The organism is Thiothrix eikelboomii, assembly GCF_900167255.1.
GTDB classification, from domain to species: Bacteria; Pseudomonadota; Gammaproteobacteria; order Thiotrichales; family Thiotrichaceae; genus Thiolinea; species Thiolinea eikelboomii.
Genome location: NZ_FUYB01000014.1, coordinates 24,394 through 82,064 on the forward strand (window position 1 = coordinate 24,394; position 57,671 = coordinate 82,064).

The following is a 57,671-nucleotide window of genomic DNA, read 5'->3' on the forward strand; positions in this document are numbered from 1 at the left end:
CAGGCGGTGCTGGTGGCGCAGGCGGTGCTGGTGGCGCAGGCGGTGCTGGTGGCGCAGGCGGTGCTGGTGGCGCAGGTACTGGTGGTACAGGTGGTACAGGTACTGGCGGCAGAGTACAAACTGATTTTGACCGAGTTTTTGCCCGTGAGGGTTTTGACACCAACAACAATGGTTTTGCAGATCGTGCAGAATTAATTAGTGCATTTGGTGGTACAGCAGGCGCTCAAGGTGCTCAAGGCGCAGCGGGTGCTAATGGTACGAATGGTACGAATGGTACGAATGGCACTAATGGCACTAATGGCACTAATGGCACTAATGGTGCTCAGGGTGCTCAAGGCGCTGCCGGTACGAATGGCACTAATGGCACTAATGGCACTAATGGCACTAATGGCACTAATGGCGCTCAAGGTGCTCAGGGTGCTCAAGGCGCTGCCGGTACGAATGGCACTAATGGTATGAATGGCGCTCAAGGTGCTCAGGGTGCAGCCGGTACGAATGGCACGGGTACAGGTGGCACTGGTGGCACTGGCGGTACAGGTACAGGTACAGGTACTGGTACTGGTGGTACAGGTACAGGTGGCACTGGCGGTACAGGTGGCACTGGTGGTACAGGTACAGGTGGCACTGGCGGTACTGGTGGCACAGGAACTGGCGGTACAGGAACTGGCGGCACTGGTGGCACAGGAACTGGCGGCACTGGCGGTACAGGCACTGGCACGGGTACAGGTGGCACTGGCGGTACAGGCACTGGCACGGGTACAGGTGGCACTGGCGGTACAGGCACTGGCACGGGTACAGGTGGCACTGGCGGTGGCGGTGGCACAACTGTCCCAGGTACAGGTACTGTCTGGGGTGACCCGCACTTTGTGGGCGCGGATGGTGGTCATTATGACGTCCAAGGTATTCCGGGCAGAACCTATAATATTCTTAGCGACAAAGACTTCCAGCTTAATGCCACCTTCAAGGGAAGCACTGGTCTTACTCTTATGAATCAGATTGGTGCAACCATGGGTAAGGATCAAGTCAAGATAGACGTTAATGGTGCCCTTACTATTAATGGCCAAGTCCAGAAAGATGGTACTTATCCAGTCGATGGTGGTCAGATCACTAAGAAAGGTGGTGTTGTTACCATTCAAGACCAAGAGCATAACGTAACCGTTACTTCACGTGGCAGTTACCTAGATTTAGGCTTCAAGAGCGCCAACGTCAATGCAGACGGCGTGATGCCACATGGTCTGTGGGGTCAAACGGCTGATGGTGACAATAAGGTGCGTAATGGTGACCAAGGTGGTGGTGCTCAAGGTGGTGGTGTACTTGAAAAGTTAGACGGCACTATCTCCGCTCGCGGTGATAAAACGACCTTTAACTTATATGAAGTGGCTGATATCTTTGATACAGACTTCAATAACTTCAACCGTTTCAATGGTTAATTTGAGCGACACCAAGCTTGAATAAACGCTAAGTAAACGTTTAGGGTTGAGCTGGGAAAGTTAATACTTTCCCAGTTTTTATGAGAACTGAGTCGTAGTGACTCATTCAAGGCGTAATTAGCCTTACTCTTCCTTACTTTTGATGAGCTGTGGCCAACCACTTCTGAATAAAACTCGCTAAATCCCTCACTTCGGCCGCATTCACACTATGCTCTAAAGCATAAGTGAAATACTCCGGTGCATACCCCATGCCTTGCAAGCGCTGGCGGGCTTTATTACCTAAACTTTCAGGAACAACTGAATCGTGCAAACCATGAAAAATCACAATCGGTAATTGCTGATTCGCCGGATTGACTTGAATACTCTCTGCAGTCGCAAAATAGCTCGACATGACCAATAAGCCCGCCAACGGTTTGGGATAGGTCAGTGCGGCCTGATAAGCCACTGCCCCACCTTGCGAAAAGCCAGCGACCACAATCCGCTCACTCGGAATCCCCCGCTCCAACTCCCGATCAATCAAGCGAGCCACTGCTTGAGCAGAGGTCTCTAACTGCTTAACATCAACTTGGCGATCAATCGTCATCGCCAAAATATCATACCAAGCGGGCATGAGTTGACCACCATTCACTGTCACAGCTAGCTTCGGGGCATGCGGGAAAATAAAACGAACGGCCATTTCAGGGGCTAAGTTGAGCTCAGGCACAATAGGTTCAAAATCATGCCCATTTGCACCTAGACCGTGTAACCAAATCACACTCGCCGTAGCGGATTGACTGGGTTCAACGATAACTGCGGGTAAATAATCCATGCTGTAAGCCTTCTAACAATGCTAAAAAGCCTGATTGTACAGAGTTCATCGCACAGGAACAGCTAGGCCAAAATATAAGCTCAAACCAGCGGATAGCAAAGATGGGGTCTGCCTGAGTAATGCGCCGCAGCGTTTGCCTAGCAGAACTTAAAACTAACTAGAATTTGACTAGATTTGGCTTTGCAAATAGTTTTGCAAACCGATTTTATCAATTAAACCCAACTGCTTTTCTAACCAATAAGCATGATCTTCTTCTGTATCACTCAGCTGTACCCGTAGCAATTCACGAGTGACATAATCCTGCTGAGCTTCACAGATTTGAATCGCCGCCTTCAGTGCGGCTTGCACCTGATACTCTAACTGCAGGTCATTCTTGAGCATACTCACCACATCAGTACCGAGATGAATCGAGTCCTGCTGATTCAAGTTAGGTACTGCCTCCAAAAACAATAAGCGTTTTAAGATCGCATCGGCATGCCCCATTTCCTCTTGGCGCTCATGCTCATAATGCGCCGCTAATTTCTCTAGTCCCCAATCGGCACAGAGGCGTGAGTGCGCAAAATATTGATCTCGGGCGGCCAATTCACCCGCTAGCAACTGCTTTAAAACTTCAATAACTGGCTGACTTCCTTGCATTTTAAGCTCCTTAACTGGCTAACGACTGTAGATAATTTGGCTCACCGGTATGGCTTAAGAGCCATTGTTGTGACTCTAACCAATCCATCTGCTCCTCTTCCTCTTCAAGGATTTCTTGCAATAACTCTCGAGACACATAATCTTGGGCTTGCTCACAGGCTAAAATGGCTACCCGTAACTCAGCCATCAGCTCACGGCTTAACTGTTGATCATTCATTAAGATTTCAGGGATATTTTCGCCTAAATATAACTTACCTAAATCTTGTAAGTTCGGTAGACCTTCTAAAAAGAGGATGCGCTTAATCAGTTCATCAGCCTGTTTCATCGCTGTAATCGAGCGATGGTACTCTTGATGATTAAATTTCTCTAAACCCCAATTAGCACTCATGCGTGCATGTAGAAAGTACTGATTGATGGCAATTAACTGCCCACGCAGCACTTTATTTAAAGCACGATTAATTTCTGGATTACCTTGCATAGCTGCTCCTTCACTAGCCTAATTCAGGACTTTTCATCTTAAAAAGGATAAGGGCTGGTATGCAATCTTTATAACGTCTGTATTGAGCAAGAAATAAAAAATAAAGGGGTAGGAGCACCCCTGAGTCGGTGACAAGACTGCCAGACCTTGCACGTATCACCACCCTCTTTTTAGATTATTCATTACTATGAGTGGTTGTCAGCTTTTGAGGATGTAGCTTAAGTATTAAGGCAATACCTTGTTGTTAGCTAGACGCTTGCCCTGCTCACGCCGATGGAGATATTTTTTAAAGACAGTCTCGGTATGTTGTTGCAAACAGTTAGAACAATGCGCAAGTAATAAACAGCGAACTAATTCTTGTTGCGTACTTTGATCTGCTTGGCATAGCTCGCTCAAGCACACATCGCCCTGCTCCAAACAACGAATTAGCTGTTCGCCAGTAAATAAAGCCATGAGTTCCCCTGTTTTTGTATTACGCAACTCAATAAAAGGATCAGCTCGATCTAACCAAGCATTGATTGAGAAAGTCATACTTACTCCTGTCTAACGGACTTAGCGTAGCAATGATTTTTAATAAATAAGAATCATTATTATTTGTATGATAAGCATAAGCCACTACAAATGCAAGCAAATGAGAATCGCTTGCATTTGAGCTTAGATCATTCTATGATGAACACCATCAAGAATGATTCTTATTTCAGGTGCAAGTCTATGTATGTTTGCGTTTGTAATGCAGTGACTGATAAAGCGATTCAACAAGCCGTACAACAAGGTCATGACAGTTTTGAAGCGATCCAAGGCGAATTATCAGTAGGCACTTGTTGTGGACGCTGCAAGCCTTTCGCCTGCGAACTCATTGATCAATGTTTAGAGAAGCGCAGTGCCAGCCATGCCTGTTGTTATGCAGAAGCCTGTGCTTAATCTGTATTTCTGTATCTGTGCTTCTGTGTTTAATCAGAGATTTTAATCCATGCAATGCTTAGACTTACGCCGAATCAACGTAGAAGAATGGATGCAAGGCTGCAAAAAAGTCATTATCCAGCACGGTTCGCGCCCTTATGTATTAACCATCACGCGCCGAGGCAAGCTGATTTTGACTGCTGCCGATACCCCACTCACTCGCCTGCCATCTAAGCCGATCAATAGCGGTAATCATGAGCCTGTTTAACTAAAACTAGTTTTGACGATTTGACTTGAGTTCAATACTTAAGCTTTGGAGTATTTTATTTTGAAACATTTACCTGCAATTATTCTAAGCGGTATCACCCTATGCATTAGCTCGTCAATGCTCCAAGCTGAGACGGTAACCCCTCAAGCTGTGATAGCAAACTACACCCAACTAGCACATGCTGAATTTAGTGATGCGCTAGCGAGCGCTAAAATTTTACAAACTAAAGTGAATGAGTTTATCGCTCAACCGACTGAGGCTAGTCATCAAGCCGCTAAGCAAGCTTGGTTAGCCGCTCGCTTACCTTATAGCCAAACGGAAGTTTTTCGCTTTGGCAATCCCAATGTCGATGCTTGGGAAGGTGGAGTGAATGCTTGGCCCTTAGACGAGGGCTTAATTGACTATGTGCAAGCGGATGCCTATGAACACGAAGAAGGCAATACCTTTGCGACGGCCAACCTGATTGCAGGTACAGAAACCATCAGCCCTGAGTTATTGAAGTCTTATCAGGAGAAAGGTGGTTCAGAAGCCAATGTGGCCACTGGCTATCATGCCATTGAGTTTTTATTATGGGGTCAAGATCTTAATCAAGATCCAAAATTAGCTGGAACACGCCCATCTACTGATTTTCTCACGGGTGCAGGATGCACGCATCAACACTGTGAACGGCGGGCGCAATATTTAAAAGCAGCTACTGATCTACTGGTAACCGATCTGACTCAAATGGAGCAAGACTGGGCGCCGGATCAAACCAATTACCGTAAAAGCTTATTAGCACTGGATGAAGCGGAAGCTTTACGCCGGATTTTATTTGGTATGGGCAGTTTAAGTTTGGGTGAACTGGCTGGTGAACGGATGAATGTTGCCCTACTGGCGCATTCGCAAGAAGATGAACACTCCTGTTTTAGTGATAATACTCACGCTGACATTCTCGGCAATGTACAGGGTATTAATAATGTATTTCATGGCAGTTATCGACGCACCGATGGCAGCCTCCTGAAAGGTGCAAGTTTGGCTGAACTATTAGCCGCTAAAGATAAAACCCTCAGCACTGAACTGGAGCAAAACTTGAATACCAGCCAAACAGCAGCAGAGGCCATCGTCAAAGCAGCGCAGCAAGGGCAGGCTTTTGATCAGCAAATTGTGGCCGACAATAGTGAGGGTAATGCACGAGTCAAGGCCACGATTGCCGCCTTACGCGCACAAACGGTAAGTCTTGAAGCCGCCGCTAAAGCCTTAGGGATTAATCATCTCAATTCAGAAACCAGTGATTCTTTGCAATAATTTAGCCATTAAGATATGCCATGAAGCTAGCTAAGACCTTGATACTGAGCGGGTTAATCCTAAGCTCAGTTGCCAATAGTACCGAGCCAACTGCCGCAGGTCAGTCTATAGATCAACACTTATCAGGGGGTGCCACCACGGTATTGGATAACAGCAATAATGCCTTCTCGCTGCCTGCGAATAATTTAAGTATTTTGCGGCGTGATAACTTTTTCATTGGCAATGCTTTTTTTAAACAGCCGTGGGTCATAGCACCTTCATCAACCTCTGCCCGCGATGGTTTAGGACCTTTATTTAATAGCAATAGTTGCCAAGGCTGCCATGTCAAAGATGGCAAAGGTCGCCCACCGTTAACTCGTGAAGAGAAGTTTATCTCGACTTTAGTTCGTGTAAGTATTCCTGCTGCAACTCCTGCAACCCCTGCACAACAAGCTCTACTCACCACACTCGGCATCGTGCCTGAACCGACGTATGGCGATCAAATTCAACCAAATAGTATTCCGGGGCTTAAAGCCGAGGCAACGCCACGCTTTGACTATGAAGAGATCCGTGGGCAATTTAAAGACGGTGAGACCTATACCCTACTCAAACCTAGTCTTAAATTAGATAACCTCAATTACGGCGCTCTGCATCCTCAAGTACAAATGTCTGCTCGGGTCGCACCTGTAATGATTGGCATGGGCTTATTAGCAGCGATTCCAGAAGCTGATTTATTAGCACTGGCTGACCCTGAAGACAAAAATGCGGATGGTATTTCCGGGCGAGTGAATCAGGTTTGGGATGTCAGCTCACAAAAAACCGTATTGGGGCGCTTTGGTTGGAAAGCCAATCAACCAACGGTTGCTCAACAAAGTGCAGGCGCTTTTCATGGTGATTTAGGGATTAGCTCCCCGCTTTTTACCGGTCAGCCCTGTACTGCTGCACAAACTGATTGTTTAGCAGCACCGCAAGGTGGGCAACCTGAAATCAATCAAGAGCTGATGGACATGGTGACTTTCTATGCTTCGCTGTTAGCTGTCCCGGCTCGGCGCGATGTTAATGATCCTGAAGTTTTAAAAGGTGAGCGTTTATTCAAACAAGCGAATTGCAGTGCTTGTCATCTTCCTGAGTTGAAAACGGGAGTGAAACCCGATTTTCCGGAGTTGGAGCACCAGCGTATTCAGCCGTTTACTGATTTACTCCTCCATGATTTAGGTGAGGGTTTAGCCGATCAACGCCCTGACTTTTTAGCCAGCGGCCGTGAATGGCGGACAGCACCACTGTGGGGAATAGGCTTGGTGGCAACCGTGAATGGCCATACCCGTTTTTTACATGATGGCCGTGCCCGCAATTTGATGGAAGCGATTCTTTGGCATGGCGGTGAAGCGGAAGCATCACGCCAACAGGTATTGAATTTGAGCCAAGCAGAGCGTGCTGCTTTACTACGCTTTCTCAACTCACTCTAAGCGCTTAGGATGCGAATATGCACACACTTCAACAGCCACGGTTTAGCCTAGGCCAAATCAGCTTCCTGCTATTTTCTGCTCATCTTTTTATCCAGAGCCAACCCGTCCTTGCTGATAACACACAGGCTATTACTCAAACGAGTACTCAAACTACAACGGTCAGCACAAGTCAGGTGGCAACGCCGACGACGAATCAACCCGCCCGAGATGCAGCCTTAATTCAGCAATTAGTCACGGCGGGGATTCAACCGCTGTATCGTGAATTGCAACAGCAGAGTCAGCAGCTCACTCAAACTAGCACTGAATTTTGTAGCACCCCTACTCTGGAGAATTTTCAAAAACTGCGCACAGCTTGGGGGGAAACACTGCTGGCTTGGCAACGGACTGATCTACTATTATTTGGACCGGCGATTGCTGAGCAATTGGATTTCCAAATCAATTTCGCCCCACCTAAAAAGCAAATCATTAAAAACTTACTCGCCAGTGACCAAGCAATTAGTCAAGCGGACATTGTAGCCGCCGGAGTCGGTGCACAAGGTTTAAGTAGTTTGGAGTATGTATTATTTGATCGCGAGCAAACGATTGAACAGTTCTTAGCCCAGTTTCAAGAGACTCAAGGTTCAATCCGTTGTAGCTATGTGCAGGCAGTGAGTGCTCTGCTGGAACAAAAAATCACCCAGCTCAGCAAGGCTTGGCTCGAAACTGATAGCACCAAATTTTTCACCCGTAATCAAGAAGTGATTGATCTTTTGATCGGCAAATCCTATCAAACCTTAGAAAAAATCAATCTCAAAAAAATCCGGCTACCGTTTGGGATGATGGATGAAAAACAGCTCAGCCATCCTTATGAGCTAGAAGCTTGGCGCAGTGGTTACTCCTTTAAAACAATTCAAGCCAATATTGAGGGGATTAGCCGAGTATTTATTGATGGGGGCTTTTTGGCATGGATTGATAAAACCTTCCCAAATGATGGAACTAAACTCGCCGTTAGCGCCTTTGAGAAACAACTCAAGGATTTAACCCAGATGCAGCTCCCTGCAGGTGACCCCTTCACCGTGGTTGAACAAAATATCGAATCACCGGCCCGCCGTGAACTGATCGAGCGCTGCCGAGGTTTAGAAATGGGGATCAAGCGGCAACTCGCCATTATAACCCAAGCTCAATTAGGCTTTAATGATAATGATGGAGACTAAGATGCAGCGCCGTCAATTTCTCGGTCTTGCGGCGCTGAGTGTGTTTGGAAGCGCCTTAGCCACACAGGAATTATTCGAACAAGCTCAACCTAGGCCTGCCCCCAAGCTCTATTCAGCCAATGACAATACCCTAGGTCAGCATTTTTTGAGCCAATTCGATTTAAACTCACAACAATTGCAACAACAGCGAGTCCCGATGCGTGGACATGCTGCCTTAGCGCTTAATCAGCATTCAGCTTTATTATTTGGCCGCAGACCTGCCTTTGAATCGGTGCGCGTTAACTTTAAGCAAGGGACGGTTGAAAGTTTCAAACCTAATCAGCAGCGGCATTTTAATGGGCATGGCTGCCTGTCTGCTGATCGGCAATGGCTCTTCACTACTGAGACCGATTATGTTAACCAGCGCGGTATCATTGGCATTCGTGAGCTGAGTAGCTTAAAGCAAATAGGTGAATATCTAAGTTACGGTCTCGACCCCCATGATTTGCAGTTGCTACCCGACGGTAAAACCTTAGTGATTGCAAACGGCGGACTGGAAACCCACCCTGATTTTGGTCGCCGTAAACTCAATCTTGCCACGATGCAGCCTTCATTGGTTTATTTAGATCTAAGCACTGGAAAAAAACTGGCTGAATATCGCTTAGCCGATCGTTATCTGAGTATTCGCCATTTAACGGTCAGTCCTCAGGGGGATGTTGCGATTGCTTTGCAATATGAAGGTAATTTATATCAGCAGCAACCGCGCTCGTTAGTGGCTTGGCAAGCAGCAGGGTCTGAACTTAAATTACTTAAAATCGCCCCGACTGATCTTGCTCAACTGCGTGGCTATTTGGCTGATCTTGTGTATGACCCTCAGCAACAATTATTAGTAACGGCCACCCCGCGTGGGCATAGTGTTTCCATTTGGAGTACTGCCAGCGAAAGTTTTGTACAAGCGATCCCTTTAGCTGAGGCGAGCGGAGTCAGTTTGGGGATTGAAAAGGCAAGCTTCTTGGTCTCCAATAGCCAAGGCGGTTTATACACTCTCCGACCTAGGCAGTCTGACTACGCGCTGCACAGTCTCCAGACTTTTCCAGAGTTGAGTTGGGATAATCATTTATTGTTGAGCTAGATTAAGTCTGCTCTAGCATGGTGTAGGTGGGTTTAATGGTTTAATGAGAACTATTTGCATTTAATGAGCATTCATTTTATTATTGATAATAGTTATTATTTACGGATTAACATGGATATGCTGAAGAAACTGCTACTTGCCACTACCCTGCTCGCTGCTCCGTTGGTTGCTGTTGCCGAAGGTGAAGTGAACGTCTACTCTTCCCGCCAAGAGCAATTGATTAAACCGATTTTAGACCAATTTACCGCAGCCTCAGGCATTAAAGTGAACCTAGTCACTGGCAAAGATGATGCTTTGATTGAGCGCTTAAAGCTAGAAGGTGACAACACCCCGGCTGACCTCTTGCTGACCGCTGATGCGGGGCGTTTGTTTCGGACTAAAGACTTAGGTTTAAGCCAAGCCATTGAATCTGAAACGCTAAAAGCTGCGATCCCCGAAAACTTACGTGATCCTGACAACCAATGGTTCGGTTTAACCTATCGTGCTCGGCCTATTTTCTATGTAAAAGAAAAAATTAAGCCCGAAGAATTATCCACCTATGCTGATCTAGCTGACCCTAAGTGGAAAGGCAAAATTTGTGTGCGTAGCTCAGACAATATTTACAATCAGTCGATGCTAGCCTCAATGATTGCCAGCCAAGGTGCAGAAGCCACCACTCAATGGGCTGACGGTTTAGTAAAAAACTTGGCACGTCCACCCGAAGGCGGTGATCGTGACCAATTAAAAGCCGCCGCCGCAGGTATTTGTGATTTGGCTTTGGCCAATACCTATTACTATGGGCAAATGCTAGCAGGCGATGGTGCGGAAGATAAAGCAGCAGCGGAGAAAGTTGCGATTTTCTGGCCTGATCAAGGCGAGCAAGGTCGAGGTACGCATATCAATATCAGTGGTGCAAGCGTTACCAAGGTGGCAAAAAACAAAGACAATGCAGTCAAACTCTTGGAATACTTGGTCAGCGACGAAGCACAAGCTTGGTATGCGGAGCATAATCAAGAGTACCCCGTAAAAACCTCTGTCCCTGCCAGCAGTTTATTGAAAACTTGGGGTGATTTTAAGGCGGATAGCATTAACTTATCTGAATTAGGTAAGCATAATGCAGAGGCCGTTAAAATCATGGACACTGTGGGTTGGAAATAAAAAATTTCGTATGGCGCGCCTTGCTCATTGGCATGGCGCTCTTGACTGCTTTGCCAATTTTGGCAGTTTTTGCTTATGTTTTTGTGCCTTCCGCTGAGGTTTGGCAGCATTTGGCTGCCACTGTACTCAGCGACTATCTACTCAATACCCTCTATCTCAGCCTTGGAGTCGGTCTTGGTGTATTGCTATTGGGTGTACCCTTAGCTTGGCTTTGTAGCATGTGTGAGTTCCCGGGGCGGGCTTGGTTTGAATGGCTACTCTTACTACCCTTAGCCATGCCAGCTTATATCATCGCTTATACTTACACCGGTATGCTGGATTTTGCAGGTCCGGTACAAACTAGTTTACGTGACTTAATGGGCTGGGCGTATGGCGACTATTGGTTTCCAAATATACGTTCCTTAGGGGGGGCTATTTTAATGCTTGCCCTTGTCTTATTCCCCTATGTTTATCTGCTCGCCCGTGCTGCTTTTTTAGAGCAATCTATTTGTGTTTTAGAGGTCAGCCGTACTTTAGGCTGTAACCAATGGCAAAGTTTTTTTCGGGTTGCTTTACCCTTAGCACGCCCTGCGATTATGACGGGTTTAGCCTTAGCCTTGATGGAAACCCTCGCTGATTTTGGAACTGTACAATATTTTGGAGTGACCACTTTTACCACAGGAATTTTTCGCACTTGGTATGGCTTAGGTGATCATGCAGCGGCCTCACAATTAGCGGCTTTATTGATGAGCTTTGTGTTTATTTTATTACTCCTAGAACAAGCGTCGCGGCGGCGGGCACGGTATTATCACAGCTCAGGCAAATACGCCCAGATTAAACGAATTGCTTTAACCGGTGGCCAAGCTTGGGCTGCAGTCTTATTGGCTAGCCTGACTTTACTCTTAGGCTTTTTGATCCCGATGGCGCAACTCGCCAGCTGGGGCTTCGCTAATTGGCAAACTCAAATGGATAGTAGCTTTTTAAGGTTGATTCAGCACAGTCTAGGTTTAGCGATTATCGCGGCCTGCTGTGCTTTAATCCTTGCCCTGATTTTAGGCTATGGCAAACGCTTAAACCCTAGCCCCTTAGTGAGTTTAGCCGCACGCTTAGCCAGTATCGGCTATGCGATTCCGGGGACAGTGATTGCGATTGGTGTGTTGATTCCATTTGCTTGGCTCGATACCCAACTCAATCAGTGGAGTCAGACTGTATTGGGTATGAAATTAGGGCTGCTATTAAGTGGTAGCCTATTTATTCTTTTATTTGCTTATAATGTGCGCTTCCTAGCCGTCTCGTTACAAACGGTTGAAGCGGGTTTAGGCAAAATCAAACCGACCCTTGATAATGCAGGACGTTCCCTAGGTTTAAGCCCCCATGCAGTCCTTTGGAAGCTACATATGCCCTTGATGAAAGGCTCTTTATTAACAGCGGTTTTATTAGTTTTCGTTGATGTTTTAAAAGAATTACCGGCCACTCTGATTTTGCGTCCCTTTAATTTCAATACCCTCGCCGTCCGTACTTATGAATTGGCTTCAGATGAACGCTTAGCTGAAGCAGGTTTACCTGCTTTAATGATCGTCGCGACGGGGATTATTCCGGTCATTTTATTAAGTCGTTCGATTTCAGGCTCACGGGCTGGAGGAAAACTATGAGTCAGCTAGTCTTAGAGCAAGTCGAACTTCGTTATGGGAAAACCACAGCAGTCTATGCGGTCGATCTGTTCGTCGAACAGGGGCAAATTGCTTGTCTATTAGGACCTAGCGGCTGCGGTAAGACAACTTTACTCCGTGCCATAGCCGGTTTTGAACACTTAAGTCAGGGGCAAATCAGCCTAAATGGGCAAGTGATCAGTACCCCACATAACACCTTAGCAACTGAACAACGTAAGATTGGCATGGTCTTCCAAGATTATGCCTTATTTCCGCATTTGAATATTGCAGACAATATTCGCTTTGGAATTCGTAAACAATCGAATAAAGCTCAACAACATCGGGTTAACGAATTACTCGAATTAGTTAGCTTGCCGGGATATGCTAAGCGTTATCCTCATGAATTATCCGGCGGACAGCAACAACGTATCGCCCTAGCTCGCGCCCTTGCCCCTAAACCCGCCTTATTATTGCTTGATGAACCCTTTAGCAGCCAAGATACTGAATTACGTGAATCGTTAGCCCGTGAAGTGCGCGAGATTCTCAAGCAAGAAGGGATTACCGCCTTACTCGTGACACATGATCAACATGAAGCCTTTGCAATGGCTGATGAAATTGGTGTCTTGCAAGCAGGTCGGCTCCAGCAATGGGGTAGTGCTTATGAATTATATTATCAACCACACAATGCCTTTGTTGCCTCTTTTATTGGGCAAGGTAGCTTAATCACAGGGCAAGTCCTTGATGCCACGAAGGTGGCGACTCGCTTAGGGCAATTAGAGTATTTAGCTCCGACTAGCCTAACGAATCACCAAGCCTTGGTTTTAATTCGCCCTGAGCAGGTTAAGTTAAATCCACAGGCCGCTATTCGTGCGGCCATTAAGAGCAAGGTATTTCGTGGCAATGAATATTTATACCATTTACAACTCAGCAACCAAGAAACCTTATTAGCTTTAGGCTCAAGCCAACAAGCTTTTGTTATCGGTGAGCAAATCGGGATTGAATTAGCGCCACAAGCTTATCCATTAGTGAACTAAACCGATTTATTAAGACTGAATAAGACTGAATAAGACTGAATAAGACTGAATAATTTTTATACCACGCCTCCTTCACTCCGTAGCTGTAAAAATAAATCTTGCAACTTATTAAAACCAGCTCTACTTTTTAGAGATGACTGATGATTTATCTTGCTAAAACTGAAGCATAACGGCAGCCCCTTCTGAAGCCTAAAAGCGGCTAAGCCTCTTGAGCCAACACAATTCATTTATAGGGATGTAAAAATGTCTGGAGCAATCTCAAGTTATCTACCGATGGCGCTCGGGGTCGCCTTAAGTCCAACCGCAATTATAGCTATGTTGATATTATGTGCACTGAACCGCGCCAAAACCTCAGGCACCTTTGCTTTATTCGGTTGGATTGTAGGTGTTTTTGGCTTTATGGTCTTGAGTGTGTTTCTAGCCAGTTGGCTAACCCCTCAAGACCCAGACAACCCCTCTATTTTATTGATTAGTTTGCGCTTTTTATTTGCTTTCCTATTACTATTCTTAGCTTGGCGTAGTTGGAAAACCCGCCCTAAAGCGACGGACACAGCAGCAGCCCACCCCCTGCGGATTGATAAATTGCAGAATCTATCAACACTGGCCGCTTTCGGTTTTGGCGTTGCCTTGGTTTTTGCCGCTATTAAAAATTGGCCGATTATGGCAGCAGCGGCTTTGGATATTGCACAAACCGCCCCTACGCTTTCACAAGGTATTACTACCGCACTGCTGTTTGCTTTGATTAGCTCACTCGGCTTAATGATTCCTTGGCTTTTATCCATACTAGGGGGTGAAGCCGTGAAAACAGGTCTAGCAGAACTACATCGTTGGTTAACTAAGTATGGCAATACGATTATGGCCATACTATTTTTATTTCTGGGTACAAAAGCATTGCTGGGAGCGATTGAAGCCTTACCTTAAATCAAAGCAGTCGATTATTTTTGCAGATTTTTTATTGGCTTAATCGCCGAAGATCAATTCGCGGCGTGAATATTAAGGCAGCTATAATTTAGTTTTAGCTTAAAAAGCTCCCGGAGAAGAATGGGCTATAAAATTATCTCCGGGAGATGAATTTGCCCGCCCCGTCTTCCTCAGTTAAGACAGGTTGGTTTCCCTCGCGAGCGGTTTGATCATAATACAAAGTAAAGTAAATTGTAACCATTTCGAAAAAAAATGATTATTTTTTAATCTATTCGGATAAAAATTCCACTAATACTTGTCCACGCCCTAACTCACCTAAGGCTTGCTGTACTTGAGTTTGCACACTAATAGGGCATAAACCATTAATTTGTAGTTCAGGCAGGTATTCAACCTTTAGAATCTGACATTTCCAATCCGTTAAGCAGCGACGCACCGCATCTTCTAAAGCATAAGGCGCTGTTATTTGCAAGGCTTGCATGGCAATTTTTAAGCAGGTGGGGGTTTGTTGAATGGTTCTAGTGACTGAACTTGAATAGGCCCGAGCTAATCCACCCGTACCTAATTTAATTCCACCAAAATAGCGCACCACTACAGCGACTACTTCACCGAGTTCACTGTGTAATAAAACATTAAGCATGGGCTTACCCGCAGTCCCTGCTGGCTCTCCGTCATCACTGCAACTAACTAGAGTGGTCTGTTTTGGCTTACCGGCAATAAAAGCCCAGCAAACATGGCGAGCATCAGGGTATTGAAGTTTGATCTTTGCAATAAATTCATGCGCGGCTTCAGCAGAAGGAGCCGGCGCAATGAAACCAATGAATTGGCTATTTTTTATAGTCTGCTCACAGCAGGCCGTGGTAGCAGGTATTAAAAAAGAACTCATAAGTCTCTCATTTGTTTATAGAATGTAAGGGAAACTAGGGTGAATAGAACCGCTTATCGGAGATTTTGATCATTCAATGGCCAAAACCTTCAATGCCACCCGCAATTTTTTATACTCTCAACTGAGAAATAAAATACAGATGCTGCTGGAGAATATTTTATGTACCCCAAAGCCTGTTTGTGGGTCGCTTTTGAGGTGCTGCTGTTAATTTTGCCGATGCAAACTTTTGCTGCACCTAGTCAGCCTAGTAGGCTACTACCAGATCGAACCAAGGTGACTCTCGTTCAAACGCCACCGTCTAGTTTTCTACAATTGAGTAAAATAATTAGTGAATCTAGTTTGTATGAACGGGTATTAACTAATCCAGATTTTATTAAAGTGCAAAGCATCGCCCAACGCTGGTGGGATAATCAGACCGGTGCTAAGCATAAGCAACGAGCGGCTTATTCAAAACGAGTCACTAAAAACCCTCTACACCAGAAATGAACCATGATAAAAATGAACTAGCTAGACAAGCATGAAGACGAGGTGTCTTAGCTATATTGGCTATTAGGCATGACAACCGTAAGTCACTAAACTAGCCCAAACACCCGCCTCATCATGCATCACCCGAATCTGGGAAATGGTTCCAGACTCAATGGCTAGAGAAAAAAAGTTGCGACTTGGCATTCCCAAAACTTGCATAATAATAAGCCTAATTACTCCGGGTTGAGCCACTAATACAACTCGCTTACCTTTATGCTCAACCATAAAGCGCTCCCAAAGAGCGCTAATACGCCCTTGGAAATGCGCAAAGGACTCGCCCTCGGGTGGCACTAAGCAGGCTGGATTACGCCACCAGCGCGCTAAAATAGTCGGATTCTGCTCCATAATACTCGCGGGCGTTTGTCCTTCCCAAGTGCCGAAATTCATCTCTGCTAATTCAGGATAGCTTTTTAAAGGTAGATGGTTTTTCTCCGCCAACCACCGTGCAAACGGTAGGCAAGCATTATGCTCAGAACTAATCACTACCTCCCAATTCGCTTGGCGTTTGACAACCTTCTTCAGGTTTTTTAGACCCTCAGCACTCAAACTAGCATTCAGCGAGCCGCAAAACACCTCACCTGCATCCAGCGAGGTACTCGGCAGCAAGTCTATTAACGTGATAGGAATGCTCACTATGCGTAGCGAACCTCAAGAATCTCATATTCACGCACACCACCGGGGGCTTGTACCACCGCCACATCACCCTCTTCTTTGCCAATTAGAGCACGCGCAACGGGTGAAGAAACTGCAATCATCCCCAGTTTCAAATCCGCCTCAACATCACCAACAATTTGATAGCGAAGCGTTTCCCCTGATTTAATTTCCTCAAGCTCCACCGTCGCCCCGAAAACCACTTTACCCGGATTAGCGGCTCCGACCGTTGCTATATCAATCACTTGCGCGAGTGATAAGACCGACTCTAATTCTTGTATCCGCCCCTCACAGAAGCCTTGTTGCTCGCGGGCGGCATGATATTCGGCATTTTCCTTCAAATCACCATGTTCACGTGCCTCGGCAATAGATTGCACGATACGTGGACGCTCAATCGTTTTTAAACGGTTCAACTCAGCTTTTAAACGCTCAGCACCCGCTGCTGTTAACGGTGGTCTACTCATTCTTACTGATGCTCCTTCTTCTTTTATATAATTCCCTGATGCAAATCTTGCAGACGATAAACCTGCTCGTCAGCGGTATAACCCATCGCCATACACAAGGCACGTGCACCTTCGATGGTCGTGGTATAACTTAATTTATGCTGTAAAGCCTCACGGCGGATCTCAAAAGAATCACGGGTTGATTGCTCACCTTCTGTAGTATTAATGATCAAATGAATTTCATCATTTTTAATCATATCCACAATATTAGGGCGACCCTCATGCATTTTATTGACAACTTCGCAAGCAATACCTGCATTTTGCAGCTCACGTGCTGTTCCACGGGTTGCAACAATACGGAAACCTTGGTTGACTAACATCTGACCTAGACCCGCTAAATGCCGCCGATCGGCTTCACGTACACTAATAAACACGACACCTGAACTAGGGAAACTCGCACCCGCTGCATGTTGCGATTTACCAAAAGCCTCAGCAAAGGTTTTACCAACGCCCATCACCTCGCCCGTCGATTTCATTTCTGGGCTTAAAATCGGATCAACCCCCGGAAATTTAATAAAGGGGAAAACCGCTTCCTTCACTGAATAATAGTCTGGAATGACTTCTTCGGTGGCATTTTGCGCAACTAAACTTTGCCCCGCCATACAACGAGCCGCAATTTTTGCTAAGGGGCGACCAATGGCCTTCGAAACATAAGGCACGGTGCGTGACGCCCGTGGATTCACTTCCAACACATAGACTTCATTGTTCTTAATCGCAAATTGTGTATTCATTAACCCAATCACATTCAAAGCCTTCGCCATGCGAGCCGTCTGTGCGCGTAATTCATCTTGAATCTTGGGGTCTAAAGAATAAGGCGGCAAGGAACAGGCTGAATCACCCGAATGAATCCCCGCTTGCTCAATATGCTGCATAATCCCACCAATCAGCACATTTTGCCCGTCACAAATTGCATCCACATCCACTTCAATCGCATCATCTAAGAAACGATCTAACAACACGGGAGAATCATTCGAGACTGATACAGCCGTATTCATATACCGCCGCAATTCATTCTCGTTATAAACGATTTCCATCGCCCGCCCACCAAGAACATACGACGGACGTACCACTAAGGGATAACCAATCTCAACCGCTAAGCGTACCGCCTCTTCCATACTGCGTGCAGTCCGATTCGGTGGCTGACGCAAACCTAAACGATGAATCAACTGTTGGAAACGTTCACGATCTTCGGCAAGATCAATCGAATCGGGTGAAGTACCAATGATCGGTGCACCGAGATTCTCAAGCTCACGGGCTAATTTCAGTGGGGTTTGCCCACCGTATTGCACGATCACCCCTAAAGGCTTTTCCAGATCGACGATCTCCATCACGTCTTCCAAGGTCAATGGCTCAAAATACAACCGATCCGAAGTATCATAATCGGTAGAAACCGTTTCTGGATTGCAATTAACCATGATGGTTTCATAGCCGTCTTCACGCAAAGCCAAGGCCGCATGTACACAGCAATAGTCAAACTCAATGCCTTGACCAATACGATTCGGCCCACCCCCTAAGACCATAATTTTCTTACGATCGGTAGGCTTTGATTCACATTCTTCTTCATAGGTGGAATACATATAGGCGGTATTGGTCGCAAACTCAGCCGCACAGGTATCAACCCGCTTATAGACTGGGCGCACCTGCATATTCCGCCGCGCATTGCGTACACTGCGCTCCGTACTATGCAAAAGCTTAGCTAAGCGCCGATCAGAAAAACCTTTACGTTTGAGCAGGCGCATTTCATCGGCATGGATCTGATTCAGTAAACGTCCTTCCAAACTCTGCTCAATCTCAATCAGCTCCTGCATCTGCACTAAGAACCACGGATCAATACTCGTTTGTGCATGGACTTCGTTAACCGTCATGCCATAACGGAAAGCATCCGCCACATACAGAATCCGTTCGGCATGGGGTTCGGTTAGCTCACGGCGGAGAATATCGCGGGCTTCAGGATGCTCACGATTTAAGCGCTCATCCAAGCCATCAATACCCGTTTCTAAACCACGTAAGGCTTTTTGTAAGGACTCTTGGAAAGTACGCCCAATCGCCATCACCTCACCCACCGATTTCATTTGCGTGGTTAAGCGCGCATCCGCTTGCGGGAATTTTTCAAAGGTAAAGCGTGGAATTTTGGTGACGACATAATCAATGCTTGGCTCGAAAGAAGCGGGAGTCGCCCCGCCTGTAATATCATTGCGCAATTCATCCAAGGTATAACCAATGGCTAACTTAGCCGCAACTTTCGCAATCGGGAAGCCGGTGGCTTTAGAGGCTAACGCAGAAGAGCGGGATACCCGTGGATTCATCTCAATCACAATAATGCGACCATCCTGAGGATTAATCGCAAACTGTACATTCGAACCACCGGTATCGACACCGATTTTACGCAACACCGCTAAAGAAGCATTACGCAATAGCTGATATTCTTTATCCGTCAAAGTCTGAGCAGGAGCGACAGTAATTGAATCACCGGTATGTACGCCCATCGGATCGAAATTTTCAATGGAGCAGACGATAATGCAATTATCTTTATGATCACGTACCACCTCCATCTCATACTCTTTCCAGCCTAATAAAGACTCTTCGAGTAAGATCTCTGTGGTGGGTGACATATCTAAACCACGGGCAACGATGGTTTCAAACTCTTGCTTATTATAAGCGATACCTCCTCCCGTTCCCCCTAAGGTAAACGACGGACGAATAATGGTAGGAAAACCAATATCGCTCTGTGCTGCTCTGGCCTCTTCCATCGTGTGGGCAATCCGTGAGCGCGCTGACTCTAAGCCAATATCATCCATCGCAATACGGAATTTCTGCCGATCTTCGGCCATTTCAATCGCAACTTCATTCGCACCGATCATCTCGACTTGATACTTGTCGAGTACGCCGTGACGCGATAAATCTAAAGCACAGTTCAGCGCAGTTTGCCCACCCATCGTCGGTAATAAAGCATCCGGGCGCTCTTTTTCAATAATCTTTTCGACAGTCTCCCAACGAATCGGCTCGATATAAATAGCATCTGCCGTGCCGGGGTCAGTCATAATGGTTGCAGGATTCGAGTTGACTAGAATGACTCGATAGCCTTCTTCACGCAAAGCTTTACAGGCTTGTGCACCTGAATAGTCAAACTCACAGGCTTGACCAATTACAATCGGGCCTGCCCCAATAATCAGAATACTTTTAATGTCCGCACGTTTCGGCATTTTCAATCGTCCACAATAATTCGTTTTCCCTTACACAAGGGATTAAGGGAGTCAAGTTTAACACTTACCCCCGACCTCCATAATAGCTTTAGGAGGAACAAAACAAGGTTTTAACGCGCAGCTCGCATTAAGTCGATAAAACGGTCAAACACAGGCGCAACATCATGTGGCCCTGGACTCGCTTCAGGATGACCTTGGAAACTAAACGCGGGGCAATCGGTACGCTCAATGCCCTGTAAGGTCTGATCAAATAAAGATCGGTGAGTGGTACGCAAATGAGCCGGCAAACTGGTTTCATCCACCGCAAAACCATGATTCTGACTACTAATCATCACTTGACCCGTTTTAGTATCCTGTACCGGATGATTCGCACCATGATGCCCGAATTTCATCTTCATAGTACGTGCGCCACTGGCTAAACCTAATAACTGGTGGCCTAAACAAATCCCAAATACCGGCAATTGGGTTTCTAGAATTTGCTTAATCGCGGTGATGGCGTAATCACAAGGCTCTGGATCACCCGGCCCATTCGATAGAAACACCCCATCGGGTTGCAAGGCTAAGACCTGAGTCGCTGAAGTTTGCGCAGGGACTACGGTTACTTTACAACCACGGTCAACTAACATGCGCAGAATATTCTTCTTCACTCCAAAATCATAAGCAACTACATGATAACGAGCGTGCTCAGCAGTGGATGCACGGGGGGTCGCTGGATTAAGCTGCCAAGAACCCTCTGTCCACAGATAACTGGTGGGGCTACTGACTTCTTTGGCCAAATCCATCCCTTGCAAACCGGGGAAATCTAAGGCAGCCGCTTTCGCTTGAGCCTCATCTAAATGTGCACCCGCCATAATACAGCCACGTTGTGCACCTTTTTCCCGCAAAATCCGAGTTAAGCGCCGCGTATCAATATCCGCAATCGCGACTACCTTATTGCGCTCTAAATAAGCAGGTAAAGACTCTTTCCCACGCCAATTGCTATAAATTCTCGGTACATCACGCACAATTAAACCCGCAGCATGAATCCGGTCGGACTCACAATCTTCAGGATTAACACCAACATTACCGATATGGGGATAAGTTAAAGTGACCATCTGACGCGCATAGGACGGGTCAGTTAAAATCTCTTGATAGCCAGTGAGAGCCGTATTAAATACAACTTCACCAACTGCTTGACCATCACAGCCAATGGAACGCCCCCGAAAAACGCTACCGTCTTCCAGTACTAGCAGTGCCAGCTTGCTCAAAGGAACCTCCAAGTTCTACATATAATAACGGGATGGGGGTCACCCATCCCGTGCACACGTAGGGGCGTATTTTACCCGTTGCTGATCGAGGTGTCCACGACCAGATGTTGTGCACTGCAATAAAACCCACTGAATTTAAGGCTAACCCAAGGCTAAATGCTGCTGAATACCGGCAATCTGATCCTTGGCTCGATGATTAACATAGAGAACGGTCGTCTCCGTACCTGCACAAATTTTTTCAATCAAAGCCAAGACTAATTGCCGATTTAGATCATCTAAACCTAAGCAAGGCTCATCTAAAATCAATAAGCTAGGGTGCTTAACCATCGCCCGCGCAATCAACACTAAACGCTGATCACCATAAGATAATTGACTGAAAGATTCAGTCGCTCGTGCACTCATACCAAGTACAGCCAGCCATTGCTCAGCAATGATGCGTTCACGCTCCGTATATTTTTGATACAAACCAATACTATCGTAGAAGCCCGAAATAATTACATTGCGCACCGTGATGCTGACCCGATACTCCCACTGCAAACCGCTAGACACATAACCGATATAACGTTTAATTTGCCAAATACTTTCACCGCTACCACGTTGCATACCAAATACAAAAATATCATTGGTATAACACTGCGGATGATCCCCCGTAATTAAATTTAACAGGCAGGTTTTGCCACTGCCATTTGGCCCTGTGACTTGCCAGTGCTCACCCGCTTGAATCGTCCAATCCAAATCAGTCAATACCTGCTTTTCATCATAAGCAATCCGGGCTTTGCGCAGCCGCACTAACGGCTGACTAGGGTCAAGTTTAGGAGGCAAATGCTCACGTGGGGCTTGTGGAATCGTTAAATCGGTGGTTTTTAAATGCAAAAGCTGCTGGAGATCCGCACTGGCTACGGGGTCACTCATCGCCACACAATGTAAAATTTGCCCGTGCTCCATATAAGCTAGATGTGTAATAAAACTGGGAATTTCATCCACGCGATTTAACACCATGACGATCCGAGTTTGACGCGCAAGCTCCAGCAATAAACCCGCAACCAGTATGGTTGATGCCGCATCTAAACCTTCAAATGGTTCATCTAACACCAGCAAATCGGGGCGGCAAGCTAAAGCGCGGATCAGCATTAGTTTACGAGTTTCACCCGTAGAGAGCTTACGGAAGCCACGCTCTAATAACGCCTCAAACTTAAATAACTCAATCAATTCGACCAACCGCTTTGGATCAGCCTCAGGAGAATTCAGCAAATCCTTGACTGGCGTACCTTCTGGGATGACATCTAAAATATCCGCAGCATCTTTTTTGCGTTCTTGGGCGATTAACTCGGCTTGAGCCTCAAAGGACACTAAAGCCGTTTTCGCCACTAACCCGTGGATAGCTCCGCTGATAGGTTCACCCACCCCACATAAAATCGCAGCTAAAGCGGATTTACCCGCACCATTCCCACCCAAAATCACCCAATGCTGCTCAGGGTCGAGCCGCCAATTGATCTGCTTTAGGCTGAAGTGTTGATTAAATCGGACACTGTAATTATCAAGGAGAATGCTGCTCATTCAAGGCTCTAAACTATCAAAAAATTTAGAGCCTAGCGCAGCTCTGCCAATGCAGCAAGCACAAGCGGCTTATCCACCAACAAACACCAACTTAATGCATCGGTGCCACGATTTCTTTAATCGGTGCAGTCACGGTCACGGTTGTCCCCTCTTCAAAGGTCAAACTCAGGTCGACCCTCGCATTTGGCTGCAAGGCCTGCTTCAAACCAATCAGCATAATGTGAAAACCACCGGGCTTCAGCTCGACCGTTTCGCCAGCAGGCAAATCAATTTGTGCCACCTGCCGCATCTTCATGATGCCACCTTCATTCACATGGTTATGCAACTCAACCACCTCCGCCACCTGACTAACCGCCTTGACTAAGGCATGCGCTTGCCGATCTTTATTTTGCAATTGCATGAATACTGCACTATTTGGCTGCCCCGGAGGAACTGCACGGGCATAGGGAGCCTTCACTATAAAAAACCCATGCTCTGCTGTGACTGCGTTATCTGTAGCCACTGTTTTATGCATAGGAGCAGCCTGTTTATCACAAGCCAACACGATGGTACTTGCTGATAAGCTAAGGATTGCTCCCCAAGCTAACCAAGAATATTTGATTTTTTTCAACGATTTAAACCTATTTAGAACAAAAACAAAGCCAGCCTTAGCTGATTATTAGCAAAGACTCGAGACTTGCTAATGATATAGGCTGTGTTCTTGAATATATTGATATACCGCATCAGGTAATAAGAAACGCACACTTTTCTTGGCTTTGCAGGCTTCACGAATCTTAGTGGCAGAAATTTCTAAGGGTGTTACTGATAAAAAGGTGACACGTCCCGCTGCGGTTGAACGCAGTTCACAGGTAGTTTGTGCTAATAATTCACCATACCAATCCTGCGGATCAGGGGCATACCCAGGGCGACTCATGACCACTAAATGGGCCAGCTGCATAATATCTTGCCAACGATGCCAACTGCGAAACGCTAAAAAGGCATCCATGCCCAGCACAAAAGCGAGGGGTAGTTTTGTGCCCAAATCAGCTCGCAACGAGCTTAAGGTATCAACGGTATAAGAATTCCCTTGCCGATCAAGCTCGCGTCGATCTGCTTGAAATAAAGGCTCACCTGCAATGGCTAAATTTACCATCTCCCAACGCTGCTCAGCACTCGCTTTAGGTTGTGGCCGATGCGGCGGCACACTACCGGGAATGAAGCGTAACTGCTCCATTCCACAACTTTCCGCAATTTCTAAAGCCGTGCGTAAATGTGCAAAATGAATGGGATCAAAAGTCCCGCCCATAATGCCAATCATAGGCGAATCTGCCCATCGCCTAACACGATATATTTTTGTGAAGTTAACCCTTCTAAACCCACCGGACCACGGGCGTGCAGTTTATCGGTACTAATCCCAATCTCTGCCCCTAGGCCAAACTCAAAACCATCCGCAAACCGAGTTGAGGCATTCACAATCACAGAACTAGAATCCACGACCCGCAAAAAATGGCGCGCTTTAGTATAGTTTTCCGTCATGATGGCATCGGTATGATGTGAACCATACTGATTAATATGCTCAATCGCTTGCTGCATCCCCGTCACCACCCGAATGGAGAGAATGGGCGCTAAATACTCGGTACTCCAATCAGCTTCAGTCGCCGCGTTCGCCGCTGGCAAATAATCACGAGTCTTAGGGCAACCGCGCAGCTCAACCCCTTTTTCAGAAAATTTTGCGGCTAATACTGGTAAAATTTGAGCGGCGACCGTTTCAGCTACTAACAGGGTTTCCATTGCATTACACACACCGTAACGATGAGTTTTCGCATTCAGTGCAACCGTCACTGCTTTTGCTAAATCCGCTTCATCATCAATATAGACATGACAAATCCCATCAAGATGCTTAATGACTGGAATCAATGACTCCTGACTGACTCGCTCAATCAAACTCTTACCGCCACGGGGGATAATTACATCCACATAGTCTTTAGCTCTAAGCAATTCCCCAACCGCCGCACGATCCGTCGTTTCAATCACTTGCACACAGTTGGCGGGCAAATTAGCCGCTGTTAAACCATCCTGCACACAAGCAGCAATCGCACGATTAGAGTGAATTGCTTCAGAACCCCCGCGTAAAATCGTTGCATTACCCGATTTTAAACATAAACCCGCTGCATCGGCGGTTACATTTGGGCGTGACTCATAAATAATGCCAATCACCCCTAAAGGCACACGCATACGCCCGACTTGAATACCCGTTGGACGATAATTTAGATCAGTGATTGAGCCAATCGGGTCGGCTAAACTTGCAATCTGCCTCAAGCCCTCCGCCATCCCTGCCAAGGTTTTATCGCTGAGCGTTAAACGATCAAGCATCGCACTATCTAAACCCTTAGCACGCCCTGCACTCAAATCCTTAGCATTTTCTGCTTGTAGCCAACTCGCTTTCGCTAGTAAAGCGTCCGCCATTGCATGCAAAGCTTGATTCTTAGCAGCTGTCTCAGCACTGGCTAATACGGCAGCGGCAGCACGTGCTTGTTGACCCACGGCCTGCATATAATCTGTGATATTCAACGTCTTAATCCTCAAGTTCTTTGCAACTAAGAATATCACGATTAGCTTAAATCCGATGATAAAAACGGAAGGCTAACGATGCTTGCAAACCTTTTTTGGTATTTGGTGATTCCAATGGCCACTCTATGGCTGGCTTATAACTTGGGTTGGCAGCGTGGTTATGCGAATGGCTTTCTAGTCGGTAAAGATGAAGGCCTTAAAGAGGGTAAACTAATCGGTGAGAAACTCGGGATTGAAAAAGGCGTGAAAGAGCGCATTCTCAATCATCTAAAAGGTTCAGATGGTGGGGTTTTGGATGAAACAGAAAGACAGATTCGCGCCAAGTTGTATGCTGACCTCACCAAAAAGCCGCCAGCCCTACCGCCCATTTTACCCAAGCCTAACTATCGAGTGTATGGATGGACAGCCGTCAGTTTAGCTGGCGTATTGTTGGTGTTTTGGTTGCTCTAAACGCCTACATCACAGCAACCGGATAAGAGCCTAATACTTTCAGTAAATCCACATCATCGCGCAGGATACTTAAAGCTTGTTGCACATTAGCATCCGCTTCATGCCCTTGCACATCCACAAAAAACACATAATCCCAATTCATATTGCGGGAAGGACGCGATTCAATCCGTGACATATCCACCCCATTTTCAGCCAAAGGTTGCAATAAATGATACAGCGAACCGGGGCGATTAGGTGCGGAGACTAAAATCGAAGTTTTGTCCTTGCCACTGGCGGACACGTGTTGATCACCGATCACTAAAAAGCGCGTAGTATTATTCGGTTGATCTTCAATATTGTGCTGCACAACTTCCAGCCCATAAATGGATGCTGCTTGCTGGCTACCGATAGAAACAGACTCTGGATCTAAAGCACAGAGCCTAGCTGCTTCTGCATTACTACTAACCGCAATCCGCTCAGCATGTGGAAGATTTTTATCCAACCAATAGCGGCATTGGGCTAAAGATTGTTGATGAGAATAAATTTTTGCAGCCTGTTGCCATTCAGCCTGCTTGCACATCAAGGTCTGATTGATGCGCAGCATAATTTCGCCACAAATCCGCAAGGGCGATTGCATAAACATATCCAGCGTATGCGTAATCATGCCCTCGGTGGAGTTTTCAATAGGTACGACACCATAACGCACTCGACCTGCCTCAACTTCGCGGAAAACCTGCCCAATTGAGTCGACCGGCAAAGTCGCAATCCCATTCCCAAAATGTTTAAAGGTAGCTTCTTGCGTAAACGTACCCGCAGGGCCTAAATAAGCGATTTTCATCGACTCCTCAAGGGCAAGGCAGGCGGAAATAATTTCCCGATATAAACGACTGACTTGCTCATTCCGTAAAGGCCCCAGATTCTGTGTTTGCATCCGCCGGAGGATTTGCGCCTCGCGCTCAGGACGGTAAAACACCGCATTAGGGTCTTCGGCTAATTTCGCATGAGCGACTTGTTCAGCACAGCGAGCACGTTCGCTTAAAAGCTGCAATACTTGATCATCTAAAGCATCAATCCGTTCCCGCAAAGCTTTTAAATCTGTTATTGCTGCCATTGTTCTCACTCCCCTCTCAACCCTGTTCAACCGTTTTTAACCGCTTTTAACCTTGTTCAACCGTGCTTGGCTTCAAAATCCCGCATGAAGGCAATCAAGGCATCCACACCTTCCTCGGGCATCGCATTATAAAGGCTAGCACGCATTCCGCCTACTAAACGATGGCCTTTAAGCGTGACTAAACCTACTTGGGCTGCCTCATCCAAAAAGCGTTGTTCAAGCTTAGGGTTAGCTAAGGTAAAAGGTAGATTCATCCATGAGCGGCAATCAGGATCAACGGGATTATGATAAAAATCACTCTGATCAATCGCTGCATACAGTTTACTGGCCTTGCGTTGATTAATTTGTGCCATCGCCTCCAAGCCACCTTGTTGCAATAGCCATTGAAAGACTAAACCCGCCAAATACCAAGCATAAGTGGGTGGCGTGTTGTACATGGATTCCGTTTCAGCATATAGCTGATAATTGAACATGCTAGGCGTGCCCTCCATGACTTGACCTAATAAATCTTCACGCACAATCACGATGGTCAGACCTGCAGGGCCAATATTTTTTTGTGCCCCTGCATAGATCAAGCCAAAACGGCTGACCTCAATCGGGCGGGAGAGAATATCGGAAGACATATCCACCACTAAAGGCAGATCACCCAGCTCGGGAATCCAATCAAATTCCACACCGCGAATCGTTTCGTTCGAGGTGTAATGTAAATAGGCGGCAGCAGGATTCAGCTGCCAAGTTGCCAAGGGTGGAATCGTGGTGTAATGGCTGGCTGCACTGGAGGCAACCACATTTAGATCAAGATAACGCCTACCCTCTTCAATGGCTTTCAAAGACCAATCACCCGTATCTAAATAATCCGCTTGTGATTTGCCACGGGCGAGATTCATCGGAATCATTGCAAATTGGCTATGTGCTCCACCTTGTAAGAACAAGACTTTGTAATTCTGCGGGATCTGCATCAAGGTGCGCAAATCCGCCTCAGCTTGAGCTGCTATTGACATAAACTCCCTACCACGATGGCTCATTTCCATCACGGACATGCCAGAGCCATGCCAATCTAAGAGTTCGGCTTTTGCTTGTTCGAGTACTGCATGCGGTAATACTGCAGGGCCTGGGCTGAAATTGAAGACGGGCTGCTTCATGATGCCGCGCTAAGTCCTATGGCTAAATAATGAAGGCGCTATGTTCCCATATTGCAGGCTTAGATGGCAAACGCCTCAAATCCCTCGCTTGTATTTGATTACTCTGATTGCATCTTGCTTACCTACCTGTGGGTTGCTGGCAGGTTCGAAGGTTGTGAAGGTAATATTTTCATAAGTTCTTAAATTTTACATAACATAAAATAAAAGAATAAAATAACTAGATAAAACTTAAGTACTAAACCTGTGATTAAATATTGCAGCGGTCAAAACTCTTGTAAGGATTAAACTGCCCTAGTTGTGGATTATAACGATATATCGCGTAGCAGCGCTCAATCCCACCATGCCCAACCGATTGCAAAACCGCTAAATCATTCAAGCCATCACGGTCATAATCATTTATTTTCAAATACAGCTGACGCCAACCGCTATACAAAAAAGGATTGAGCGCCTCTAAAACCACAGGCTGGCTTTCCCCTACTTGCAGCAGCACCAAACCCTCTTCAATAAAAGCCCAAGCGGCTAAATTTGGCTGGATTTCAAAATAAACCTCGTGTTGATCAAGATTGGCTGCACGGATAAAGGCGCTAGGTAAAAGAAAAAATAAACTAATCAATAGGCACTGAAAGGGTTTTAACATATACTAAATAACCTCTTAACTGCAAAACTCAGCAGCTGCTCGAAGAAAACTGTCTCTTTATTCCAAGTATGGGCTAAGCATACTTATTATTAGGACTTAAAAAGCAAGCTTCTCAACTTCATTGTTGAATAGGCTGGCTTTGGATTAGGACAATAAGCTAGGGGAAACATTCCATGATACCTGCATCTCGGTTGGCTGTCTGCTTAATCACCGCTTGGCTATTACATGGCTGTGGGGGTGGCTCGGACAATGGCGACAATAATGGTGGCGGTGGAACAGACCCAGCTGGCACGGGGAAACTGGTCGTCAGCGATCCCAACAGTAGTGCGGGTTTCGCTTTAGCCAATATTCCCTATACCACCCTACCTGCGACGGCAGCAGCACGCCGCACAGGTAATACGACTCAGAGCGGCGAATATCAATACGATACCAATGAACAGGTTAGCTTTAGTCTATTTAATACTCAGTTTGCAGGGATCAGCACCAAAGCCAGTATTAATGAAGATGACTTAGCCGTTAGTTATTGCAAAAGCCACACCACACCGAATACTTGCCAGTATAAGGTGGCACGTAATTTACAGCGGTTATTACTGAGTGTCGATAGCGATCAAAATTTTAGTAATGGCATTAGTATTTTAACTGACTTCCAACAGAATCCACCCGCTGCTCTAGATACTGAAATTGATCAATTTGAGTTAGCTTTAGCCAAAAAGCTCACCTCCTTGGGTCGATCAACCGCGAGTTTATTCAAACCTTCCTTAGGCATCAACCTAGAATCCCCTCAGCCTGAAGCGGATGAGGTCGGTGGTCAACCTTTAGCTTTTGCTGATCTATTTAGAATTTCGCGGCCTTTTCCTGAGTTCTCTTGCACAGATATTAAATACGATGCCAAGGGTTGGCCACTGGAAATCCCAAGCTCTTGTGATACCCAAATTAATTCCACCTTCCGCACACCCACTTGGGCAACCACTTTAATTCTACGTTATCTTCCTTATGGTTCGATTCCTACTGGAAAATATACCGTTTTATACGAAGGGACAGGTAATTTACAATACAGCGGTATTGCCAACAAATTACCAAATGAAAGCCAAGCAGGGCGTGATGTAATTGAGATCACACCGGAATTAATTAAAACCCGCAATGCGGCTGGCCTGCGGGTGCAATTAAAGGATATTGATAGCACTAACCCCGTTAAAAATATTCGGATTGTCATGCCCGGTGGCATTTGTGAGGGGCATCCCTTCGTGCGGGTCGAAAAAGAGTCCGATTGTCCAGCAGGACAATACCGGAGCTTTGTAGATAGTTTGCAAGCTGATCGCAATGCGATTGTTTTCAACCCTGATTATTTACGCTTTGTAAAAGATTTCAAAGTGCTGCGGACTATGAATCTGATGGAAATGAGTCCACGGGCGAGTGCTTGTGATCCGTTAAAAGATGAGCCTTATCGTCAATGTATGCTGCAAGAATTTTCTTGGAATCAGCGGGCAACAATGGATCAAGCCTCTTGGGGTGGCTCCTTCCGTACCCCACTGTTGCAACGCTATGCACGAGGTGTACCTTTAGAGGTCGTCGTTGCGTTAATTAATACGGTTAATAAAGATCCTTGGTTTAATCTTCCACATAATGCGACCAATGATTATGTGACGCAGTTTGCCACCTATGTACGTGATCATTTGAACCCACATTTAAAAGTGCATCTTGAATATACCAATGAACCTTGGAATGGAATTTTCTGGGGTGCTATGTATGTAAGGATGAAAGGACTTGCTTTAAATTTAGACACCACTGAATGGCGGGCTGGTTATAAATATTATTCTAATCGCTCAGTGGAGGTTTTTAAAATCTGGCATGATATTTTTGGTGGTGCTGAGCGCTTAGTCCGTATATTAAATACTTATCATCCTGATGAGTGGATGTCACGCAATATGCTGACGTATAATGGCAATAATCAATTCGTAGATGCTTTAGCCAGTGCACCTTATTTTCAAGGTTGTTGGGATAAAAACGCTAATGTCGCCTGTGCTGATCCTGCAAAAAATCCCTTAATGGTGAAAGATATTAGTTCAGTAGATGATTTATTTACTATTATCGACAACCCAAATAATCCTTATGGCATGGCAGCAACTTTAAAGTGGATGACCGTACAAGCTAAAGTCGCCAAAGATTTTAATGTCGATTTTTATACTTACGAAGGTGGTCAACACTTAGTGGTCGATAATCGCGATAAAACCATCACGGCTGAGCGGCGTAAAAGCCTCTTAGATTTAATTCGGGCGGCCAATCGTGACCCACGTATGGCGGGGCGCTATAGCCAGTTGCTTAATGGTTGGCGCGATAATGGTGGCAAGTTGTTTATGTTGTTCACCATGCCACAAAGTTACCATACTTTTGGCACTTTCGGGATTAAAGAGCATTTGAATCAAGCTCGTAGTGAAGCGCCTAAATACGATATGAGTATGCAATTTCAAGAGATGCAGAAAAAATGCTGGTGGACTGCTTGTGAATAAGCGGTCTTGATATCGTCTTAATACCAGCATTGCGCCAGCCCCCATCAGCGGGCGCAGACTAAACCTCAGCTCACTACAGTTGAGGTGCAACCACCTCTTTATAACGTATGGTTTGTGAACTGGTTCCACCTTTGTCTGTTTTTGCTAAGCTCTTATAAGGTAAGCCATCAGCCTTGCCAATATAAAGCTGGTTAGTTCCCGCCCCCATACCCACCATATCACTGTGATAACTGAGAATCATGACCTCCACGCCATCGAGGGTATCGCTGCCCTCTGCTTTGCAGTCCGTCATTTTGATCGTGCCATCTTTCATCATCCCAATAGCTACTCGCTCCGCATGGCTTAGATCCGGTGCTGGCTGCCATTTGCCCTCAGCATTCATAAAAAACTGATCATTCAGCTTAATAGCTTCTAATTTCAGCCCATCGGCTTCAGTGATCATATGCCAAGTGGCTTGGGTTAATTTAGCTTCACTGGCTTTAATCACTGCCTCACAAGCGGTGTCGACCGTCATTGCGGGAATGGCTGTAGTCGTGGGTGTTGCAGCATTCGTTAATTTATTCGCAGCTTGTCGAAGCAATCCCTCTAGTTTCTGCAAACCATCATCCATATAGTCCCCGCCCATTTTGCTAATGCTCAACACCTCTTGGCCTTGACGCATGGAAACTTTGTCCATTTCACGCCCTTGCCGCTGGCTATTCGCTTCATCACCTAAACCTTCCAGCTTATTTTTGCCTGCAAACAAAGTTTTGAAACCTTGTTTGGCGGCCTCTTCATCGTGGTAATCTAGGTGCATGACCCGCACTGACAAGCCCTCTTTTTCATAATCACAAATTTCTGCCGTATCAGTGCTAATCTCAACAGGTTTACCGAAGGCAGCTTGAATCTCGGCAGCACTCACGAAGGAGCAAGCCGATTCGGCAGCATAAACTTGGGTGGTGGTCGCTAGACAAAGTAGCGGAAATAATAGCGCTTGCTTCATGGATTCGTCCTGTCGTTGAACTATTGAATACTTAGGCCTGTCCCTCGCTTAGAAAGGCCTTTTAGTAACTAATATATAACCAATAAAAACAGAATCTGCAAGCGCTCAAGCTCATTGACTCCAGCTAAGTGTCAATTCGCACACGGTAATGAACTCGTTTTCAGAACTTAATTTTGCCTAGCGGAGCTGAACGAGTAAGATAGCGCCCATTCTTTTGTTTGTAGGTTGCTCCCATGCTTCAAGATACGCTTAATAATACGAATATTGCTGAAGAACATGTTTTAGTCACACCGGATGAGTTCAAAGTCCGCTTCCCGCTGGCTGCATCGAGCGAAGCGTTTATTCGTAGTAGTCGTCAAATCGTCGAAAATATTCTGGATGGCAAAGATCATCGCTTATTAGTGGTGTCTGGCCCTTGCTCGATTCATGATATTGCAGCGGCTAAAGAATATGCGCTGCGCTTAAAAGCACTGAGCGAACAAGTCGGCGATTCTTTATATCTTGTGATGCGTATTTATTTTGAAAAACCTCGTACCACCGTGGGTTGGAAGGGTCTGATCAATGATCCTGATATGGATGACTCGTTCAATATTGAAAAAGGTTTAGGCTTAGCGCGTGAATTGCTGTTATGGTTGGCGGAGCAAAATATTCCGGCCGCCACCGAAGCCCTCGACCCGATTAGCCCACAATACCTGTCTGATTTATTTGCCTGGGCCGCGATTGGCGCACGCACGACGGAATCGCAAACTCACCGCGAAATGGCCAGCGGCTTATCTATGCCGGTGGGCTTCAAGAATGGCACCGATGGCAATTTAGATGTCGCCATCAATGCAATGCTCTCCGTGTCCCATCCACATAGTTTCCTCGGGATTAACCAAACCGGCCAAGTGACTGTGATCAAAACTCGTGGCAATCGCTATGGTCATCTGATCCTGCGCGGTGGCAAACACCCGAATTATGACAGTGTTAATATCGCGCAATGCGAACAAGCTTTAGCCAAAGCTAAGCTGCCACAAAATATCGTGGTCGATTGCAGTCATGGTAACTCCAGCAAACAACATGCCTTGCAAGTGTTAGTCGCTGAAAATGTAGCGAGCCAAATCATCGAAGGTAATCGCTCCATCATGGGCATTATGTTGGAAAGCCATCTCTTCCCCGGCAACCAAGCGATTCCAACCGACTTAACTCAACTCAAATACGGCGTATCAGTCACCGATGCTTGTATTGATTGGGATACGACTTCACAACTGTTAAAGCATCTGAATGGACGCTTGAAAGCTGCGTTAAGAGAGCGGCGCTTGTAAGTTGTTAGATTAGAGCTGGTTAGGCTGTTGTGTAGACAGCAGCCTTACTGCCCTGAGACTCGAATATGGCTCTGCCCCCCCGACAACCGCCGCACTTGAATCTGCACGCCAAGTCGCTCGGTCATTTCCTGCACATGCGAAATCACACCGACTTTGCGTCCTTGCGCTTGGAGCTGATCCAGTGCATCCATCGCTATCCGCAAAGAATCCGTATCTAAACTGCCAAAGCCTTCATCAATAAACAGCGATTCGACTTTCACTCGTTGCGAAGATAAAGAAGCTAAGCCCAAAGCCAACGCTAAGGACACTAAAAACGACTCGCCCCCAGACAACGAATGCACTGAGCGAATTTCCCCACCCATATCTTGATCTAAGACCAACAGCGCTAAACTGCGTTGCACCCGTCGCAAGCTATACCGCCGTGACAAATCGGCCAGATGCCGATTCGCATAACTCAGTAAGACATCAAGGCTATATTGCTGCGCTATATCGCGGAATTTGTTCCCATTTGCAGAGCCAATCAGCTCATTTAACTGCCCCCAAATCCGTGCTTGGCTCGTCAACTGCGCTAATTCAACTTGTAAACCCTCAGCATACTCACGCTGCTGCTGATCTTCACGTAAGCTCAATAATAATTCTTGTGCCGCCAGCTGCGCTGCTTGTAAGTTCAAGAGCTGGCTAGCATAGGCAGCCTGAACCGTTTCCAAACTCGCTGCCTCAGGCCGTGACTGCTCATGTTGTGTCCGTTGAGCTTGGCGCTCATCTAAAATGGCTTGCGCCTGCCGACCAGCAACATGCAAAGCCTGCAAGGCTTGGCGCTCGCGCTGTAACCATACAGGCTGATACCTCAGCAAAGCGGTTAATTCAGCCTCTTCAAGACTAAAACCGTGTTGACGGAGGCTGGCTAATTCAGTCGCTAAACTTTGCTGGCTCAGTCGTTGCTGATCCTTAAGTTGCTCTACTTGTGTTTGGAGCTGCCCAAGGTTAGCAGCGGCGCGAATCTGCGCATGATCTGCTTGCTCTGCCTGTGTTTGTAAAGCAGTCACTTGCTGAGCTAACTGCGCTAATTCACGCTGCCAACGCTCTTCAAGCTCTATTAGGCTTTCTGCGAACAAGCTTTGGCGTTGTTGCTGTTGAAGGGCTAACTCAGCGGCTAATTCAGCTAACTCTTGTTGTCGATGGTTCAAACCCGCCTGAGCCTGCTGGATTTTAAAATCAAAAGCAGTTTGAGCCGCGACTAATTCCGTCTGCTCTTGGTTTAATTGGTGCTCGGCTTGTTGTTGAGCTTGCCAACTACGCACTTGGTCTGCACAGCGCTCGATAAACTGGGGCGCAGAAACTTGCCAAGCTACTTGCCAACTGGGATCTACGAAAGCTGAGTCTAATTGCTTTAAATACGCTTGCAGTCTCGTGGTCAATTCAACTTGACCTTGCTGCAGATAGTGCTGCTGGGTTTGTTGCAGCTTGAGCTTAGTTTCGAGACTCAGGTAGCGATCTTGAGCAGCGCTGGCTAATTGCTGAGCTTGGCGCTGGGCTTGCTGGGCGAGTTCGTGCTGTTGATAGGCTCGACGGGCAGCCTGTTCCGTGGGATGAATCGCAGCCAGCGCTTGCTGTTGGATGGCTAGCCGCTGTTCTAGCTCAGTCGTAGTCTCACCCTCACCGACTAAACCTAACTGCGCATACGTTTGCCAAGCTGCGAGGGCTGCATTTTTTGCGGCAGTTGCCTGAGTGAGGCTCTGCTCTAAGCTTAAGGATTGTTGTTGATAATGCTGCCAATGGGCTTGTTCAGCATTCACGCGCCCAGTTAAGACCTTAGCGGCTTCACGCTGTTGCAGATAATCTTGTTGCAAATGCACTAGCAGGGCATCCAAAGCAGGTGCTTGCTGTGCATAAGGATGCTCAAGCGCACCACAGACCGGACAAGCATCCCCTGCAGTTAATTGTGCGCGCCAATGTGCAGCTTGATCAGCACAGGCCGCCGCTGCTAACCGCCAAGTATGTTCGGCGCGTTCACTTTCGCCCTCCACGACCAGCAACTGCGCTTGGAGCTGCTGGCACAATTGTGCACTGTGTTGTTGCTGCAGTTGTGCTTGCTGGAAGGCAAGCTGCCCATCAGCAAGGGCTTGGCTGCTCGTTTGCACAGCCAACCCTGCTTGTTGGGCGGCTTGTAATTGCCTGAGATCGGCTTCTAGTTGTTGACGTTGCTTGGCTAAATCCTCTAAGTCATAGTGGGTGGCTTGTTGTTGAGCTTGCTGAGCCTGCGCTGTGGCTGCCATTAACGCTTGTTGTTGCTGCTGCCAAGCTAATTTGGCTTGTGCTAAGTGAGTCTCTAGTTGCACTAATTCAGCCGCTACAGCCTTTAACTTAGACTCAGCCTCTGTTTGCTGTTGCCAACTCGCCTGAGCTTGCTGCAATAATCCCTGCCAACGCGGCCAATGTTCGGCTAAACCCTGCCAAGCACTGTGTTCTCTTTGCCAAGCCTTGAGGGTGGTTTGCTGTTGTTGGACTTGCGTTAGCTTCGCCGTGTGTTGCTTAGCTGCTGTTTGTAAAACATGGAACGCCTGTTGTGCTGTCTGTTGCTGGGTTAAGGCGGCTGCATGCCGTGGCAATACAGCTTGAATCAGGGTATCGAGTTGACGAGCTTGGAGTAATTCGGGTTGCAAAGCTGCATATTCTTGTTGTTTAGCGGTCAATTGGGTTTGCACAGCGAGCAACTGAGTCTGTGCTAACTGTTGGTGCTGCTCAGTGGTGGCATGATGCTGTTGTGCGATCTGCAGTTGGGCGGTGCTAGTGGTTAAATCTTGCTGAAGCCGCTGTCGATGCGTCACTAAACCATTCAAGGCTTGAACAGCCTCGAGCTTAGCTAAAAACTGGCGGCGCTCGTTAGCAGCTTGTTCCTCCTCAAGCGCCTTCGCTAAGCTTGTGTTAGCCTGTTGATAGGCTTGCTCAAGCTGAGCGGCTTGTCGATACCATTGCAGCTGTTGTTCTAATTGCAGACGTTCTGTCTCTAAGGTTTGCACCTGCCGTTGCGCTTGGCTGCTGGCCAGTTCTTGTTGTTGACGCTCCTCAGTGCTTAAAATCGCTAAATTAGCTAAACGGGTGCGCAAATGCCCTAAATTTTGCTCAGCACCTTTGGCATACTGATAAGCACGCCGCGACAGCTCCGCGAATAAATCAGTACCGGTTAAGGTTTGGAGTAATTCAGCACGCTTATCGTCGGGCGCTTTGAGAAAGCTAGCAAACTCATTTTGTGCTAATAACACTCCACGGGTAAATTGCTCGAAGCTTAGGCCAATTCGTGCCACGATAGCCTCTAAAACCTCGGTTTTGCGGCTACTGGCGATGATTTGCTGATGATCCAAGCTCAGCAACGACATTTCTGAAGCTTGTAGTCGACCCTCCGCTTTACTTCGTGCCCGACGCACACTCCAATGCGCCCGATACCTCACACCATCATTACCGACAAAATCCACCTCGGCAAACCCTTCACCTGCACCACGCCGCAAAATCGTGCGTGGGTCACGCGGGGCAATGGTTTCGCCCGAGACATCCGGTAGTTGCTGGCGAGTGCCTTCTCGGGGCAGACGGGGCATATCATCATAGAGGGCAAGACATAAAGCATCCAATAAAGTACTTTTCCCCGCACCCGTCGGGCCAGTGATAGCAAAGATGCCTGTACTCGCTAAAGGTTCGCTCGTAAATTCGATCTCAAACAGGCGAGCGAGTGAAGCTAAATTCTTACCGCGAATCGCTAAAATTTTCATACGGCTTCAAGCTGGGTTTCTTGGAGTAGTTGATGGAAGGCTTGGCTTAGTTCACTGGGCAAGTCAGTGGCATATTTCTGTTGATACAGCTCAGTGAGTAGATGCAGAGGATCAAGCTCAGCTAAATCCTCTAAAGAGAGCGGGGCAAGCTCATTTTCATCCCCCTCCGTGCGTAAATAACGAGTTTCAATCTTGGCTAAACGCACCGGTTTATCTTTAAGTGCATCCTCAATCCGCTGGCGCAAACCCGGTTCAGGCGCGGTGAGTTGCACCCGTACTTCCAGATAAGGCTGCTCTGTTTCTGGTAAAGCGGCCAACTCCAAAGCTTGTAGGGCTGCGACGACCTGATCCAAGGGTGCGGGCTTCGCAGGCACTCGCAATAACTCTACAAAGCGAGGAATGCGTACCGACTCAACCGCTGCCAGCCTCGACCCCGCCAAATCCACGCAGAGTACTTGATGCGGGTATTGTGTCTCTGCAAAGGACATCGGCAAAGGGCTACCCGCATAGCGAATCCAATCGGTTTGCCCGACGCTTTGGGCTAAATGCAAATGACCTAAGGCGACATAAGTTAAGGCTGGGCTAAAAATACTCGCAGGCAAGGCCTCACTATTCCCGATCATAATCCGCCGCTCAGAATCCTGTGAGGCCGCCCCACCCTGCAAATAGCAGTGACCTAGGGCAATAATGGCTTGCTGGTCAGTGGCTTGGCTTTGAGCGATCGCTAAGGTTTGTGCATACACTCCCTCGACCCCCGCGAGGAAGGCATCCTGTTCACTCGTCACTTTCGGCAGATCCGCAGGGCGCAAAAAGGGTACCGCTAAACACCAAGCCGCCACTGCCCCTGTTCGATCTTTCAAGGGTACCACCAAGGAGGCTAAATCATGCTGGCCATTGGGTAAGCGCCAAACCTGACCACTGACCACAGCATCTAATAATTGCAAAAATGGGCGGGGAGCTTCCAAACGTGCTGGTGAATCATGATTACCTGCAATCAAAACGGTATTCAAATGCGGTAGGCTGGCTCTAGCTGCCGTCAGAAATTGATAAAGCTGCTGCTGTGCCACCGCCGAAGGGTTAGCCGTATCAAAAATATCGCCCGCAATAATTAAAGCATCAGCTTGCTTGTCAACCAAAGTGGCTAACAGCCAATTTAAAAAACACTGCTGCTCATAGCGGCGCTCAAAACCATGTAAACTCTGCCCTAGATGCCAATCGGCGGTGTGAATTAAACGCATCGGCTGTTAATCCATTCATTTTTAAAGAATCGCCTACTATAGCAAGGCTAGCCCTTAAGTGCTGTAGCTAACCGTGGGTTTAAGCTTCCGCCTTGCTAGAAAACTGCTACTATTAGTGCAAAGGAGACAATGCAATGGCTTTAGTTCAATCCATCCATTATCTGAGTGTGGAGGCTTATTTAGCAGGTGAGCGCGACAGTGAAATTCGCCATGAATATGTCGATGGTGTAATACAGGCGATGGCAGGTGCCAGTGTTAATCACAATAAGATTACCGCTAATGTGTTAACACAATTGATGGTGCAACTTAAAAATAAAGATTGCCGTCCCTATAGCAGTGATCTACTCGTGAAAACCGCAGCTAATCGCTATCGTTACCCTGATGTCTTAGTCGTATGTCATGAGCAGTTTTTAGATGACTACAGTACGAATGCCCCCATTATTATTTTTGAAGTTTTATCTAAAGCCACCCGACAAACTGATCGCAAACAGAAATTATTTGAATATTTACAGCTACCTTCTTTATTAGAATATGTGTTGATTGAGCAAGACTGGGTAGAAATTGAAGTATTGCAGCGTAGTCAGAATTGGCGACCTGACTATTACTACTGGGGTGATACGATTAGCCTAGCATCCGTAGGTGCTAGTTTGAGTGTTGCGGATATTTATGAGCAAGTAGTGAATGCGGATGTGTTGGCCGCTAAACATCAGGAGTAATTAGCATGAGTAGTGCATTGAGCTTAGAATCCCCTGCGGTTTTAAAGCATATTGATATTTATCAGACTTTGATTAATCGAATGGCGGCTAATAGTGCAGCCTGTAAGCAGTGGGCGATTACGCTGGTTTCGGCGATTTTGGTGTTTGCTCTGGAGAAGGGTTCGGCTGAGGCAGCTGCGGTGGCAGTGATTCCCGTGTTTATGTTTTATTTTTTAGATACGTATTATTTATCCTTAGAGAGGAAGTTTCGAGGAGCATATTCTAGTTTTTTGGATAAGCTACATGGTAGTACTTTGAATATTAATGAGTTGTATCGAGTCACTGTAGATAGAAAGTTGCCAACAAATTTTTTATCGGCGTTGTTATCTTGGTCGGTTTGGCCGTTTTATTTGGGGATGATGGGGTTGGCTTTGTTGGGGGTGATATGGTAGATAGTAGGTTAGGCATTGCTATTCAAAACCTCTTTCATTTCGGCTTCTTCATTATAGAAGCTCATATAGCCATCACTTTCAAGTTGTTCGTTTATATGCCATAGAAGAGATAAATACTTTTCTTCTTGGAAGCTATTAATTGGCAAGTTATAAAGACTAGTAATTATAGAGTGGAAATTAGGTAGTATTTTTATAATTTCATCAATAAGCTCTATTTTTTCATGTATTTTAGAATTCATAATTCCAGCAGATTTATCATTTAGTCTATTTCTTTCTGCCACCCAATACTCTTCTATTTCAATATAATCATTTATATTATAATAACTAGAGTTCAAGATAATAGGACATATCCTTAACTTTAACTCTTCATTATTTTTACTAGCTTTAACCATATTAACAAATTCAAACATACAATATTCCGATTTTAAATATTTTTCATTAATTAATATAATTATAAACCCACCATTTACTAAATCATCAATAAAACCATTAATATTTTCTTTGTATTTATTCACTTTATCATATTTTATATCCACATAAGGGAGAACTGCTTTAAAAGCACTAGATATTTCACCTATAATATCCTTTGTTTCATTAGGATCATTACCGTAAGATATATAAACACAAGGACAGTTAATAATGGTTCTTACTATATTTCCAAGAAAGTATTTTTTAGAAAAATCACTACGTTTTAATAAAATTTTTTTAAGTTTTGGCTCAAACTTTACTGCACCATCTAATATATCAATATCTAACGATTCTTGAATTATCAATTTAAAACTATTACTTCCTTTCCTTTGAATAAGATGGTAAATATTTCTTGATATGCACTTTTCATTATTAGTTGGCATAATAAAAACGAATTTTATATCAGGTGATTTCACAAGAGCTAATGCTTCTGTACAGTTGAAATGACCTTCAATTCTTGGCTCTAAACTGCTATCAATTTCCAACAAGCTATTTTTTATAAAAGTTAATTCACCTTCTGAAGAAGCAAGTATAAAATATCTTTCACTATCTTTTTAATCATAAACTACAACCTAGTTTTCATTTTTGATACTCTCAAGCAACCCAATAGACCTTAATTCTTCTTGCAGTCTAGATTTTGTTAATGTACCTTGCTCACTTATTTTTTCTATGATACGCATATCATGCTCATAATGTTTGGCTCTTTTTGGAAATGCAGTCAGTATTAAAACTTTAGTATCTTTATATTTTTTTAACTCATTAAATAGCTCTAACCCAGACACATCAAATGGCTCTAGACGATCTAATGCTATATCCAACATAGCTAGTTTTATGATTTTTCTTTCAACCTCCATTTTTTGGATAAAGTTAACTGCTGTTTCATAACTACCGAAAGCTTGAACCTCAAAACCAAACTCAGTAAGCCAACGATATAAAATATTTCGCCATGCTATCTCATCTTCAACCACTAAAACTAAATTCTTATCAATTTTCTTACAAGGAAACTCCATACGGAATAACTTCACATCATCATCGCCAGTATCTAGCAAAACTAAACTACCTTTCATAGTTTTAGCTAAGGATCTAGCACGCCACAGACCATAACCAGTTCCATACTCTTTTCCAGTAATATCTCGATTAAATATGCTTTCTTTTATTTCAAATGGTATAGGAATACCATTATCTTGTACCTCAATTACGGCATAATCATTAACCTTCTCAGTGACAATTTTTACATACAACCCATCATAAAGAAGATTATGCTTTTCGATTACCGCATCAACAGCGTTTTCTATCACTGAATAAATGCAATTCACCAAATTTTGGTAAATTGCATTTACAATTAAACCCTCTTCAAGCTTTAGGTAAAACTCACAATAATCAACTCGCTTTTGAATTTTAATTTGCTTGATTAATTTAAATATTAACTCACTTAAATTAATATCTTTAGGTTCTGATTTAACAACTGCTTTTGTTTCATTCATGAGAATTTTTACAACACCACTGGCATCAGCCAAATACTCATTACAAGTCCGATACAAGTGATCTATTTTTTTATTTTTAATTGCTAAATTAATATCATCAATTGCCTGCTCAATATTTATATCGAGAGAGCCAAGCGAATTATTTAAGCGATGTGTCAGATCTTGAGCAATAATTGAAGAGTTTATCAAACTTTCTTTTTCTAGTATTTCTAACTGCGCATCCTCTAGTTTTCTATTTGTTCTTTTCCAGTTTTCATTTAATATTTCCAATTCTTTATTCTTTTCATCCAAATCTACCTTCACCAACAAACTAGAAAATTTTATAGCTATATTTTCAAGAAACACCCCATCACTCTCTGGCGTATATAAATACTCAGTACTCGGATGGTAAACAGCAATAACCCCAATTGCCTCACCCTCACTTATAATCGGCACACCAATCCAAGAGGCAAATGGGTCACCAAGCTGCTCACTATCACCGTGATCTCGATACCATTCAATGGACTCTTCCTTAGTATTGATTAGGATTGGTTTTTTAGTGGCGAGAATATACTCAGTTCGTGGTAAATTTCCAGCTGCATGATCAAAAACACGTGGTTTGACAAAAACATCCTCTATCTTTCCTGTTTTTTCATTTTTTTTCTTAAATAAGGGAAAAGTAATTTCTTGATTTTTTTTATTTAACAGAGCTATATATATATTAGTAGTCGACATAACCTTTTTAATATACTTATACGCAAGCTCATAGGCTCGTTCTAGCGTTATATTAGGCTCGTTAGTAATAGCTTCACCAAACTTTGTCAAACTGATTAATCGTTCTTTCTTCCGCATAAAGGATTGCTTAACACCTACCATTGCTAGCAGATGCTGGATGAATCTATGCGTAGTCTTCACTGAGTCACGAGTTATTTTTATAATAACAAAATTAGTTATTCGTCCACTTTCAGCAGTAATGCTGTATATATAATACTGCTTATTTTCGCTATGAAATGGCTCAAGATTAAGTTCATTAATATATTTTTTAAGCTCAGTAAGTAAATTAACCTCATCCCAGTTTTCACCATGCCTAAAAGTAAATGTAGGCGTTTTATCCTCTAGGCTTAAATAAACAATAGCTAACTCCACTGAACCATAAATATGCTCAAGCACTCTCACCACTGCATTATATAACTTTTCATCTGCTTGAGATTTTTCATTCTTGATATTATCAAGATCTGTCCAAGATTTTTCATCTTCAACATTATTCTCAATATATTGAATAAAAAACCTATCTAGTTGCTGCTCCCAAGTATCATGCCGAAAGCTACGCAAGGTTGCTGCTAAAAATCCTGCTGTTCGCCTTAGAAGGTTTTTTTCGTTTTGATAGGCGTTTTTCTGCTGAGTACGCAAGATAAGATAGCCAATTTTATTATCATTATGTACTAAAATGGGTACAATAATATTAGAAGGATAATTACTAGACGTAAACTCGATGATATCATTAGCAGCCTCATGGTTGCCAAATAAACCCTTTATTTTATCAGAGTCAGAGGAGTAAGAATTTTCTTTTCTGAAATCAGATTTCAACTCACCATCTTCACAAACTATATATAATTGATCTTGATAAAAAGAGTGATAGAGTAATATATTAATTTCACTAACTGCATAAGAATAGCGAATCTCATTATTCGTCAATGAATCTACTAGTTTCTTAAATATTTCAAGCTCTGATTTGAACTGTCCAATACTTCCTAAATACTCACTATGTAGTTTATTAGTCACTTCAGTTCTAGCTTTAGAATCACCTAATTGAATTAGAACAGCACACCCATCAGAAAAACGATCAAATAAACGAGCATCTTTTTCTTGGAAAACATATTCTTTATCGGACTCTAATAAAAACGCCCCAACCACTCGATGCGGCGGAATATCTTGCCCGTCTATAGCTTGGACTCTTGGATCGAGGCGCATAGGTACTATCAAGTAGTTACTAGTAGAACTATCCACTACACCTGTTGCCACAACTGTTTCAATACGGTCTTGATAACTGCTCAGTGCCGATGCTTCAAGAGCAAGGGTCTGAGTCTCAGGTATGACCTGACCACGCTCAAGTTCTACATTTAAGGTAAGATCACGATAAGATTGATATATAATAGAGAATTGCAGGTTAGGAATAGAAAAATCCTTAACTCTATCAGTAATTAATTGTGCAGTGTTTTTAATAACGTCACGAGCTCTCGGGGCTCGCTCTGTAATAACAAAACTCTGAAGATGATCTAAAACATCTGCGACCACTTCCCATTTCTCTTTCTTCTCTTTACCCTGAGTTGTGCTTTGATTAATATTATTTTCGTTCATTATTTAACCTAAATACTTATGGATGAACAAATCTGACAATCCTGTCAAGATTCAGAACAAATCCTTGGCAGCTTGCAGGTTGTAGGGGCGATGAAGGGGAGCTGACAGAGTAAGCATAAAAACAACATAGCGACGAGGCAAAACTTGTACTTTGCCGAGTATTAAAACTCCACTGCGCCTTAATCATGCTATAGACCAACACTTCGTTGAAAGTCAAAAAGAATCGACAGACGTAAATACGACTCTGATAAACTGATGGGAACTCAAAATAACATTATAATTCCCACATTGGATCATAATCAATCAATACTTTAGGTACCCCATGCTGAGCTAATAACTTTTTTTTCATTATTAATTCTGTAGTTGGGTTTATTTTTATACAATCATCCAGTTTACTTTTCGCATTCTCCAAGACCTTCATAAGTTTTCTATATTCCTCTAATAAATATTGCAATGCCTTTGCTTGCTTGTCTTCAAATAGCACCTGTTCTAGCAATAAACTATCAAGTTTAATCACCACCATGTTTCCTATAGCTGCTCGTGCTAACTTCCGCATAATACGTGCCCGACCACTCTGCCCCGGAGCGGGTGCTCCATGCTCCACCAAAGTCACAAAAGCCAGTAAATGATCCTGAATCACATGGATATTCGGTAGATAAAATGCCCAATCATGCGGATGCTGGCGCTGCAATAAATCAAGGAGGATCGAACGATAAGGCTGGAACTCATGCAGTTGATGAATATCCGCCAACTGTTGCTGGAGCATGGCAAGACGCTCATTACCAATCACGGTTTCTGCAAATGGCTCAGGGTTATCAATTAAACCGCCTTCCTCGTTTAAGTATTTTTCAATAAATAAGGAGTTGGCGATTTCCACAAAGCGCCCACAATCACAGGTGAGACCACAATTTTGTGGATGCTGGCAAGCTATTTCAGGGCGCTCATAAAATACTTCGGTATGTGGGCCACATTTTTTACCATCTAACATGACCTGTCCGGCAGTTTTTTGCCGCCAGAAATTAGACTCCGCTGATAAGCCCACTAAGCGTTGCTCGGTGACACCCAAATCCCGCCAACACTGGTAACTCGCCTGATCTTTGCCTAGTGTTTTATCATCCAGATAGCTAATCCAAAGGCGTGCTGGGTCAAGCTGTAAAACCTCGGTCAGAAATTGCCAAAGATAGGGAAGCACCGTTTCCCGTGCGCTTGAGCCAACATGAAAAGCCGCCGACATATGAAATAAACTTAAATGTGTGCTGTCCTTACCCACTGCTGCCATATCGAAATAACGAAAACAGGGTTGGGTAAATACAAAGCGGTCGCCATATTCGTGGCGAATCCGTACTAATTCATTTTCAATTTGCACCAAACCCGCACTCATCACAAATGAATGTGGCACACTCTTATGCAACAAAGAAGAAGGCTGGAGAACAGAAAAACCCTGCTGTGCAAAATTAAGCTCAAAGGCAGAGCTAATCGCTTGCACCGTCGTTAGATGAGTTTCGGCTAATCCGGTCATGAATGCTCGCTTAGATGGGGTGGAAAAATGGAAGCAGGTCAACCATTTATTTCCTTAGGCAGATGATTATAAACATTCTGCCAGAATTATCTCCACTAAAACAGCAACAAACCCAATACCCAACCGCCTCACTACCCCATAAACTCGGCCAATAAATCGAATAAAGCCGCCTCATCCAAGACCAATACCCCTAAACTCTCGGCCTTTTCCAATTTAGAGCCTGCCTCTGCACCTGCAATTAAAGCAGTCGTTTTCTTTGAGACGCTATTTGAAACTTTCGCCCCTAAAGTTTCTAAATCTGCTTTAATAGCTTCTCGTGGGCGGCTTAAACTACCGGTGATCACATAGGTTTTACCCGCTAGTGGCAAGGCTTCTGCAGGCTGGGCTAGGTAATTCGACCAATGCACACCTAACTCACGGAGGTTATTAATAGTTTTGAGGTTATGCTCTTCTTGAAAAAAAGCCGCGATATTTGCCGCGACCACCGGACCCACATCGGTGACTAATTTGAGAGTTTCTTCATTAGCGGCTTGCAAAGCTTCTAACGAGCCAAAGTGGCGTGCTAATACTTTGGCTGTTGATTCACCGACCTCGCGAATCCCTAAAGCATAAATAAAACGTTCCAATCGAGTGGCTTTGCTAGCTTCAATGGCAGTAAGAATATTCTCTGCCGACTTCTCGCCCATCCGTTCTAAACTAATCAACTGCGCTTGGGTTAAACGATATAAATCATCCACATGCCGAATTAAGCCCTGCTCAAAAAACTGCTCAACTAATTTATCGCCCAAGCCATCTATATTCATCGCCCGCCGCGAAGCAAAATGCTTAATGGCTTCTTTCACCTGTGCAGGGCAATACAAACCACCCGTGCAACGTGCGACCGCACCGACCTCACTGCGCCGCACTTCAGACCCACACACCGGACAGTGCGGCGGCAAGCGGATCACTTGCGCATCAGCGGGGCGTTGTGCCAAGACCACCCGTGCCACCTCAGGAATAACATCACCTGCACGACGCACAATCACATAATCACCGATACGTACATCTTTGCGCTCAATTTCATCCATATTGTGCAAGGTGGCATTACTCACCGTGACCCCACCGACAAAGACGGGTTTTAAACGGGCTACTGGGGTTAAAGCCCCTGTCCGTCCAACTTGAAACTCCACTGCTTCCAGTTCAGTGATCTCTTCTTGTGCTGGGAATTTATGCGCTAGCGCCCAACGCGGTGCACGACTGACAAAGCCTAAGCTTTGTTGGGTTTTAATGGCATTGACTTTATAGACCACGCCATCAATCTCATACGGCAATCGCGCCCGCTTTGCACCGATCTCATTAAAATAGGCCAAGCAACCTAGTGCACCTTGTACAATTTTTATCTCTGGACAAACCCGCAGACCCCAAGCTTTAAACTGCTGCAAAATCTCAGCATGCTGATCAGGTAGCTTGCCACCCTCGACTATCCCCATTGAATAACAGAACATTTCTAAGGGACGCTGAGCAGTAATCCGTGGATCAAGCTGGCGTAAACTTCCCGCCGCTGCATTCCGTGGATTGGCAAAAGTTTTTAAATTTTCGGCCGCTAAACCTTGATTGAGTTTATTAAAACCCGCCTTGGGCATATAAATCTCACCACGTACTTCTAAGCGACGGGGATAATCCTCACCCAATAAACGTAAAGGGACAGAGGGTATCGTGCGAACATTAGCACTGACATCTTCGCCGGTTTCACCATCACCGCGTGTGGCAGCCCGCACCAATACACCCTGCTCATATAAAAGGCTAATTGCTAAACCATCCAATTTTGGCTCAGCGACATATTCAATTTCCGTCTCATCCTGCAAACGTTCATGAATACGCCGATCAAAAGCCTCCAGCTCTGCCTCACTAAACGCATTCGCCAAAGACAACATCGGTAATTCATGGCTGATACTACCAAACTCGGTTAATGCCTCCCCTCCCACCCGTTGCGTCGGTGAATCGGAGCGAATCAACTCAGGATGCTCAGTTTCTAAAGCTTGTAACTCACGAAATAACCGATCATATTCCGCATCAGGAATTTGCGGATCATCGAGCACATAATACAGATGATTGTGGTGGCGAATTTGAGTGCGTAAGGCTTCGATTTGTTCTTGTATTGATTGCATATTTTTATTCCAAGAAGAAGCGGTAATTGAAATCATCAATTGAATCCTCTTCAGGTTTATAGTTGAACCGCTTTAACTCGCGTATTCGGAATAGCTTACGGGTTTCTTTATTTAATTGATAAAGCTTTAAAGTTGTTTCTGCACGTTTCTGATCGACTTCACTAGCTGCTGGATTTGGCTCTATTTCACCCGTTTTATAATTATTAACAAAATAGCGAGTAAATGAGTAATCAAGCTCATCTGGCTTTAAGAGTAACTCATCAAAGCTATCACCCTTTCCTTGACATACATCGCAACAAACGAAAAGATTACTCCAAGTATAAGCCAAATCAGGAAATAGACTTTTAGGTCGAAAGTGTTCTACCGTTTCTCGACTTTCAGAACCAACCGAACCATCACAAAATGAACATCGGCCTTGGGTCATCGTGGATAAAACCTGACGTAACCCCTGATAACAGGCTTTACTACGCCAACTGAAGGAAAATGAAGGATTTTCTTGCCGAGCTAATACAAAATCTTGTGTCCACACCCAATAGTTTTCAACTAAACAAGCAGGTGGCTCTAAACGATTTAATTTACGCAAGTATGATCTCCTGACTAATTAGTCGAGAGACTTGCCGCAACTCACGCTCGATAATAAACTGTGCTTCCTCACCACGATTTGAAACTTTTTTAGCAAGCTCTAAAAACTGATCACTTACTTGTTTGTTTTTAATAACTAGATCACGCTCTTTATAGAAATCAGCAAATAGCTGCTCAGTTTCAATATCAAACTCTTCGGATACCCCGAAAATTTCCTCTAAGATTAGCTGATAACTTTTACCTGCGGCCGAAGGAATACCTTCAATAACACCCGATGTAGCTTGTTGATTCGCCTCTGGCAATTGATAAACCCAAGCATCTTCTACAGACCCGACTACAAACGGAGAGTGTGTCGATGCAAAAATTTGCGCATTGGGTAACAACTTCTGCACAGCAGGAAGAATACGGCGTTGCCACTTAGGATGCAGATGAATGTCTATTTCAGCTAAGAGCAAAATAATGGGTTGGGAAAAGACATCTTTTTCTTTATCTTTCCAAGGTATACTTTCTAAACGCAGAGAAAGATCGGCAACCCAACTAATAATAGATTTAAGTCCATCTGGTAGGCCGTCAAACCGAATCGGAGCATTATTGACAACCAAGGATACATTTAAAGGTGAACGCTCAAGTTTGAATTCAACCTCTAGATCACAAATTTCTTTAATTAAATTAGTTATGCGTTTTAGTGCAAGATCATATTGATTGGCATCGCTCATATCACCATCTGCACGCGCCAATGCAGCTTGAGCACGATTATTAGCGATCCATTGTAATAATAGTTGAGGACGCACGGTTTGATCGAAAGATAGTGCTTGTTGAAATGGAGGTGTAGAAATCTCTTGAATAGCGCCTATTTCTGACTGCTGCAAACTACGTAAACCAGAATAAGCAAATACTGCAAAAGAAAAAGTATTCTGTGAACCTACATTACGTGGATCATATATAGACGCATATGCTTTGTACTTACCTAATAAGCTTTCGAAACCCTCTCCATAACCTACAAATCTACCTAACCTCTCATCTGAAGACATTGGAAGATAACTACCAAATATCTCAATACCCTGTATTGGTTTTCGTGCTAACAAGCCAGCCTTATTATTAAACTTAAAACAGACATAGCTTTCATTATCCTTAAATCGCCTACTGATTATTGGCTCGTCTGAAAAGCCTCTAAAAATATCTGAAATGGCATAAAGTACTGTACTTTTACCACTGCCATTAGGTCCAGTGAGTAAGTGAATTTCAGCCTTGTTAGCATCGGCCTCTAAGGTTTCTATCGGCTTAAAATCAAAGCGTGTTTTTTCAAATACGCCCACTTGAAACAACTCAAGACCTTCAAGACGATAAGGAATCCTTGCTAACTCATCCATCAGAACTCACCTCACAAATACCGCTATCGACTCCACATGCGCTGTATGTGGAAACATATCCATCACGCCCGCACCCAGCAGTTGATAACCTTGAGTATGCACTAATTCGCCCGCATCCCGCGCTAAAGTGGCTGGATCACAAGACACATAGACGATCCGTTCGGCTTTGAGTTTGCCCAAATATGGCAGCAGCTCTTTCGCACCTGCACGTGGCGGGTCGAGCAGAATACGGTCATAATGATGCTTGAGCCAAGCCTCTTTACTCAAAGCGTCGCTCATTAAATTGCAGGCATAATAATCGGTATTATGAATACCATTCGCATGCGCTGCAGCCCGCGCACGCTCGACCATTGCTAGATCACCTTCAACCCCAATTACTTGCTCGGCTTGGCGAGCTAAGGGTAAAGTGAAGTTACCCAGACCACAGAATAAATCCAGCACCGTATCCGTCGACCTTAGTTCTAACAGCTCCAAAGCACGCATCACCATTTTGCGATTTAAGGCTTGATTCACTTGAATAAAATCGAGCGGCTCAAATTGCACCCGTGTATCAAACTGCGGATGCGTATACGCCAAACTACGCTCACCATAAACTTTATGCACCGTCTGTGGTCCCGCCGGTTGCAGATATAATTCGAACTGAAATTCACGGGCAAAACTCAGCAGCTTATCTAAATCACCTGTGGATAAAGCTTCCATGTGACGCACCACCAAAGCAGCGACTTCATCATCACCTATCGCCACCTCAATCTGTGGCAAACTGTCACGGGCATCCAAGCTAGTTACTAAATCTTTTAAGGTAGTAATCCGTTCGCCGACTAAAGGATGCAGCACCTCACAACGCGAAATTTCCGCGAGCAAACCCCCATTCTTTTCTCGAAACCCAACTAAAGCCTGCTGCTTTTTACGCACCCAGCGCGCACCCAAACGTGCTTTACGTCGATAGCCCCAACCCTCAGCCGTTAAAGGCTCAAATAGAGTCGCTGGTTGAACCTTGCCAATATGCTGCAAATTATCTAATAAAATCTGTTGCTTATAACGAATTTGTGCATCCAGTGAAATATGCTGCCAACTACAGCCGCCACAAATTGCAAAATGCTGGCATTTAGGCTCTACCCGATTTGGCGAGGCAGTAAGGACAGTTTCAACGCGACCTTCATCATAATTAGCCTTGTAGGAGGTATAGCGGAAAGCGACCTTTTCTTCGGGCAAAGCACCCTCAATGAATACGGTTTTGCCATTGACTCGCGCCACACCTTTACCCTCAAGGGTTAAGGCTGTAATTTCGGCCTCGACTAAGGGACTATTTTGAACACCACGGGGTTTATGTTGACGACGACTCACTCAATAACCTCTAACCAACTTGAACGATAGATTGAATAGAAAAAACTTAAGGGGCTAAGCCCACTTCCTTCCGCACTTTCCGATAGATTTGCTCCACACGCATCACTAAACCGATCGACTCCAAACTAAACTCATCCCCTGCAAAAAAATGCTCAACTTGCCAAGCCCTGCGGCGACGGTAAATTTGTACATGCGGATTATCTTGATGCACGATGACATATTCCAACAGGCTTGGAATGTAGCTTGCTTAATCACTATGTGCTTAATTTTATCAGGATTAAGCTCGCTAAACTGCTTTATCTTTTACGCATCCTGTTCCCAAGCCGCCTCAAAGGCTTGCAAATGTGTCTTTCCCGATTGGGTTAACACTTTGCGCACTAACACACATTCGCTGTCATAGCGTTGCCGATCAATTTGCCCCCGCATCAATTGGAAGCGCAAATACACTAGCCAAGTATTCAGCACATCCGTTTCGCAATAATTACGAATTTCGGCGAGTTTGCCTGCTTGAAAAGCTTCCCAAACCTTTGAGCCATCCATGCCCATTTTACCGGGGAAGCCATAAAGAGTAGCTAACTCATCCAAAGGGGCATTGGCACGCCCACCGTATAAAGCTAGCAAATCCATCAGATCCGTATGGCGCAGATGATAGCGACTAATGTAATTATTCCACTTAAAACTACTATCCTCATCGCCCAAATCCCAATAGCGGGGAGCCGATAATTTGTGCAGCATGGCACGATAGTGAATCACGGGCAGGTCAAAACCACTGCCATTCCAAGAGACTAAGGTCGGCGTAAAGCGCTCAATCCCATCAAAGAAACGTTGGAGAATATCCTTTTCACTGGCTTTTTCATCACCGAGTGACCAAACCTTAAATTCATCTCCACGCCCCCGAAACGTCACCGAAATCGCTACAATCCGTTGCAAATGATGGGCTAAAAACTCTGAACCACCCGTCTTTTGTGCACGCAGATGAAACATCGCTTTGGCAACACCACTCTCCTCTAAATCACCTAAATCATAAAGCTTACGTCCACCCTCAATATCGGGAACGGTTTCAATGTCAAAAACGAGCGTATTCATAAGGCCTCATCCTGCCTGTGCAAAGGTCGCTCATCATACAACAAGCGAAGCTTAGGAGGAAAAGCTCTTGTAGTTTGGCCTGTAGTTTGCACAATAGCGCTTATGTTATCCATTCAACTCTTACAAAGCGCTTGCCCATTTTTAACGGCTGAAACACTGGCTGTACTCAAGCCATCGTTTCGCCTCAAACACTATCAACGTGGTGAGGTGCTGTTACGCCAGAATGAACGCTGGCAACAGGTTTATTTAATTGAAACAGGCTTAATTCGCCTCTATTTTCTGCGCCCTGACGGCAAAGAATTTAATAAAAACTTTTATCGTGAGCGTCAGTTGATTGGTCCATTAACGCCGACGATGCAGCAGCAAACTTCACTCTTTGGCATGAGTTGCCTTGAAAACTGTAGTTTATGGCAATGCCCTGCTAAGCAATTCATCTCCATTTTGAGCACACAACAGGTTTGGACTCAGCTACAAAGTCATTTCCTCAGCAAGTTGGTGGATCATAAATTACAACGTGAACATGATCTGTTAAGTCTAACCGCTAAAGAACGTTATCAAGCTTTTTGTGAGCATGATCCTGAACTCGCTGAGCGCGTGCCTTTGGTACAATTAGCGAGTTATTTAGGAATAACGGACGTGTCTTTATCACGCTTGCGCACGAATTTAAATAAATCTTGAGGTCTTATCATTTGATAAGGTGAGCTTTAAAAAACTCGGAAATACTGTCGGCATCTTCATGATTAGGATGACCCCTGCTATGCAAAACCGCCCCTACACTCTGCTAGAAAATACTAGCCTTGCTTTAGCCATTTTAATGTTTGGTATTATGGCAGGCTTCTTCTGGACTTATACCTTCAATGTCAACTTAGCCACGGCACAATTAGATGGCGCTAGTTATGCGCGTGTACAGTCTTTATTTAATGTGAATGTGCGTCATGCGATGTTTTTCAGTTTCTTTTTCGGCAGTGCAGTAGTAGCTGTGCTAGCACTGATCTTGAATTACCGCCACTATCGCAACCCGAGTTTTTGGCTACTGGCGAGTGCGGCAATCCTGTATATTGTTGGCATTATTCTCTTCACTAAATTCGTGAATCTACCGCTCAACTACTATACCGAATCGTGGAATCCAGAATTTCTGCCGAGCGATTGGGAAGCGACACGACAAAGCTGGAATAAGGCGAATGCTTGGCGAGTGCTGATTTCTTTCTTAGCTTTTGCTCTCAGTTTGCTTGCCTTAGTTGGGCGTAGTATGCGAGCCAGCTAAAGTTTAGCTAGCCCGATTGAGCCATCAACGGCCGAGATGATAGCTCTATTGCGGATACCAATAGCGCACTTGCGGATCGTCTTTTTTAATCAGCACGAACTGATTAGCAAACACTCGATATTCTGCACTCCATTGGCCATCCGGCCATTGGATGCGGATAGTCGCACGCTCAGCCACCCCTAAGCCGACATGTACAAATCCCGACTCACCCGAAGCATGTCCGCCACCGACTTGGATACGCCGAATTTGTGAGGGTACACCGGTTTTAATCGCAATCGTTGCACCCACGGCATTTCGATTTGAACCGTGTTGTGCAAGCTCGATTTGCAACCAATTCCCCATCAACTGTGTCCCTTGAGCGGTTTTCGCCCCTAAATTCCGAAAGACACTCACCGGGTCTTTACGATTCACTACCATCAAATCGAGTAAACCATCCGCATTGAAATCATGCAGGCTGGCACCGCGCCCATGCCTAGGTAAAGCAATACCAGCCGCCAGTCCTGCTTCGTAAAATTTCTTATCCCACTGCCCCAGCAAGAGATTATCAGGATCAAAGGCCGCAAAATCAGGCATGGCTTCGACATTGCCTTTAGCAATGAAGAGATCAAGTTTAGTGTCATTATTGACATCATCAAACTCAGCATGCCAACCGGTTGATGGGCGTAAATCCTCGCCCGTATAAGGGCGATGTGCAGTCGCTTGGCGCTCATAGGCAATATCTTTATAGATGGGTCGATCTTCTTCCGCCTCGTCATCTAACACTTGTAAGCGTGTATCGCCCATTGAAGTTAAAGCATATTCAGGGAAGCCATCCCCTTCTAGATCGCCTTCGGCGATACCCATCCCCCAAATAAGCACACGCTGCCAACCGTCACTGCGGCTATACAGTTTTGGTGGATTATCCGCTGGGACACGCCATAGTTGCTCCTCACCTTCTCGATAATATTGGCGATCATTGGTCATGCGTAAAGACAACTCGCCACTTTTGTTCCAGTCCGTGAATAGCATGGATAAAGCACAAAAACCGGGGGCTAAAGCCGTGCGTTCATGATAATCAGGTTGATCTTTAGAGCTAGGGCGAAATAAATCATTTTCATGACAAGTCCCCCAAGGTGAACCCGGTGCGGAACGATCCACATAATTACCAAAGGCTAAACTAGGATAGTTCTGCCCTTGTTCAAAACTCGCTGCAAACGCCGTCGTCCAAGCATTGCCACCTTCATAACTCCACAGTTTATTGGCTTTAGTGAAACGGCAATCGGCGCCCCCTTTGAGCAAAATATTTCGCCCTACCCTGAGCAGAACCAAATCTTGGAAACCATCATTATCTATATCCAGCGGATAAGCCCCAGTGACTTGCTTAAGATCCTGTTCTTCAAGTTCTAAGCTTTGGGGCTTAAAGACTAAAGCCTGACCCGGCTGACTGGCATTGATATACAGTTTGGCAGGCTGCTCGCCACCTGCGATAAATACATCCGGCATCCGGTCTTGATTGCAATCTAATACCGCCAAACCACCCCCAACGAAAAACTCCCAAGGTCCGGTATACTGCTGATTAATTCCCGAACTTGCAGTTTCATCCTGCAACACAGGAAGATCCATCGGCGCGGCCTGCAAACTGGGTTTGGCCTCTTCCGCATAAAGCCAAGGCGCGACTAAACAAGCGCTAGTCGCTAGTAAAATTTTTAAGGCTTGCATTATTCGATAACCAAAGTTTTCAGATAGGCAATCAAAGAGGAACGCTCAGTATCGTTAAGGGCAAGATAGGCATCACGAGCGGCACGCCCTTCCCCCCCATGCGCCTGAATAATTTCATTTAAAGTCAGCTGATCACCACGATGACCATAAGGCGCAGTGGAGGCGATCCCCCATAATTCAGAAGTCATAAACTGATCCCGCTCTACAAATCGTTGAGAGAGTAATTCATTGCCTAAAGCAGCTACTTTCTCATCTGCAATCACATGGCGCTTTAAATCCCCAAACAGCGGAATCAAAAATTCACCTTTTTCGTTACGCTTCAACTGCTTAGCCCAAGTTTGCAAAGCAAAATCATAACTTAGCTTAGCGTCGGCCTGCTCACCTTGGCGCAAAGTTCCTGCCAGATCCCAACCACCGGGATCTGTAAAGCTTAAACTTTTTAAAGGTAAAGCAGGGATATGACAGCTAGCACATTGAATTTTATGAAAAATCTGTTCACCTCTAGCAGCCGCTTGCTGCCATTTTAGGTCTGCTGGCTGCTGTTGGATCGGCGGTGGCAAACTGGCCTGCCAAGCGACCAAAGCTGAAATATCAGCCGCATTCATTTCATTCTTAATCCCATCTTCATCAAAATCTGCCTCCCCCGTCCAACGCTCACCAAAGCGCTCGATGGCTTGCATACCGTGATGTTGATTCATCGCATTAATCGTAAATTGGCGTAAGGAAACAAAGACACCCTTTTGGCTAAAAGGACGAATGATCAGATCCGTATCAATCCCTTGCAAGGCCGTTAAATCGACCACGCCCTCAGGCTCAGCAGTGAGATAGCCATAGGAGACCCCTTTCGTGCGTAATTCGACCTTGACTGCTTGCTGAGTACGACGTGCCTGTTGCAATGCTTGTTGACGCAGTTGATGCAATTCAGTAGTCATCTCACGGGCGAGCAATTCAACTAAACCTGCGCCAAATAAATGATTGGAGTTGCGCTCATTCGAAAATTGTGGATCAAGGCTATCAAAATCGGCATTCACAAAGCCTTCGGAAACAAATACATTGGCTGCAAAATCCCCAGCGCCCCCCAATTTAGGTTCGTTATGGCAACCCGCACAAGCCGCTGCATCTAGGCCCGCAGTACGACTAAAGGTAAATTCACTAACCCGCTTACGCTTAGTTGGAATAATCGCTTGCGTGGCTTTGGGGCGGCCTGCACCCTCTTCACGGGTAAAGCGAGCTTTAAACAGCTGCTCACCATACTCACGAATACGTTCTAATTCCTCCGGTGAAACTGCGCCAGTGGGTAACTGAAAATCCGCTTGTAAATGTTGATCCTGCCAAGGCTCATGTTCAGTAACGACCTCAGCAAGTACTAAACCACTCCCTGCCAATAACGCCAAGACCACTAAGGCAACGGAGACCACTGAATACTTAGCCTTCACCCACCTACTCCCATCGTCCGATCTAGCCGTTGCAAAGTCGTCATCGCGCAACCTAAATGAATGAGTTCTTGTGAATCTTCATAGCAATAGAAACTGACCTCACTGGCCTCTAGCATATTGCCATTATGTCGCAGAGCATTACGAATTTCCGGCTCCATTAAATCAAAAGCACGCACCCCACCACCAATAAAAGCAATCGTGATCGGATCAATTAAGGCAAATAAACTGCGTAAAGCTTTACCTAAAGCCCGCCCTGCTTCACGATAGGCTGCACGCTCAATCCCTTCATTTTCATGGGCGCGTCGAGCTAAGTCGATCATGGCGGTTGGGTCAATCTCATCAACAGGCAGACTTTGTTCATCCGCCCCAGATACCCGCCGCCAAATAGCATAATCGCCTACATAGGCCTCGACACAACCGTATTGACCACAACGGCATAAAGCGCCCTCATCCGAGGCATGCACCATATGTCCAAACTCAGCGGCCGACGATTGCCGACCAATAAAGCGGCGACCTTTAAGCACTAAGCCCATGCCAATCCCCGAGCCAAGCAAAATAGCCGCAAAATCGTCCCCAAAACGGGCGGGATCTTGCCAATGCAAAGCCTCAGCCGCCATATTGCAATCATTGGCCACCCAAACGGGTACATTAAAGGCGCGGTGAAGCAACTCCCCTAAAGGCAAATCGAGCAGCTGAGTCATGGGTGACCACAGCATTGTCTGGCCGCCCGCATCCACCACACCTTGCACGCCGATACTAATAAAGCGTAAAGGTATTGGGTTCGTGGTCAGTTGACTCATGAGGCGAGTCACCATGCGTAGCAAATAATGCTCAAAATCCGCTAAGGAGGCTTGGCGTGACTCAAAATGGTCATCGGCTTTGGCCAAAATCTCCCCAGAATAATCTTGTAGCCAAGCTGTCAGTTTATTAATGGATAGAACCATCACCACTATACAGCCGACTTGTGGATTTAAAGATAAAGTGATGCGCGGGCGGCCACGGCGATTGACGGTATCTTGGCTTTGACTGAGTTCAGAACGACTCAGCAATAACCCCTCTGAAATCAAACCCGAAGTAATCGTAGAGACGGTAGCAGGTGATAAACCGGTATATTCCACAATCTCAGTACGTGAGACACAACCATGCCGTCTTAAGACTTGGATGATGGATCTGGTATTCTGACGTCTCACATCATCCGTGCGGACTAGTACAGGCATCAAGCGTCCTCCCTAAATAGTTTGACTCGCAAACTAAATGCAGTTGCTGCCAACGAAAATCATTTA

The 57,671-nt window shown here is 45.3% G+C and carries 50 protein-coding genes; 19 read left to right on the plus strand and 31 right to left on the minus strand.

From position 1 onward, the window contains the following. A partial coding sequence (locus tag B5D50_RS20505) for a hypothetical protein (protein ID WP_234975877.1) occupies positions 1–1,430 on the plus strand: 1,430 nt, incomplete at its 5' end. A 133-nt stretch (positions 1,431–1,563) separates the two neighbouring features. Here the strand turns inward: B5D50_RS20505 and B5D50_RS13210 are convergent. The 4 genes from B5D50_RS13210 to B5D50_RS13225 form a co-directional block, all read right to left on the minus strand. Then, positions 1,564–2,238 (minus strand): alpha/beta hydrolase, encoded by a 675-nt coding sequence (locus tag B5D50_RS13210; RefSeq protein ID WP_078923113.1) that lies wholly within the window; start codon positions 2,236–2,238, stop codon positions 1,564–1,566. A gap of 168 nt (positions 2,239–2,406) precedes the next feature. Continuing rightward, positions 2,407–2,874 (minus strand): bacterioferritin, encoded by a 468-nt coding sequence (gene bfr / locus B5D50_RS13215; RefSeq protein WP_078923114.1) that lies wholly within the window; start codon positions 2,872–2,874, stop codon positions 2,407–2,409. A 10-nt stretch (positions 2,875–2,884) separates the two neighbouring features. Continuing rightward, a complete protein-coding gene (bfr, locus tag B5D50_RS13220) occupies positions 2,885–3,352 on the minus strand; it encodes a bacterioferritin (protein WP_078923115.1) in 468 nt (155 codons plus the stop codon). Positions 3,353–3,577: 225 nt separating this feature from the next. After that, positions 3,578–3,883 carry a hypothetical protein gene (locus B5D50_RS13225; protein WP_078923116.1) on the minus strand — a complete coding sequence of 102 codons (306 nt, stop codon included), beginning with the start codon at positions 3,881–3,883 and terminating at the stop codon, positions 3,578–3,580. A 180-nt stretch (positions 3,884–4,063) separates the two neighbouring features. Here B5D50_RS13225 and B5D50_RS13230 point away from each other — a divergent pair, with 180 nt between their 5' ends. From B5D50_RS13230 to B5D50_RS13275, 10 genes are all read left to right on the plus strand, one after another. Continuing rightward, on the plus strand, positions 4,064–4,273 hold the full coding sequence (locus tag B5D50_RS13230) for a (2Fe-2S)-binding protein (RefSeq protein ID WP_078923186.1): 210 nt from the start codon (positions 4,064–4,066) through the stop codon (positions 4,271–4,273). A 49-nt stretch (positions 4,274–4,322) separates the two neighbouring features. Next, a complete protein-coding gene (hemP, locus tag B5D50_RS13235; RefSeq protein WP_078923117.1) occupies positions 4,323–4,520 on the plus strand; it encodes a hemin uptake protein HemP in 198 nt (65 codons plus the stop codon). Between the two features lie 60 nt (positions 4,521–4,580). Continuing rightward, positions 4,581–5,804, plus strand: coding sequence for an imelysin family protein (locus tag B5D50_RS13240; protein WP_234975878.1), 1,224 nt, complete (start codon positions 4,581–4,583; stop codon positions 5,802–5,804). Between the two features lie 20 nt (positions 5,805–5,824). Further along, positions 5,825–7,249, plus strand: a complete 1,425-nt coding sequence (locus B5D50_RS13245; RefSeq protein ID WP_078923119.1) for a di-heme oxidoreductase family protein — start codon at positions 5,825–5,827, stop codon at positions 7,247–7,249. A 17-nt stretch (positions 7,250–7,266) separates the two neighbouring features. Beyond that, positions 7,267–8,442 carry an imelysin family protein gene (locus tag B5D50_RS13250; RefSeq protein WP_078923120.1) on the plus strand — a complete coding sequence of 392 codons (1,176 nt, stop codon included), beginning with the start codon at positions 7,267–7,269 and terminating at the stop codon, positions 8,440–8,442. 1 nt (position 8,443) lies between these two features. After that, a complete protein-coding gene (locus tag B5D50_RS13255) occupies positions 8,444–9,553 on the plus strand; it encodes a DUF1513 domain-containing protein (protein WP_159448638.1) in 1,110 nt (369 codons plus the stop codon). Positions 9,554–9,670: 117 nt separating this feature from the next. Then, on the plus strand, positions 9,671–10,690 hold the full coding sequence (locus B5D50_RS13260; protein ID WP_143594364.1) for a Fe(3+) ABC transporter substrate-binding protein: 1,020 nt from the start codon (positions 9,671–9,673) through the stop codon (positions 10,688–10,690). A gap of 32 nt (positions 10,691–10,722) precedes the next feature. Continuing rightward, complete coding sequence (locus B5D50_RS13265; protein WP_078923188.1) at positions 10,723–12,321, plus strand: ABC transporter permease; 1,599 nt, start codon at positions 10,723–10,725, stop codon at positions 12,319–12,321. After that, positions 12,318–13,352: an ABC transporter ATP-binding protein gene (locus B5D50_RS13270; RefSeq protein WP_078923122.1), complete on the plus strand. Its 1,035-nt coding sequence runs from the start codon at positions 12,318–12,320 to the stop codon at positions 13,350–13,352. Before B5D50_RS13265 ends, B5D50_RS13270 begins: the two co-directional genes overlap by 4 nt. Before the next feature lie 243 nt (positions 13,353–13,595). Continuing rightward, positions 13,596–14,273, plus strand: coding sequence for a GAP family protein (locus B5D50_RS13275; RefSeq protein WP_078923123.1), 678 nt, complete (start codon positions 13,596–13,598; stop codon positions 14,271–14,273). Positions 14,274–14,541: 268 nt separating this feature from the next. Here B5D50_RS13275 and B5D50_RS13280 read toward each other — a convergent pair whose 3' ends face one another. Then, positions 14,542–15,156 carry a YigZ family protein gene (locus tag B5D50_RS13280; protein WP_078923124.1) on the minus strand — a complete coding sequence of 205 codons (615 nt, stop codon included), beginning with the start codon at positions 15,154–15,156 and terminating at the stop codon, positions 14,542–14,544. Positions 15,157–15,315: 159 nt separating this feature from the next. On the opposite strand from B5D50_RS13280, the gene B5D50_RS13285 reads away from it, so the two are divergent. After that, the gene (locus B5D50_RS13285) at positions 15,316–15,642 is read left to right on the plus strand and encodes a hypothetical protein (RefSeq protein WP_078923125.1); all 327 of its coding nucleotides are present in this window, start codon (positions 15,316–15,318) and stop codon (positions 15,640–15,642) included. 63 nt (positions 15,643–15,705) lie between these two features. Here the strand turns inward: B5D50_RS13285 and B5D50_RS13290 are convergent, their stop codons facing one another. From B5D50_RS13290 to B5D50_RS13325, 8 genes are all read right to left on the minus strand, one after another. Then, a complete protein-coding gene (locus B5D50_RS13290; RefSeq protein WP_159448639.1) occupies positions 15,706–16,314 on the minus strand; it encodes a histidine phosphatase family protein in 609 nt (202 codons plus the stop codon). Further along, positions 16,314–16,796, minus strand: a complete 483-nt coding sequence (gene greA / locus B5D50_RS13295) for a transcription elongation factor GreA (protein ID WP_078923127.1) — start codon at positions 16,794–16,796, stop codon at positions 16,314–16,316. Before greA ends, B5D50_RS13290 begins: the two co-directional genes overlap by 1 nt. 23 nt (positions 16,797–16,819) lie before the next feature. Continuing rightward, positions 16,820–20,038 (minus strand): carbamoyl-phosphate synthase large subunit, encoded by a 3,219-nt coding sequence (carB, locus tag B5D50_RS13300; protein ID WP_078923128.1) that lies wholly within the window; start codon positions 20,036–20,038, stop codon positions 16,820–16,822. A gap of 110 nt (positions 20,039–20,148) precedes the next feature. Further along, the gene (gene carA / locus B5D50_RS13305) at positions 20,149–21,285 is read right to left on the minus strand and encodes a glutamine-hydrolyzing carbamoyl-phosphate synthase small subunit (RefSeq protein ID WP_078923129.1); all 1,137 of its coding nucleotides are present in this window, start codon (positions 21,283–21,285) and stop codon (positions 20,149–20,151) included. Positions 21,286–21,426: 141 nt separating this feature from the next. After that, a complete protein-coding gene (gene modF, locus B5D50_RS13310; protein ID WP_078923130.1) occupies positions 21,427–22,842 on the minus strand; it encodes a molybdate ABC transporter ATP-binding protein ModF in 1,416 nt (471 codons plus the stop codon). Between the two features lie 91 nt (positions 22,843–22,933). After that, positions 22,934–23,452 (minus strand): copper chaperone PCu(A)C, encoded by a 519-nt coding sequence (locus tag B5D50_RS13315; RefSeq protein ID WP_234975879.1) that lies wholly within the window; start codon positions 23,450–23,452, stop codon positions 22,934–22,936. Between the two features lie 69 nt (positions 23,453–23,521). Beyond that, positions 23,522–24,139 carry a nicotinate-nucleotide adenylyltransferase gene (gene nadD / locus B5D50_RS13320; protein ID WP_078923131.1) on the minus strand — a complete coding sequence of 206 codons (618 nt, stop codon included), beginning with the start codon at positions 24,137–24,139 and terminating at the stop codon, positions 23,522–23,524. Beyond that, on the minus strand, positions 24,136–25,392 hold the full coding sequence (locus tag B5D50_RS13325) for a glutamate-5-semialdehyde dehydrogenase (RefSeq protein ID WP_078923132.1): 1,257 nt from the start codon (positions 25,390–25,392) through the stop codon (positions 24,136–24,138). Before B5D50_RS13325 ends, nadD begins: the two co-directional genes overlap by 4 nt. Positions 25,393–25,470: 78 nt before the next feature. Here B5D50_RS13325 and B5D50_RS13330 point away from each other — a divergent pair, with 78 nt between their 5' ends. Further along, complete coding sequence (locus tag B5D50_RS13330) at positions 25,471–25,842, plus strand: hypothetical protein (RefSeq protein WP_078923133.1); 372 nt, start codon at positions 25,471–25,473, stop codon at positions 25,840–25,842. A 4-nt stretch (positions 25,843–25,846) separates the two neighbouring features. Here the strand turns inward: B5D50_RS13330 and pheA are convergent, their stop codons facing one another. The 3 genes from pheA to B5D50_RS13345 all read right to left on the minus strand — a co-directional run bounded on the left by pheA (position 25,847) and on the right by B5D50_RS13345 (position 28,711). Then, on the minus strand, positions 25,847–26,932 hold the full coding sequence (pheA, locus tag B5D50_RS13335) for a prephenate dehydratase (RefSeq protein WP_078923134.1): 1,086 nt from the start codon (positions 26,930–26,932) through the stop codon (positions 25,847–25,849). A 56-nt stretch (positions 26,933–26,988) separates the two neighbouring features. After that, positions 26,989–28,074 (minus strand): 3-phosphoserine/phosphohydroxythreonine transaminase, encoded by a 1,086-nt coding sequence (serC, locus tag B5D50_RS13340; protein ID WP_078923135.1) that lies wholly within the window; start codon positions 28,072–28,074, stop codon positions 26,989–26,991. Positions 28,075–28,321: 247 nt separating this feature from the next. Then, entirely contained in the window at positions 28,322–28,711 is a 390-nt protein-coding gene (locus tag B5D50_RS13345) for a hypothetical protein (protein WP_078923136.1), read from the minus strand. A 173-nt stretch (positions 28,712–28,884) separates the two neighbouring features. On the opposite strand from B5D50_RS13345, the gene B5D50_RS13350 reads away from it, so the two are divergent. Further along, complete coding sequence (locus B5D50_RS13350) at positions 28,885–31,218, plus strand: hypothetical protein (RefSeq protein WP_078923137.1); 2,334 nt, start codon at positions 28,885–28,887, stop codon at positions 31,216–31,218. Positions 31,219–31,291: 73 nt separating this feature from the next. Here B5D50_RS13350 and B5D50_RS20625 read toward each other — a convergent pair whose 3' ends face one another. After that, positions 31,292–32,200 (minus strand): hypothetical protein, encoded by a 909-nt coding sequence (locus B5D50_RS20625; protein ID WP_234975880.1) that lies wholly within the window; start codon positions 32,198–32,200, stop codon positions 31,292–31,294. Positions 32,201–32,433: 233 nt separating this feature from the next. Between B5D50_RS20625 and B5D50_RS13360 the strand changes: the two genes are divergently transcribed. Then, positions 32,434–33,504, plus strand: coding sequence for a 3-deoxy-7-phosphoheptulonate synthase (locus B5D50_RS13360; RefSeq protein ID WP_078923138.1), 1,071 nt, complete (start codon positions 32,434–32,436; stop codon positions 33,502–33,504). 44 nt (positions 33,505–33,548) lie between these two features. Here the strand turns inward: B5D50_RS13360 and B5D50_RS13365 are convergent, their stop codons facing one another. Next, positions 33,549–37,268: an AAA family ATPase gene (locus B5D50_RS13365; RefSeq protein ID WP_078923139.1), complete on the minus strand. Its 3,720-nt coding sequence runs from the start codon at positions 37,266–37,268 to the stop codon at positions 33,549–33,551. Continuing rightward, positions 37,265–38,506 carry an exonuclease SbcCD subunit D C-terminal domain-containing protein gene (locus B5D50_RS13370; protein WP_078923140.1) on the minus strand — a complete coding sequence of 414 codons (1,242 nt, stop codon included), beginning with the start codon at positions 38,504–38,506 and terminating at the stop codon, positions 37,265–37,267. Before B5D50_RS13370 ends, B5D50_RS13365 begins: the two co-directional genes overlap by 4 nt. Positions 38,507–38,640: 134 nt before the next feature. Between B5D50_RS13370 and B5D50_RS13375 the strand changes: the two genes are divergently transcribed. Next, positions 38,641–39,222, plus strand: a complete 582-nt coding sequence (locus B5D50_RS13375; RefSeq protein ID WP_078923141.1) for a Uma2 family endonuclease — start codon at positions 38,641–38,643, stop codon at positions 39,220–39,222. A gap of 5 nt (positions 39,223–39,227) precedes the next feature. Beyond that, on the plus strand, positions 39,228–39,653 hold the full coding sequence (locus B5D50_RS13380) for a hypothetical protein (RefSeq protein WP_078923142.1): 426 nt from the start codon (positions 39,228–39,230) through the stop codon (positions 39,651–39,653). Positions 39,654–39,661: 8 nt separating this feature from the next. On the opposite strand, the gene B5D50_RS13385 is transcribed toward B5D50_RS13380, so the two are convergent. The 9 genes from B5D50_RS13385 to B5D50_RS13420 form a co-directional block, all read right to left on the minus strand. Further along, positions 39,662–40,609 (minus strand): hypothetical protein, encoded by a 948-nt coding sequence (locus B5D50_RS13385; protein ID WP_143594360.1) that lies wholly within the window; start codon positions 40,607–40,609, stop codon positions 39,662–39,664. Positions 40,610–40,693: 84 nt separating this feature from the next. Next, positions 40,694–43,942 carry a sensor histidine kinase gene (locus B5D50_RS13390; protein WP_078923144.1) on the minus strand — a complete coding sequence of 1,083 codons (3,249 nt, stop codon included), beginning with the start codon at positions 43,940–43,942 and terminating at the stop codon, positions 40,694–40,696. A 274-nt stretch (positions 43,943–44,216) separates the two neighbouring features. After that, complete coding sequence (locus tag B5D50_RS13395; protein WP_078923145.1) at positions 44,217–45,461, minus strand: alanine--tRNA ligase-related protein; 1,245 nt, start codon at positions 45,459–45,461, stop codon at positions 44,217–44,219. A 131-nt stretch (positions 45,462–45,592) separates the two neighbouring features. Next, complete coding sequence (gene ligA / locus B5D50_RS13400) at positions 45,593–47,644, minus strand: NAD-dependent DNA ligase LigA (RefSeq protein WP_234975881.1); 2,052 nt, start codon at positions 47,642–47,644, stop codon at positions 45,593–45,595. After that, the gene (locus B5D50_RS13405; protein WP_078923146.1) at positions 47,613–48,191 is read right to left on the minus strand and encodes a retron system putative HNH endonuclease; all 579 of its coding nucleotides are present in this window, start codon (positions 48,189–48,191) and stop codon (positions 47,613–47,615) included. Before B5D50_RS13405 ends, ligA begins: the two co-directional genes overlap by 32 nt. Beyond that, on the minus strand, positions 48,184–49,560 hold the full coding sequence (locus B5D50_RS13410) for an AAA family ATPase (protein ID WP_078923147.1): 1,377 nt from the start codon (positions 49,558–49,560) through the stop codon (positions 48,184–48,186). The genes B5D50_RS13405 and B5D50_RS13410 overlap by 8 nt, the downstream gene beginning before the upstream one ends. A 6-nt stretch (positions 49,561–49,566) precedes the next feature. Then, positions 49,567–50,904, minus strand: coding sequence for a 23S rRNA (uracil(1939)-C(5))-methyltransferase RlmD (rlmD, locus tag B5D50_RS13415; protein WP_078923148.1), 1,338 nt, complete (start codon positions 50,902–50,904; stop codon positions 49,567–49,569). A gap of 46 nt (positions 50,905–50,950) precedes the next feature. Next, positions 50,951–51,115: a hypothetical protein gene (locus tag B5D50_RS20360; RefSeq protein WP_159448640.1), complete on the minus strand. Its 165-nt coding sequence runs from the start codon at positions 51,113–51,115 to the stop codon at positions 50,951–50,953. A 92-nt stretch (positions 51,116–51,207) separates the two neighbouring features. Beyond that, positions 51,208–51,990 (minus strand): 3'-5' exonuclease, encoded by a 783-nt coding sequence (locus B5D50_RS13420; protein WP_078923149.1) that lies wholly within the window; start codon positions 51,988–51,990, stop codon positions 51,208–51,210. A gap of 102 nt (positions 51,991–52,092) precedes the next feature. On the opposite strand from B5D50_RS13420, the gene B5D50_RS13425 reads away from it, so the two are divergent. Both B5D50_RS13425 and B5D50_RS13430 read left to right on the plus strand, forming a co-directional pair. Continuing rightward, entirely contained in the window at positions 52,093–52,668 is a 576-nt protein-coding gene (locus B5D50_RS13425) for a Crp/Fnr family transcriptional regulator (protein ID WP_078923150.1), read from the plus strand. Positions 52,669–52,747: 79 nt separating this feature from the next. Next, on the plus strand, positions 52,748–53,254 hold the full coding sequence (locus B5D50_RS13430; RefSeq protein WP_078923151.1) for an anthrone oxygenase family protein: 507 nt from the start codon (positions 52,748–52,750) through the stop codon (positions 53,252–53,254). Between the two features lie 45 nt (positions 53,255–53,299). On the opposite strand, the gene B5D50_RS13435 is transcribed toward B5D50_RS13430, so the two are convergent. The 3 genes from B5D50_RS13435 to B5D50_RS13445 are packed head-to-tail and all read right to left on the minus strand — an operon-like array spanning position 53,300 to position 57,605. Next, positions 53,300–54,952 (minus strand): CRTAC1 family protein, encoded by a 1,653-nt coding sequence (locus B5D50_RS13435; RefSeq protein WP_078923152.1) that lies wholly within the window; start codon positions 54,950–54,952, stop codon positions 53,300–53,302. Continuing rightward, the gene (locus B5D50_RS13440; protein WP_078923153.1) at positions 54,952–56,388 is read right to left on the minus strand and encodes a di-heme oxidoredictase family protein; all 1,437 of its coding nucleotides are present in this window, start codon (positions 56,386–56,388) and stop codon (positions 54,952–54,954) included. The genes B5D50_RS13435 and B5D50_RS13440 overlap by 1 nt, the downstream gene beginning before the upstream one ends. Further along, the gene (locus B5D50_RS13445) at positions 56,385–57,605 is read right to left on the minus strand and encodes an ROK family transcriptional regulator (RefSeq protein WP_078923154.1); all 1,221 of its coding nucleotides are present in this window, start codon (positions 57,603–57,605) and stop codon (positions 56,385–56,387) included. Before B5D50_RS13445 ends, B5D50_RS13440 begins: the two co-directional genes overlap by 4 nt. Between the last annotated feature and the right edge of the window lie 66 nt (positions 57,606–57,671).

Excerpts from the sequence above, each read along its gene's own strand:
- B5D50_RS13410 (WP_078923147.1), bottom strand. The coding sequence starts at position 49,560 with ATGGATGAGTTAGCAAGGATTCCTTATCGTCTTGAAGGTCTTGAGTTG.
- bfr (WP_078923114.1), bottom strand. The coding sequence starts at position 2,874 with ATGCAAGGAAGTCAGCCAGTTATTGAAGTTTTAAAGCAGTTGCTAGCG.
- B5D50_RS13260 (WP_143594364.1), top strand. The coding sequence starts at position 9,671 with ATGCTGAAGAAACTGCTACTTGCCACTACCCTGCTCGCTGCTCCGTTG.
- B5D50_RS13330 (WP_078923133.1), top strand. The coding sequence starts at position 25,471 with ATGCTTGCAAACCTTTTTTGGTATTTGGTGATTCCAATGGCCACTCTA.
- pheA (WP_078923134.1), bottom strand. The coding sequence starts at position 26,932 with ATGGCAGCAATAACAGATTTAAAAGCTTTGCGGGAACGGATTGATGCT.
- B5D50_RS13390 (WP_078923144.1), bottom strand. The coding sequence starts at position 43,942 with ATGAACGAAAATAATATTAATCAAAGCACAACTCAGGGTAAAGAGAAG.
- B5D50_RS13250 (WP_078923120.1), top strand. The coding sequence starts at position 7,267 with ATGCACACACTTCAACAGCCACGGTTTAGCCTAGGCCAAATCAGCTTC.
- B5D50_RS13280 (WP_078923124.1), bottom strand. The coding sequence starts at position 15,156 with ATGAGTTCTTTTTTAATACCTGCTACCACGGCCTGCTGTGAGCAGACT.
- B5D50_RS13395 (WP_078923145.1), bottom strand. The coding sequence starts at position 45,461 with ATGACCGGATTAGCCGAAACTCATCTAACGACGGTGCAAGCGATTAGC.
- B5D50_RS13225 (WP_078923116.1), bottom strand. The coding sequence starts at position 3,883 with ATGACTTTCTCAATCAATGCTTGGTTAGATCGAGCTGATCCTTTTATT.
- B5D50_RS13435 (WP_078923152.1), bottom strand. The coding sequence starts at position 54,952 with ATGCAAGCCTTAAAAATTTTACTAGCGACTAGCGCTTGTTTAGTCGCG.
- B5D50_RS13230 (WP_078923186.1), top strand. The coding sequence starts at position 4,064 with ATGTATGTTTGCGTTTGTAATGCAGTGACTGATAAAGCGATTCAACAA.
- B5D50_RS13345 (WP_078923136.1), bottom strand. The coding sequence starts at position 28,711 with ATGTTAAAACCCTTTCAGTGCCTATTGATTAGTTTATTTTTTCTTTTA.
- B5D50_RS13375 (WP_078923141.1), top strand. The coding sequence starts at position 38,641 with ATGGCTTTAGTTCAATCCATCCATTATCTGAGTGTGGAGGCTTATTTA.
- serC (WP_078923135.1), bottom strand. The coding sequence starts at position 28,074 with ATGAAGCAGCCCGTCTTCAATTTCAGCCCAGGCCCTGCAGTATTACCG.
- B5D50_RS13365 (WP_078923139.1), bottom strand. The coding sequence starts at position 37,268 with ATGAAAATTTTAGCGATTCGCGGTAAGAATTTAGCTTCACTCGCTCGC.
- greA (WP_078923127.1), bottom strand. The coding sequence starts at position 16,796 with ATGAGTAGACCACCGTTAACAGCAGCGGGTGCTGAGCGTTTAAAAGCT.
- B5D50_RS13265 (WP_078923188.1), top strand. The coding sequence starts at position 10,723 with ATGGCGCTCTTGACTGCTTTGCCAATTTTGGCAGTTTTTGCTTATGTT.
- B5D50_RS13445 (WP_078923154.1), bottom strand. The coding sequence starts at position 57,605 with ATGCCTGTACTAGTCCGCACGGATGATGTGAGACGTCAGAATACCAGA.
- carB (WP_078923128.1), bottom strand. The coding sequence starts at position 20,038 with ATGCCGAAACGTGCGGACATTAAAAGTATTCTGATTATTGGGGCAGGC.
- B5D50_RS13420 (WP_078923149.1), bottom strand. The coding sequence starts at position 51,990 with ATGAATACGCTCGTTTTTGACATTGAAACCGTTCCCGATATTGAGGGT.
- B5D50_RS13210 (WP_078923113.1), bottom strand. The coding sequence starts at position 2,238 with ATGGATTATTTACCCGCAGTTATCGTTGAACCCAGTCAATCCGCTACG.
- ligA (WP_234975881.1), bottom strand. The coding sequence starts at position 47,644 with ATGATTTCAATTACCGCTTCTTCTTGGAATAAAAATATGCAATCAATA.
- B5D50_RS13380 (WP_078923142.1), top strand. The coding sequence starts at position 39,228 with ATGAGTAGTGCATTGAGCTTAGAATCCCCTGCGGTTTTAAAGCATATT.
- B5D50_RS13350 (WP_078923137.1), top strand. The coding sequence starts at position 28,885 with ATGATACCTGCATCTCGGTTGGCTGTCTGCTTAATCACCGCTTGGCTA.
- B5D50_RS13360 (WP_078923138.1), top strand. The coding sequence starts at position 32,434 with ATGCTTCAAGATACGCTTAATAATACGAATATTGCTGAAGAACATGTT.
- B5D50_RS13275 (WP_078923123.1), top strand. The coding sequence starts at position 13,596 with ATGTCTGGAGCAATCTCAAGTTATCTACCGATGGCGCTCGGGGTCGCC.
- B5D50_RS13285 (WP_078923125.1), top strand. The coding sequence starts at position 15,316 with ATGTACCCCAAAGCCTGTTTGTGGGTCGCTTTTGAGGTGCTGCTGTTA.
- bfr (WP_078923115.1), bottom strand. The coding sequence starts at position 3,352 with ATGCAAGGTAATCCAGAAATTAATCGTGCTTTAAATAAAGTGCTGCGT.
- B5D50_RS13245 (WP_078923119.1), top strand. The coding sequence starts at position 5,825 with ATGAAGCTAGCTAAGACCTTGATACTGAGCGGGTTAATCCTAAGCTCA.
- hemP (WP_078923117.1), top strand. The coding sequence starts at position 4,323 with ATGCAATGCTTAGACTTACGCCGAATCAACGTAGAAGAATGGATGCAA.
- B5D50_RS13255 (WP_159448638.1), top strand. The coding sequence starts at position 8,444 with ATGCAGCGCCGTCAATTTCTCGGTCTTGCGGCGCTGAGTGTGTTTGGA.
- nadD (WP_078923131.1), bottom strand. The coding sequence starts at position 24,139 with ATGATTGGCATTATGGGCGGGACTTTTGATCCCATTCATTTTGCACAT.
- B5D50_RS13425 (WP_078923150.1), top strand. The coding sequence starts at position 52,093 with ATGTTATCCATTCAACTCTTACAAAGCGCTTGCCCATTTTTAACGGCT.
- modF (WP_078923130.1), bottom strand. The coding sequence starts at position 22,842 with ATGAGCAGCATTCTCCTTGATAATTACAGTGTCCGATTTAATCAACAC.
- B5D50_RS20625 (WP_234975880.1), bottom strand. The coding sequence starts at position 32,200 with ATGAAGCAAGCGCTATTATTTCCGCTACTTTGTCTAGCGACCACCACC.
- B5D50_RS13270 (WP_078923122.1), top strand. The coding sequence starts at position 12,318 with ATGAGTCAGCTAGTCTTAGAGCAAGTCGAACTTCGTTATGGGAAAACC.
- B5D50_RS13370 (WP_078923140.1), bottom strand. The coding sequence starts at position 38,506 with ATGCGTTTAATTCACACCGCCGATTGGCATCTAGGGCAGAGTTTACAT.
- B5D50_RS13430 (WP_078923151.1), top strand. The coding sequence starts at position 52,748 with ATGCAAAACCGCCCCTACACTCTGCTAGAAAATACTAGCCTTGCTTTA.